Origin of the sequence: Bacteroides sp. AF39-16AC, assembly GCF_003602735.1 — a bacterium.
In the GTDB taxonomy this organism is placed as follows: Bacteria; Bacteroidota; Bacteroidia; order Bacteroidales; family Bacteroidaceae; genus Bacteroides; species Bacteroides uniformis.
This window is the reverse complement of sequence record NZ_QTLN01000020.1, coordinates 1-57,671: the sequence shown is the minus strand read 5'-3', so window position 1 is coordinate 57,671 and position 57,671 is coordinate 1. Positions and strand designations below refer to the sequence as shown.

Sequence of the window (57,671 nt, the reverse complement as noted above, 5' to 3'; positions counted from 1 at the left end):
TGTGCGGTGCATTCAACTCGAATGTGGCGAAGATGCTGGAACGGGCTTTGGAAGATTACCAGTCGCTGGGCAAGGAGAATATTCTGATATATCCCGTTGGGAGAAAGATGGAGGAAGCCGTCAAGAAAATGGGATATGTGCCGCAAGGCAGCTACCAGGTGATGGCAGACAAGCCTTCGTACGTTGAAGCGTATGAGCTGGCAGAGAAGTTGATGCATGAGTTTGTGGAAAAGCAGATTGACCATGTGGAGCTGATTTACCATCACTTCAAATCGATGGGTTCGCAGGTGCTGCTCCGCGAGAATTATCTGCCCATTGACCTGACGCAAGTAGCGCAGGAGGCGGCAGAAGATGTACCGGAGGATGCCCGCAGTTTTAATAATGATTACATTGTGGAACCTTCCGTCGGCGAACTGATAGCGGAACTTCTGCCAAAAGTGTTGAGTCAGAAGATATTTACCGTGCTTCTCGATTCCAATACTTCGGAACATGCTGCCCGTATGCTAGCCATGCAGACGGCGACAGATAATGCCAACGAGTTGATTCAAGATTTGACGAAACAGTATAACAAGAGCCGTCAGCAGGCCATTACGAATGAGCTGCTCGATATTATCGGCGGTAGCTTGAAATAGTCCGGATTGCCCCGTAAAGGGCTTTCTCAGGATGGGTACAAATAAATGGAATAATAGGACAAGGATAACGAAATAAGCGTTATCTTTGTCCTATTATCATATATGGCTACTGATGAAATCCGTATCATTCTGAGAGAGAGCGGATTGGTTGAATAATAAACATATCAATGGAGAATAATCCCGAAATAGCGCTTGCATGGCAATTCATTGAAAACACAGGCACTCATCTTTTTTTGACCGGCAAGGCAGGTACCGGTAAGACAACTTTCCTGCGAAAACTGAGGGCAGAGAGTCCGAAACGGATGATTGTACTTGCACCGACGGGAATTGCCGCTATCAATGCAGGCGGTGTCACCATCCACTCCTTTTTCCAAGTACCTTTCGCTCCTTATGTGCCCGAAAGCTCATTCAGCGCAGATGGCAAGGCAACCTACCGTTTTCGTTACGGGAAAGAGAAAATTAACATTATACGCAGCATAGATTTATTGGTCATCGATGAAATCAGTATGGTCCGTGCCGACTTGCTCGATTCGGTGGATGCCGTCTTGAGGCGGTTCCGCGACCGGAACAAACCCTTTGGCGGCGTGCAACTGCTGATGATTGGCGACTTACAGCAGCTGTCTCCCGTAGTGAAAGACGATGAGTGGCAGATGCTGCGCAAATACTATGACACGCCTTATTTCTTCTCCAGCCAGGCCTTGAAGCAGACGGAATATTGCACCATAGAACTAAAGAAAGTCTATCGGCAGAACGATGGGACTTTTCTTGAATTACTGAACCGCATTCGCGAAAACCGTTGTGACGGGCAAGTGCTGGAAGCCTTGAACCGCCGGTATATTCCCAATTTCGTACCAGATAAAGAAGAAGGATACATCCGCCTGGTGACCCACAATTATCAGGCCCAACGGATTAATGACCATGAGCTGGAACAACTTCCGGGACGCTCGTATGCCTTTCGTGCCAAGATTGACGGAAAGTTTCCCGAATATTCCTATCCCACGGATGAAGTACTGGAACTGAAACGCGGTGCCCAGGTAATGTTTGTGAAGAACGACACCTCCGGTGAGCACCGTTACTACAATGGCATGATTGGAGAGGTGACAGCCGTGTCGGCAGATGGAATTGAAGTGCGCAGTAAGGGAAGCGACGCTACCTTCTTACTTCAAGAGGAAGAGTGGACGAATGCCAAATACGTGCTTGATGAGGAAACCAAGGAGATTACAGAAGATATTGAAGGAACATTCCGGCAATATCCGCTGAAGCTGGCGTGGGCGATTACCATTCACAAAAGCCAGGGACTGACGTTTGAACGTGCCGTGATTGATGCCAGTGCCTCCTTTGCGCATGGACAGACCTATGTGGCTCTGAGCCGCTGCAAGACATTGGAGGGAGTGGTGCTCAGTGCCCCGCTTTCTGCAAAGGCCGTTATCAGTGACCATGCAGTAGATACCTTCACGATGGAGGCACGGAGAAACGAGCCGGACGAGAAACGCTTCCGTTCCTTGCAGCAGACCTATTTCCTGGAACTGCTGTCGGGCTTGTTCGATTTCCAGCCCATGGAGCAGGCTTTGCGGCGGTATGTGCGGCTGATAGACGAACACTTGTACAAGCTCTTTCCCAAGCAACTCGCAGCCTGTAAGGAGGAAATGGAACGTTTTCACGACAAAGTGACGAAAGTAGCCCAGAAGTTCAGTATCCAGTATACCCGCCTGATTGATACTGCGCAGGACTATGCAGCCGACCCGACTTTGCAGGGGCGCATACACTCTGCCGCCACTTATTTTCAAGAGCAGTTGCAACCGCTGGATGCGGTGATGGCGAGTACGGTAACTTCTGATAATAAAGAGTTGAAGAAGAAGCTCCGGGATGCCATGGAGGAGCTGGAGGAAGTGTTTGACATGAAGACTGATTTGCTGGATTATGTGCTGGAGAATGGTTTCCATATGGCAGGATACTTGAAGCAGAAAGCACTGCTTTCCATTGATGATTCGGCTTCGCAGAAGGGTAAAGGCAAAGGGAGAAGTGCTTCTGCCAAAGAAGGGCAGGGAAGCAGTAAGCAAGCTGATAAAGAGAAACGTCCGCGTGAGCGGAAACGCGATGCTGCGGCTGTTGAAGTACCCACGGATGTGCTGCATCCGGAACTTTACAACCGCTTGGTAGCATGGCGCAATGCAGAAGCTTCCGCATTAGGGCTGCCCGTATACACCGTCATTCAGCAGAAGGCAATTCTAGGCATCAGCAATCTGCTTCCTTCGGATAAGGCCATGCTTGTACGCATTCCGTATTTCGGAAAAAAAGGGGTGGAGAAATATGGAGATGTGATTCTGGAGATGGTACGTGTGTATCGCAAAGAGAAAGGACTGGCAGAGCCGGAGTTGCTGTAGTCGAATCTGCTGCCATCCGCACCTGCATTATTTACCATCCGAACATCAGCTTTATTCCTTCCTCCAGCGTATACGGTCGATACCCCAGTTCCCGGTGTGCCTTTTCTATACTCAGCCCGCTGAAACGGGGACGTGGTGTCTTTTCGTTCATCTCCTTCGTGGTGACGGGACGGATGAGCGAGCGATTCAGCCCCAATACGTCCGCTACCCGATAAGCGATGTCTGCAATGGTCAGGCACTCGCTGCCACAGAGATGATAGATACCGTTTTGCGGATGACTTATCAGCTTCTCCACTCCTTGCGACACGTCTCCCACGAAGGTGGGCGTACGCCATTGGTCGGATACGACGAACACTTCCTCATTGTTCCTTAATCTGTTTGCCACCAGTTGGAGCACATTTCCATGCTGTCCGGGCAGGGCGGCACCGTACACCACCACTACGCGCACGATGGCATAATCCCTGCAAACGGCAGCGATACGTTTCTCACCTTCCAGTTTGGTGTAGCCGTAATAATTAACGGGAGCGGGAATATCCTCCTCCGTATAGGGTCGGTCCGTATCACCACCGAAAACGAAGTCGGTGGAAAGATGGATAAAACGGCTGCCTCCCGCCTCACAGCATTCTGCCAGATGCTCCACGGCAGTAATGTTGACGGCATCCGCTTCTGCATGGTGCGTTTCGCAATAATCGGGGACGGAGAGGGCGGAGGTATTGATTACAACATCCGGCTGTACTTCCTGGAAAAGCTTTTCCACCGCCTGGCGGTTGCATATATCCGTACGGATAAAGCGATAGTCGCCCGAATGGGGACAGATGTCGTCGTGCAGGGAACAGCCCGTTGTCTGATAAGACACGTTGTGGGACAAATCATCCAGGATGCGTCTGCCGGTAAAACCGTTGGCGCCTATCACCAGTATTTTCTTTCTTGTCATTGATTCTGTTGTTAAGTGATGGGCATCAATAGGGCACGTGTCTGCCCTGCTGTACCTCGATGCGTATGCCAAAGGCTCCGTTGGCTGATTTCAGCTCGAACGCCCCTTTGAAATTGTTCTTTTCCCAAGGCAGTGCGGAAGGGTTGGGTACTTTCCAGCCGTCCTTGTCATATTCGCCGTACGTATGGATGCGCATGCCGTTCTTCAAAGTGAAACTTCCCATTTGCAGGTTGTCGGTAGAGCCCCAGAAGCCCGTCAGTCCGAAGGGATTCGAACTGAAATACCGGGAGTTGCTGAGTGAGAATATGTTCGAAAGACCTTGTGAATAAGTCACGTTCGGGTTCAACCGGAAGATGCGGCTATAGTCTTTGCTGGCATCCGGTATCTCCAAAGTGAATTTGGGAAGAGTGGGGGTGGACAGATTCATCAGCCCCATATCCAGCAGGAAGCCGTCGTAATTCTTCACGTCCGGCAGAAGTTCCTTTTCAGACGGAGACATGCCTTCGGGAGACGCTTCGCCACGTACTGCAGTACGTACCGTATCGGCAGGCATCTCGCTCTGTGCGCTGACGGATGACATGCCTGCAAGTAAAATGATGATGCAGAAGAAGATTCGTTTCATAGTTCTTTGTTCACAATTTCAGTTGCTGTCTGCCGCATAGGGGCAGACTGAACAAAGATACTCGTTTCCCTCTATTTCCGGAAATATCTTTGTATTATTTCTATTTCTTTATACGAATGGTAGGGGCGAAAATGGGCGAATTTACCCATTTCATTTTGGTGGGGTCGTATCTTCGTTCCATCCCTCCGTTGAGGTCGAGCCAGTCCGTCACTTTCAGTTCCAGTACCATGCCATAACCGCTTTGCGGATACATCGGGTTCATATATCCATGAAAGGAGTTACTTCTCCCGTAGCCCGAATACTGGCCGAAGGCATGCAGGCGCATGTAGGGATTGATGCGGTAGGATACGGAGGCATTGTAGCCTATGTCCCATTGAGTACCTCGGGGGGCATCCCTTTTGGCATACTGGGCACCGGTAATGGATGAAGGTTGGGAGATGGAATAGTGGGCGGCATATACCCCTCCGCTCAATTCCCAATGCCCGTCGGGACTGTAATAAGTGACTCCTGCGCCAGCCTGCATGATGGAGCCCATTGCAGGATAGGTGTTATGGCTGCCGTACATCGTCAGTACGACTTCCGGCGAGAGCAGGAAATCGGCGAAACGCTGGAAGTCCCATTCAAAGATGTTTTTCTGAAAGTGTATCTTCTTCATGTCCGTCCAGGGCAGGGGCTCCACATAGTCGGAGGGAGGGAGATGGAGATTTATCTCTTCCTGCTGTTCGTCTTGCAGACTTTGTTGGGGCTGGCTTTCATCAAGGCCCGTACGCTTGTTCTCTTTTGGAGAAAAGGGAATCTGCTCTTTCTTTACGGGAGGCCGGTTCTTTATTGTGTCTTCCGGAATCTCGCTCTGTGCATAGGCGCAGAGTGAGGAACAGATAAAAGTAATGAATAATAACTTTCTCATAAATAGTAGTTTAGTTTTAGTTTAGTTTACTATTAGTTTATATCCTATTCCCCGCACATTGACGATACGGATGCGCTCGTCTCCGGCCAGTTTATGCCGCAGTTTGGTGATGAACACATGCAGGCTGCGGGAGTTGAAGAAGCTGTCGTCTCCCCAGAGGTCGAGCAATACGTTCTGGGTGTTGACCACCTGGTTGCGGTTCTCGCAAAGGCGTTTCAGTATTTCGGACTCGCGGTGGGAGAGTTCCACTTCCGTATCCGCGTCAGGTGAAGTCGGGGTGCTGCCTGCAAAAGCAAGTCGTTGAGTGACGGAATTGAAACGGTAGTCACCGATTTCAAAAACGGTAGTTTCCTTGGGATTTTCTTCTGTAAAGGAGAAAGCTTTGCCTACCAGGGCCTTTATGCGGATAATGAGTTCCTGCATTCCGAAAGGCTTTTTCAGGTAGTCGTTGGCACCCAGCTCAAACCCTTCCACCACATCGTTGATGGTGGAGCGGGCGGTAAGGAACAGTACCGGGGTCTGTTTGTCGGTCTGCCGGATGCGGCGCACCATTTCAAAGCCGTCCATGCGGGGCATCATCACGTCTGCCACCAGCACGTCGGGACGGAGGTCGAAGAACTTGCGCAATCCCTCTTCACCGTCTGCTGCGGTGTGGATGATGAAGTTCTGCCCTTCCAATGTGTCCTTGATAATCATGGCGAGGGTCTGTTCGTCCTCAACCAGAAGTACGGTTATCTTTTCCATAATTGTCGCTTTTGTTACAAGTAATGTAAAGCTCCTTAACAAGTAATGTAAAGTACCCTAACAAATAATGTTATTATATCCTTATCGTAAAGGTACTTCCTTTTCCCAACTCACTCTTTACCGATACGCTGCCACCATGCTTCTCTATCATGGTCTTCACATAGAACAATCCCAGCCCATAGCCTTTCACATCGTGCAGATTACCCGTGGGTACGCGGTAGAATTTGTCGAAGATGTGCTTCTGCTTCTCGGGAGCAATACCGATACCGTGGTCGCTGACGGAGATTTCAGTCTGTTCATTCTGCCCTTCGACGGTTACCTTGCGGCAATGGATGGCCACTTCGGCCTCTCCGTGCGAATATTTGATGGCGTTGTCTATCAGGTTGCTGATGATGTTGCTGAAATGCGTGCGGTCGGCAAGTACGCTCAAATCTTCCGGTTCGATGTCCACCGATATGTGGACGGAGCTTTCCGCTTTCAGCTTGTGTTGTTCGATGAGCGTTTCCAGAATATCACGTATTGCAAACTCCTCCGGGTGCAGGCGGAAAGTCCTGCGGCGTTCCATACTCATGGAAAGTATCTGTTCAACCAGTCCACTGAGGCGCTGAAGCTGTTCCTGGCAGATACGCAGGTATTTGTCGCGCTGGGCCTTTTCCTCCGCTTGGTTGAAGTTGAGCAGAGCGTCGTTGGCGGCATATGCTACGGCGATGGGGGTTTTCAGTTCGTGGGTGATGTTGTTGGTGAAATCGCTCTTCATCTCTTCCAGTGTCTTCTGTTTCAGGATGGTGCGTATCAGGAACCAGAAGGAGAAAGCGAGTACGATCAGAATAACGAATGATGTGGTGAGAATGCCCGACATCTGTCGCAAGACCAACGTGCCGGCCGGTTCCATGATGAGACGGTAGCTTTGACTTGTATTGATGTCGAAAGAATAATTATATTCCACGGCTTTTGAGGTAGGCACATAGCCGGGGGTACCGATGTTTACCAATGTATCTATATAGAGAATGGTAGAGTCCCATTTGCTGCCTTTGTGAAGATGTAGCAGCCTATGGGGAAGATTGATGTTACGGTCATGCAGGAATGAAGTCAGCAGGCTGTCATAAAGCATTACGTCGGGGTCGGAAATGATGTCCAGTCCCGAATGCAGTCCGCGCTGGAAGTAGGTGGCGAGTTCCAGCATACTGTTTTGGTCGCGCAAAATCACATCCAGTCCCCCTTTGGCACTCAATGCGGATTGGGGAGAGCTGTCCGAGTCCCTGACACTGACTTCCACGCGGGTTGAATCGTTCGGGTGGGTCACGTAAACACTGTCTCCTTTGGGCATGAAGGTTTCGTGCAGGGTGGTGTTGTCCAAAGAATCTTCACGGGAGATGGTGGTACTGCTACGGACAAATGATTTTCCGTCATCGCTGTATCCGGCTGATACGCTGACTTCACCGTGGTTTATGTCGTCCTGCTTCATTTTATCCACGCGTATCATCATTTCGTTATAGTCGCTCATGCGCATGGCTTCGGTGATGTCCCTTTCCATTTCACTGTGCATGGTATGGTAGAGCCCCGTCAGCCAGTAGGCTTGGTAGGCGAAGATGCCGGCCAGGGAGACGATGACAAGTATGGCAATATATTTGAATGGCAGTTTCATGTTTGTTTCCGGTTACTTTTATACATACAAAGGTAAGATTAATATTGTGAACCCTATCATCCGATAAGACTAAATAACACTCCCGATAACACTGGATAACACTTGGTAAGCCGCTGATAACACAAGTTTCTGCTGATTCTGCCGTACTTTGCAGACGAAGATTTGCAGAAGAAGAATATAAACATAAATAAAAAGAAGAACATGAAACGATTCTATTTACTCCCTATTGTATGCTGTGCTTTGAGCATCAGCCTTTCGGCACAAGAGAACAACGGCACTGCAACCACCTCCGGTGCGGACGACAACCGCATCCTCAGCGCCGACAGCCTTATTACGACCGATGCCCGTCTGGACAGCCTTTATCAGACCTTGCCGGAAGTGATGATTACCGGTGAACGCCCCATCGTAAAGGCAGCGCAAGGCAAGCTGGTGTACGACCTGCCCCGCCTTATCCGGAACCTCCCCGTAGACAATGCCTACGATGCCGTGAAAGAGCTTCCCGGCGTCATCGAGATGAATGGCGGGCTGCAGTTGGCAGGCCAGGGAGTCACCGTTATCCTGGACGGCAAAGTAACCACCCTCAGCACAGAGCAGCTCTATTCCTTGCTGCGCAGCATCCCTGCCAGCCGCATAGAGAAGGCGGAAGTGATGTACAACGCCCCTGCACGCTACCAGGTGCGTGGCGCACTGATCAATATCACCCTGAAACAATCGGCAGGCGGCCCCGGCTCCTGGCAAGGCGAACTCTATGCCAAGTATCGCCAGAAGCATAACGAAGGCTTTGAGGAACGCGCCAGCCTGCTCTTCAGCAAAAATAAATTCTCAGCAGATTTTCTTTACTCGCACAGCCATGGCCGGGGCTACTCTACTACCGACAAAGAGGCTGTGCACACCCTGGCAGACGGCTCGGTTCACCCCATGACAACATATGAGGTGGGCCGTGGCCGCAGTCATACCCATAATTTCAGGGTAGGGGCGGACTATAACATCGCCAAGGACCATCAGCTGAGTTTCGTCTATAACGGTGGCTATTCCACCTCCCACAACTGGAAGGGCGTGACGGGCACGCAGGTGTCCACAACTCATAGCAATAGCACCGACTGGCTGCACAACGGCCGTCTGGACTATCGTACCCCTTTCGGCCTCAAAGCCGGTGCCGAACTGACCTACTACCGCTCTCCGTCCAACCAACTACTGCATAGCCGTATGCAGGATGAGGAACTCGATTTCTACACGGAAGACTGTCAGCGCATCAACCGCTGGAAATTCTTTCTGGCCCAGGAGCACAGTCTGGGAAAAGGTTGGGATTTGAATTACGGAGCCATCTATACTACCAGCATCGACAACAGCTACCAATATTATTATGACCCCGAAACCGGCGGACAACTGACCTCATCGGATGCCTTGAGCAATATGAAGTCCCGCCGCCGCGAGCAGACCTGGAATATCTATGCAGGTTTCAGCAAGAGTTTCGGCGACAAACTTGCTTTGGACGCTTCCCTGGCTGTGGAGCATTACAAGACTCCCGTCTGGGACCAGTGGGACTGGTATCCCATTGTCAACTTGAACTATATGCCGGCACCGGGACATATCCTCCAGCTCTCCTTGAGCAGCGACAAGGACTATCCCGACTACTGGGCCGTGCAGGATGCCGTCTCTTACATCGGCGGTGGATACTCTGAGCTGCATGGTAATCCGTTGCTGAAACCGGCACAAGAGTATGAGCTGAAAATGACCTATATTTTGAAAAGCAAATACATCTTCAGCGCCTGGTTCAACCACACCAAAGACTACTCCGTACAGACGCTTTACCAATCTTCCGAACGTCTGGTTGAAATCTATAAGACACTCAATTTCGATTATCAGCAACAAGCAGGCATACAAGCCTCTATCCCGTTTAAGGTGAAGAACTGGTTGAATTCGCGCCTTACCCTTATCGGCTTGTGGCACCGCGAAAAGGATGGTGATTTCTGGGATATTCCTTTCGACAGAAAGCAATGCTATGGCATTGCCCAGATGAACAATACTTTTACTCTCTCCACCAAGCCCGATTTGAAGCTGACGGTGGCCGGATTTGTGCATAGCAAAGCCATTCAAGGCATTTACGACCTGCCCACGTCGGGCAATGTGAATATTGCCCTGCGCTACGGCTTCGCTAAGAACAAAGCCATCCTCAACCTCTACTGCAACGATATTTTTGAGACGGGACAGATTTCTCCCCGCATCCGTTTCAAGACGCAGAATGTGACGAATCATTACTCATGCTTCCGCGAATTCGGCGTATCGTTTACTTATAAATTCGGTGGATATAAGGAGAAGCAACGGGAGGCAGTGGATACGTCGCGGTTCAAATAGATAGAAGATGCAGGTGGTCAGGTGAAAATACGGTATTCTTTTGTACTTTGCCACATCTTTCGTACTTTTGCAACTTTCAAAACATTAAAGTTGTTATTTAAAGAAAAGACTCTGTATGAAATCGGACATTGAAATAGCCCGCAGCATAGAGCTGAAGAAGATAAAGCAGGTGGCTGAAAGTGTGGATATCCCGCGTGACGAAGTAGAGAACTATGGCCGTTACATAGCCAAGATTCCTACGCATCTGATTGATGAAGAGAAAGTGAAGAAGAGCAATCTGATACTGGTGACGGCTATCACGGCTACGAAAGCGGGTATCGGTAAAACAACCGTGTCCATCGGGCTGGCATTGGGGCTGAACAAGATTGGCAAGAAAGCGATTGTGGCTTTACGCGAACCCTCGTTAGGTCCTTGCTTCGGCATGAAAGGCGGTGCTGCCGGCGGAGGATATGCCCAGGTGCTTCCCATGGAGAAGATAAACCTGCACTTTACGGGCGACTTTCACGCCATTACCTCCGCACACAACATGATTTCCGCTTTGCTCGACAATTACTTGTACCAGCATCAGGCAGACGGCTTCGGACTGAAAGAAATCATCTGGCGGCGCGTACTTGATGTGAACGACCGTTCCTTGCGGAGCATTGTCACCGGATTGGGACCGAGCACCAACGGCATTACTGAGGAGTCGGGCTTCGATATTACCCCGGCTTCCGAAATTATGGCTATTCTCTGTCTGGCAACGGACCTCGATGACCTCCGTCGCCGTATCGAAAATATTATTCTGGGATTCCGTTTCGATGGTACTCCTTTCACAGTGAAGGAGTTAGGAGTAGCCGGTGCCATTACCGTACTGTTGAAAGATGCTATCAACCCCAACTTGGTACAGACTACCGAAGGCTCTGCTGCTTTTGTTCATGGAGGACCGTTCGCAAATATTGCCCATGGTTGCAACTCCATTCTTGCCACAAAAATGGCCATGACATTCGGCGATTATGTAGTGACGGAAGCCGGTTTCGGGGCTGACCTGGGTGCGGAGAAGTTCTACAACATCAAGTGCCGCAAGAGCGGCCTACAGCCCAAGCTGACGATAATCGTTGCTACCGCACAAGGACTGAAGATGCATGGCGGTGTCAGTCTGGACCGCATCAAGGAACCCAATATGGAAGGACTGAAAGAGGGCTTCGGCAATCTGGACAAGCATGTACGCAATTTGCGTTCATTCGGCCAGCAGGTCATCGTGGCATTCAACCGTTTTGCCAGTGATACGGACGAGGAGGTGGAAGCTATCCGCCGCCATTGCGAAGAAAAGCTTGAGGTAGGTTTTGCCGTGAACAACGCCTTTGCCAAAGGAGGAGAGGGAGCCGTTGACCTTGCCAATCTGGTAGTAGATACTATCGAGAACAAACCATCCGAACCGCTGACCTTCACCTACGAAGAGAGCGATTGCGTGGAACGTAAAATAGAAAAGGTAGCCTGCAACCTCTACGGGGCAAGCGTAGTGACTTACAGTCTCCACTCCCGCAAGGTTATCAAACTGATAGAGCAGATGGGTATCAGCCATTACCCCGTCTGTATCGCCAAGACGCAGTACTCCTTCTCTGCCGACCCGAAGATATACGGTGCAGTCAACAACTTTGAGTTCCACATCAAGGATATTGTGGTCAATAACGGTGCGGAAATGATTGTAGCCATCGCCGGTGAAATTCTCCGTATGCCGGGATTACCCAAGAAACCACAAGCCGAACACATTGATATTGTGGACGGAAATATAGAAGGGCTGAGCTAAACGCGCGGAGCGCGTTTAGAATTAAAAATTAAAGGCTGCGCAATGTTCGCTTTGAACTGCGTAGCCTTTAATTTTTAATTCTTAATTTTTAATTCTGTTTGCTTATTAATAAGCAAACAGCGGGTATTCTTTCATCTTCGCATTGACGCGTGCACGTACCTCTGCGATGACTTGTTCGTTGTCTACGTTGGACAGAACGGTTTCAATCATCTCGGCAATTTCGAGCATCAGGTCTTCCTTGGCACCACGGGTTGTGATGGCAGGAGTACCCAGACGGATACCGGAAGTCTGGAAAGCCGAGCGGCTGTCAAACGGAACCATGTTCTTGTTTACGGTGATGTCGGCAGATACCAACGCTTTCTCGGCAACCTTACCGGTCAAATCGGGATATTTGCTGCGCAGGTCTACCAGCATGGAGTGGTTGTCCGTACCGCCGGAAACGATGGTGAAGCCACGGTCTATCAAGGCTTGTGCCAGGACAGCGGCGTTTTTCTTCACCTGCTTGGCATATTCTTTCCATTCCGGTTGCAAGATTTCGCCGAAGGCAACGGCTTTGGCTGCGATGACATGTTCCAGCGGACCACCTTGGATACCGGGGAATACGGCTGAATCCAGCAACTGGGACATCATCTTGATTTCTCCCTTCGGAGTTTTCTTGCCCCAGGGATTGGGGAAGTCCTTACCCATCATGATAACGCCACCACGAGGACCACGCAGAGTCTTGTGAGTAGTAGAGGTCACGATGTGGGCATATTTCACGGGGTTATCCAGTTCACCGGCTGCAATCAGTCCGGCAGGATGAGCCATGTCAATCATTAGGATGGCACCTATCTTGTCCGCGATTTCGCGCATGCGCTTGTAGTCCCATTCGCGGGAATAAGCAGAACCGCCGCCGATAATCATTTTGGGTTTCTCGCGCAGGGCAACTTCTTCCATCTGGTCATAGTCCACACGTCCGGTTTCCTGGTTCAGATTGTATTCGCAGGGAGTATAGATAATACCGGAAGTGTTGACCAGTGAGCCATGGGAGAGGTGACCGCCGTGTGCAAGGTTCAGTCCCATGAATTTGTCGCCCGGATTGAGCACGGCGAGGAATACGGCTGCATTGGCTTGTGCACCGGAGTGCGGCTGTACGTTGGCCCATTCTGCGCCGAAAATCTGTTTCAAGCGGTCGATGGCAATCTGCTCACTCTGGTCTACTACCTCACAACCACCATAGTAACGCTTGCCGGGGTATCCTTCAGCATACTTGTTGGTGAGGCAGGAGCCCATTGCCTGCATAACCTGGTCACTTACAAAGTTCTCTGATGCAATCAGTTCAATGCCTTTGAGCTGACGTTGGTGTTCTTTTTCGATAAGTTCGAAAATTAAATCATCTCTTTTCATTCTGCTTATTAGATAAGTTTGATAAATCTGTGTTCTCTTATTAAGCGCACAAATTTACGGGAAATAAATGAATAAATTGAAAGAAAAGGAAGAAATTTACTGTCAAAAGAACACTCCGAAAGAAAAACTCAGCACATTGTCCCTGCGGTGAAAACGGATTTCGTTTTTCGTGTTTTCGTCAGCAGCGTTGTTGTCGGCCGGAATATCGTATGTCACGCTCTTGGAGATGTTGTGCAGCCCCATGTCGTAACGGAAGTCGAAAAAGACGCGTGAGATGGTGACGGATACGCCGACGGTGAAACTGAGATTGAGCGGACGCAGCCTTTCACGGATATTCACCTGGTCGAAATTCTCGAAGTCGATGTCACTTTTCCTGTCCCATATATAGCGCACTTTGGGTCCTCCAAAGACGGCAAGGCTGTACGGCCCCTCCTTGATGAAGTTGTATCCGTAGATGACGGGGATGTCTATACTGTGGATGGACGATGTAATGGAGGCTTCCTCCGGCCGGGCTCCTGATGCGGCGTCTTCGGGCAGAGGTTTCTCGAAGGTGATGTTGCACCGGTTGATGTTGTAGGATATTTCCGGTTGCAGGAAATGGCGGTCGAAGTTTATCCGCATGAAAAGGGAGCCGAAATATCCTATCTTGTAATTGTTCTGCACTTCGTCGATGGGCACTCCGTTGACGCTGAACTGGGATACAAGGAACAAGGAAGAGGTGAAACCGCCTTTGAAACCGAAATTGACCGGAGTTTCCTTGCGGTGTCCGGAATGCTCTTCGTCGGCAGTACCGGGCACAACCGGAGTCTGTCCCCACATCATGGCGGGGAAGGCCAACAGATATAAGCCCATCAAGATTCGTCGCAACTCCATCTCTTAAAACCTTTATCGCATTATTACTTCTTTTTCTCTACTGACCATCCGAATTTGCCTATCTTTTCTCCCAGCTCATAATATCCGCCGTGCACATAGACCAGCGGATTAGTTTCCGCCAGTTCCAGTTTGCCGGTTTCAGGGTTCAGATTACGGGTATCGGCACGGACATTTACCACATCCGCTATAAACATGTCGTGCGAACCGAGAGCCATAATCTCCTTTACCCGGCATTCTATGCAAAGCGGTGATTCCTCGATAAGAGGCGCGCTGACTACGGTGCTTTTCCCCGGTGTCAGATGCATTTCCTCGAATTTGTTGTAGTCCTTTCCGGAGCGTACGCCACACCAGTCCGTGGCCCGTGCCATATCTTTCGTGGTGAGGTTGATGACGAATTCCATATTCCGCTTGATGATGTCGTAGGAGTGGCGTTCGGGGCGTACGGAGATGTAGCACATGGGCGGGTTCGTACAAATCGTCCCCGTCCATGCGATAGTCAGAATGTTATATTCCTCCGGAGTGCTTCCGCAGCTCACCAGTACGGCGGGCAGCGGATAAATCATGGTTCCGGGTTTCCAGTCTTCTTTCATATAATCTCAATATCTTCTCTGGTCTGCTCCTTTTCGCAGTAGTGGCATTTGATGACGCAATTGTCCTTATCCACGACATGAAACAACGTAGGCATCGGCTCATTGTTCGTGATGCACTTCGGGTTGGCGCATTTCACGATTCCGCGCAACTCTTCGGGCAGGCGGACTTCGCGTTTCTCCACCACTTCGTAGTCGCGGATAATGTTCAGTTTTACATTGGGAGCCACCACGGCGATACGGTTTATCTCTTCGTCGCAGAAGAACTTGTCGGCAATCTTGATGATGCCTTTCGTGCCCAGCTTCTTGCTCTTGAGGTTGAAGCCGATGGTGATATTGTTGCTCATGTGTTCCAGTCCGAGCAGGGAGACTACGGTAAACAGTCTCTCGGAGGGTATATGGTCTATTACAGTGCCGTTTTCCAGAGCAGCAACCTGCAATTCCTGTTTCTTTTCGCTTAACATCTTGAAATATTAGTTATTAGACGATTCTACTGTATTACTCCTTTACTCTTTTTCACCTCATCCAGCGTGATGCCCAGTACATCGCACAGAATAGCTTCACGGGCATACAGTCCGTTTTGTGCCTGCTGGAAATAGTATGCCTTGGGATTGTCGTCCACATCATAGGCTATTTCGTTGACACGGGGCAGCGGATGCAGGATGCGCAGGTTGGGACGGGTATGTTCCAGCATCTTGTTGCGCAGGATGTAGACATTCTTCACCCGCTCGTACTCCATAAGGTCGGTGAAGCGCTCGCGCTGCACACGGGTCATGTAGAGGATATCGGCATCAGCAATGATTTCTTCCGTAAAGTCCGTATGTTCCACGTACTTGATGTTGTGCTCGCGGCAGTAAATTTTGTATTCTTCGGGCATCCGCAACTCGTCGGGAGCGATGAAGTGGAAAGTGGGGTTGAAGTGGCGCATGGCCATCAGCAGGGAGTGGACGGTACGGCCATACTTCAAGTCGCCGACCAGAAAAATGTTCAGGTTCTCCAGTGTGCCTTGTGTCTTGTAGATGGAGTAGAGATCGAGCATGGTTTGTGAGGGATGCTGGTTGGCACCGTCTCCGGCATTCACAATGGGCACGGTGGTGACTTCACTGGCATAGCGTGCGGCCCCTTCGAGGTGGTGGCGCATCACGATGATGTCGGCATAGTTGCTCACCATCTTGATGGTGTCTTTCAGCGTCTCGCCCTTGGATGAGCTGGTGGCCTTGGGGTCGCTGAACCCGATGACACGTGCTCCAAGCCGGTTGGCGGCAGTCTCGAAACTGAGGCGTGTACGGGTGGAAGGCTCGAAAAATAAGGTGGCAACTACTTTCCCGTCCAATATATGCCGGTTGGGATGGGCTTCAAACTCTTTCGCCATCTCGAGCATATAGAGGATTTTTTCCCGGCTATGCTCGGCAATGGTGACTAAACTTCTGTTTTCCATATCGTTGAATTCATTTATACTTTTCGAGAGTGTAAAGTTACGGAAAATATGCGGGCTACGGAAATATGCGGGGAAGTTTTTTGCGAAATATGGGCTGTTTTTTTAACCGTGTGGCTTGTTGTCCGGAATGCCACACTTCATCATCCGAAATGCCACACTTCGACAAAGTAAATGCCGCATTTCGCGAATGTTCAAGTGTGGCATTTGCCTTAGTCAAGTGCGGCGTTTGCCTTGTCGAAGTGTGGCATTCCGGACAGTGAAGTGTGGTATCTCTTTACGCCGTCGCCGTCGTTCTTTTTAACGACAACGTCGTTTTTTCTCTTCTCTTCTTATCTTATCTCCTCTTACGCGCGCGAGGGCAAGTTTTCGTTGTCCCAATCTGTATTATAGCTCATTACGATGTATTTTTCCTTTCCGATTTTTTCTTCAAGTTTTCTAATTGTTTTGCAATCGTTTTGCATTTCACTGAGAGTTTCCATTAAAATAAACGGGCGTTTTTTTTGTGGATGCCGGAAATCTTATCCTGAAAAAGATATAAAAAGCATAGGCACATCCAATATATTTCCGTACCTTTGCCCTATTATTGAACTTTGATTTTAGCAACTGAAACATGATAAGGAAAGTCGTCAAAATCCTATGGATTTTCATCGCACTGATTTCGCTGGTGTGTGTCTTTATATTCTTTTCCATAGCCAAGGGCTGGATAGGCTATATGCCTCCGGTGGAAGACCTGGAAAATCCGAATTACAAATTTGCCACAGAAGTCTTTTCCGAGGACGGAAAAGTATTGGGTACTTATTCCTATAGTAAGGAAAACCGCGTGTTTGTGGGATACAATGATTTGTCGCCCAATATCATCAACGCCTTGATAGCTACGGAAGATGTACGTTTTGCCGAACATTCGGGCATTGACGCCTACGCCCTGACGCGTGCCGTAGTGAAGCGCGGTATCCTGATGCAGAAGAATGCCGGCGGTGGCAGTACCATCACCCAGCAGCTTTCCAAACAGCTTTATTCTCCCAGTGCCGACAATGTGATGGAACGTCTGTTCCAGAAGCCTATCGAATGGGTGATTGCCGTAAAGCTGGAACGTTACTATACAAAAGAGGAAATCCTCACCATGTATCTCAACAAGTTCGATTTCCTGAACAATGCGGTAGGCATCAAGACTGCTGCCTTTACCTACTTCGGTTGCGAACCGAAAGATTTGAAGATTGAGGAAGCGGCTACGTTGGTGGGCATGTGCAAGAATCCGTCTCTCTATAATCCGGTGCGCTACAATGAACGTTCCCGCGGACGGCGCAATGTGGTGCTCGACCAGATGCGGAAAGCGGGATATATTACGGAAGCCGAGCGCGACTCCCTCCAGGCGTTGCCTCTGAAACTGAAGTACAACCGTGTGGACCACAAGGAAGGGCTGGCCACTTATTTCCGCGAATACCTGCGCGGCGTGCTCACCGCCAAGAAGCCCGACAAGGCCAACTACCGCGGCTGGCAGATGCAGAAATACTACGAGGATTCACTCGACTGGGAGAACAATCCGCTCTTTGGATGGTGCGAAAAGAACACCAAGAAAGACGGTACCAAATACAACCTCTACACCGACGGGCTGAAAATCTATACCACGCTCGACTCGCGTATGCAGCAGTATGCCGAGGATGCCGTGACAGAGCATCTGAAGGAACTGCAAGGTTACTTCTTCAAGGAAAAGAAAGGGGCCAAGAAAGCTCCCTACACCTTCCGTCTGACCCAGGAGCAGGTAGACGAGATTCTGGGACGTGCCATGAGGTTGTCCGACCGCTACCGCCTCATGAAGAAAGCCGGAGCCACCGAAGCTGAAATAAAGAAAGCCTTCGACACCCCGGAGGAGATGTCCGTATTCAGTTGGGAAGGGGAGAAAGACACCATTATGACCCCGATGGATTCCATCCGTTACTACAAGTTCTTCCTTCGTGCCGGTTTCATGTCCATGGACCCGCGCAACGGACATGTCAAGGCATACGTAGGCGGACCGAACTACCATTACTTCCAGTACGATATGGCCATGGTGGGACGCCGCCAGGTAGGTTCTACCATCAAGCCTTTCCTTTATACATTGGCTATGGAGAACGGTTTTTCTCCCTGCGACGAAGTGCGCCACGTGGAATACACGCTGATTGATGAAAACGGAAAACCGTGGACGCCGCGTAATGCCAACAAAAAGCTGATTGGTGACATGGTGACTGTGAAGTGGGGGCTGGCAAACTCGGACAACTGGATTACGGCCTATCTCATGAGCAAGCTGAATCCCTATAATCTGAAACGTCTTATACATACTTTCGGTGTCCGCAACCGTGATATAGTACCTTCCGTTTCACTCTGTCTGGGCCCGTGCGAGATTTCCGTCGGCGAGATGGTAAGTGCCTATACCGCATTCCCCAACAAGGGTATCCGGGTAGCTCCGCTGTTCGTGACCCGCATCGAGGACAATGATGGAAACGTGCTGGCAACCTTTGCTCCCGAAATGCAGGAAGTCATCAGTGTATCCAGCGCTTACAAGATGCTGGTCATGCTGCGTGCCGTTGTCAACGAAGGTACCGGAGGCCGTGTGCGCCGTCTGGGTGTGAAAGCCGACATGGGCGGCAAGACCGGAACGACGAACTACAATGCCGACGGCTGGTTTATGGGCTTCACGCCTTCGCTTGTGTCCGGTTGCTGGGTGGGCGGTGAGGACCGCGACATCCACTTCGATACGATGCTTCACGGACAAGGTGCTTCCATGGCATTGCCTATCTGGACCAAATACATGGTGAAAGTGCTCGGTGACAAATCTTTGGGATATGATGAAAATGAAACATTCCAGTTGCCCGAAGGCTATGACCCGTGCAAGGATGATGTGAATCTGGAAGGAGACACCCATATAGAAGAACCGATAGAGGGACTCGACGAACTGTTTAATTAGTTGAAAGGTGAAAATTGAAAGTGGAAAGGTAAACTTTCAATTTTCACCTTTTCCCCTTTCACCTTAAAAAAATGGATTATACGATTAGTATTGGGAGCAACGAACAGCGGAGGGAGAACATGGAACTGGCTCGCAGACGCTTGACGGAACTTTTTTCGGGAATACGTTTCTCGGAAGAGGAGGAGACGGTACCTTTGTTCTTTCACCGTCCGAATCTGTTCTCCAATCAGGTGGCATGCTTTGCTTCCGATAATCCGGTAGAGGAAGTCACCGCCTGCCTGAAAGCCATCGAACGGGAAGCCGGAAGGAAGCCCGAGGAGAAGGAGCAGGAAATTGTACGGCTGGATATAGACTTGTTGTCTTGTGACGGGACTGTCTATAAGCCAAAAGATTTGAAACGTGATTATATCCTGCGAGGATTGAAACAACTGTTATAATTAATAAAGAATATAAGGAGATGGGTCGATAGTATATGAACACTTTCGGACACACTCTCATTTTAAAAAACGAAGATTGAAAATGAAATTTTTAGGAATCATACCTGCCCGTTACGCATCTACGCGTTTTCCAGCCAAACCATTGGCGGTGTTAGGTGGAAAAACCGTGATACAGCGAGTATACGAGCAAGTGGCAGGAATCTTGGACGATGCATACGTGGCTACGGACGATGAGCGTATTGAAGCCGCAGTAAAAGCATTCGGAGGAAAGGTGGTAATGACTTCCACCGAACATAAAAGCGGCACCGACCGCTGTCAGGAAGCTTGTACAAAAATAGGAGGACAGTTTGATGTCGTGGTGAATATCCAGGGGGATGAGCCTTTCATCCAGCCTTCGCAGTTACAAGCCGTCAAAGCATGTTTCGACGATCCGGCCACCCAGATAGCCACTCTGGTGAAACCCTTTACGGTAGATAATGGTTTCGAGGCACTGGAAAATGTGAACTCTCCGAAGGTTGTGCTCAACAAAAACAGGAATGCCCTCTATTTTGGCCGTTCCATCATTCCCTACCAGCGTAATGCGGCGAAGGAAGACTGGCTGAAGAACCATACGTATTATAAGCATATCGGCCTTTATGCCTATCGCGTAGAGGTACTGAAAGAGATAACCGCCCTTCCGCAGTCATCCCTCGAGATTGCCGAATCATTGGAACAGCTTCGTTGGTTGGAAAACGGATACACTATCAAAGCAGGTATCACGGATGTAGAAACTATCGGCATAGATACTCCTCAAGATTTGGAACGGGCAGAAGAATTTCTTAAAAGCCATGGGCTGTAAACTAGAAAGCCCATGCTGAACCGAAGTGACCAACCCCGGATTCTTGAACCGGAACAACTGGTGGTGCAAAGGCCGGAACGTATCAAGTTGCCTAATGGCGTGCCATTGAGCGTGCTCAATGCCGGTGACAATGAAGTGACACGTATCGATCTCCTCATGGCAGGCGGCCGATGGCAACAGAAACAGCCCTTGCAGGCGTTGTTTACGAACCGCATGCTTCGCGAGGGCACCCGACGCTACGATGCCGCCCGGATAGCGGAAAAGCTGGACTATTACGGAGCCTGGCTGGAATTGTCCAGTGCATCCGAGTATGCCTATGTCACCCTTTATTCTCTGAATAAATACCTTCCCCAAACGCTTGACATATTGGAGTCTATCGTCAAAGAGCCGGTATTTCCCGAGAAAGAGCTGGGAGTGATTGTAGACAACAATATCCAGCAGTTTCTTGTCAACTCTTCCAAGGTGGACTTTCTGGCGCACCGCGGATTGGTGAAGGCTCTGTACGGCGGGCAGCATCCCGGCGGACGTCTGGTGCAGGAAGAGGATTATCGGCGCATCACTCCTGCGGTGCTACGCGAGTTTTATGACCGTTATTATCATTCCAATAATTGCAGCATCTACCTCTCGGGCAAGGTTACCGACGATTGCATCCGCCGGATAGAGTCCTTGTTTGGCTGCGAGGCTTTCGGTACGGATTTCCGCAAACCGGAGAAGACAGAATTCCATCCGGTTACCACCTCCGGAAAACGTATCTTCATCGAACGTCCGGACGCCCTGCAAAGTGCCGTCCGTATGGGCATGCTTTCCCTGGACCGTAATCATCCGGACTACTTGAAGGCCCGCGTACTGGTCACACTGTTCGGGGGTTATTTTGGCAGTCGCCTGATGTCCAATATCCGGGAAGATAAAGGATACACATACGGTATCTCCGCAGCCATCATGCCCTATCCGGGGCAGGGAGTGTTGGCGGTCAGTGCCGAAGCCGCCAACGAATTTGTGGAGCCTCTTATCGGTGAGGTTTATCATGAAATAGACCGCCTTCAGAACGAGCTGGCTTCCGATGGAGAGCTTTCCATGGTGAAGAACTATATGTTGGGAGACATGTGCCGTAGTTATGAATCTGCATTCTCGTTGGCAGATGCCTGGATTTTTGTGCAGGTATCGGGCTTGCAGGATACCTACTTTGCCGAAGCACTGGATGCTGTCAAGGAGGTTACTCCACAAGAAATCCGTGAACTTGCAGGGCGGCATTTATGCAAAGAGAAATTAAAAGAAATAGTGTGCGGCAAAAAAATGTCATAAAAAGCGGGAGTTATCGCATCATTTTACCGGATAAATCCTACCTTTGTCAATTATCAACTATCAATTATCAATTAATGAAATATCTATATACTGCACTCATTCTGGCTTTCTTATGCCAAGGTGGAGCCACTGCCCAGGAAAAAAAAAGCGGCTTTTTCGATAAAGTGAAAAGTACATTCTCTTCGGAGATAAAGATAGGTACCTATACGTTCAAAGATAACGGGGCCGTCTATACCGGTGAAATAAAAGGCCGCAAGCCCAATGGAAAGGGGAAGACCGTTTTCAAGAACGGCGACGTCTACGAGGGTGAGTATGTGAAGGGCAAGCGTGAAGGCTACGGTACATATATGTTTCCCGACGGTGAAAAGTATGAGGGGCAATGGTTTCAAGACCAGCAGCATGGCAGGGGTATCTACTATTTTATGAATAACAACCGTTATGACGGCATGTGGTTTCAGGATTACCAGCACGGTAAAGGAACCATGTACTATTACAATGGTGATATTTATGAGGGCGACTGGGTGAATGATAAACGCGAAGGCCAAGGAACGTATACCTGGAAGAACGGTTCCAAGTATGTAGGCTCGTGGAAGAATGACAAGAAAGACGGCAAAGGAACACTGACCTGGAATGACGGTTCCAAATATGACGGGGAGTGGAAAAATGATGTCCGGGACGGTAAAGGAACTTTTGAATATGCCAACGGCGACAAATATGTAGGTGACTGGAAGGACGACATGCAGCATGGCAAAGGTATTTACTTTTTCCATACCGGCGACCGTTACGAAGGTTCTTATGTTCAAGGTGAACGTACCGGAGAGGGCATTTATTACCATGCCAGCGGCAACAAGTATGTGGGCAGCTTCAAGGATGGAAAGCAGGAAGGCCACGGCACATTTACGTGGGCAAGCGGCGCCGTTTACGAAGGTAATTGGAAAGATAACCAACGTGACGGATACGGTACTTACAAATGGAATGTAGGTGACTCTTACGAAGGTGAATGGAAAGACAATAAGTTCAACGGCCAAGGTACCCTGATTCAGACCGATGGAACCAAATATAAAGGCGGTTTTGTGAACGGTATGGAAGAAGGTAGCGGTATCCAGGAGGACAAGAACGGAAACCGTTATGAAGGCTTCTTCAAACAAGGCAAGAAACACGGTCCGTTTGTAGAAACAGACAAGAACGGAAAGGTGATACGAAAAGGAACCTACAAGATGGGAAGGCTGGAGAATTAGAATTAAAAATTAGAAATTAAAAATTAAAGGCTGCGCGGTTCTGAAGTGAACATTGCGCAGCCTTTAATTTTTAATTTCTAATTTTTAATATCTAACCGCGGAGCGGTTAGATAATGTATTGTGAACTGATTGATTCATTGTTCATCACCCGCTTGATGGTTTCGGCGAACATATCGGCAATGCTCAACTGTTTAACCTTGTCACATTTTTTAGAGTAGGGGATACTATCAGTAAATACCATTTCCGTTAGTGCGGATTCTTGTACACGGAAAGAAGCAGGGTCGGACATTACGCAGTGGCTGGCAATGGCACGGACAGATTTGGCTCCTGCTTCCAGCATGATGTTGGCAGCCTTGGTAATGGTTCCTGCTGTATCTACAATATCGTCTACCAATACTACATTCTTGTCTTTTACATCACCGATGATTTGCATGGTGGCAACCACGTTTGCTTTTTCGCGTGTCTTGTTGCACAATACCAGGGGTACACCGAGGTATTTGGAGAATGTGCTGGCGCGTTTTGAACCGCCGACATCCGGGGTGGCGATTACCAAGTCTTCCAGTTTCAAGGATTCAATATAGGGGAGGAATACTGCTGATGCATACAAATGATCCACCGGAATATTGAAGAAACCTTGAATCTGGTCTGCATGAAGGTCCATCGTAATCAGACGGTCGATACCTGCAACAGAGAGCAGGTCGGCCACCAGCTTAGCGCCGATGGAAACACGGGGTTTGTCTTTTCTGTCCTGACGTGCCCAACCGAAGTAAGGGATAACGGCTACAACGCTTTTTGCCGATGCTCTTTTAGCAGCATCAACCATCAGCAGAAGTTCCATCAAGTTGTCAGAATTAGGGAAGGTTGATTGAACCAGGAATACATGCGAGCCACGGATAGATTCCTCATAAGAGACTGCAAACTCACCATCTGCAAAATGGGTGATGTTCATCTTTCCCAGAGGGCAATCAAGGCTAGCGCAGATTTTCTCTGCAAGGTATCTCGAATTTGTTCCGGAGAATACCATAAAGGGTGCTTTTTCGCTCATTTGTGTAATAGATGTTACCTATTTGTTAATTTGCATGCAAAGGTAGGAATTTCCCGTTACATAAAACAAGAGTTATTGTATAAAAATTATTTTTCTTTCCCGGATTTATTCGTAGCTTTGCTTTATGAAACGACTTTCTTTTATATGGTTTGCGGGGTTGTTGTGCCTTTGTACAACAATGGTTTCGTGTGTGGGAACGGCACCCATGAAGGAAGTACGCCTTATCGACTCTCTAAACCAGGTGGCTTATGCTTTTCGTTATAAAAACCTGGATTCATCCTGCCATGCGGCATCAAGAGCCTACCGTGAAGTCAGCCTCTATAAACAAGGAAAAGCGGAAGCATCCAATAATCTGGGCTTTTGTGCTTTTATGCGCATGGATTTTGAGCAGGCCGAAAAGTTTCATATGGATGTCTATAATCTGACCAAGAATGAACTGGAACTCCTTATTGCCGACATCGGTTTGATGAAGATTTATCAGCGGACGGCGTTGAACAAGGAGTTCTACGATTATCGCAATAGTGCCTTGCACCGTATGAAAAGAATAGCGGAGGATGACAATCTGTTTGTGGACCAACACGAGCAAATGCGTTTGAATTATGCCCGTTCGGAATTTTATATTGTATCTGCTGTGTATTATTATTATTTGCAACAGCGTCCGGAAGCTGTAGCCTCTATTAATGAAGTTACTAAAAAACAAGAGTTGCTGGCAGATACCAATCAGCTGTTGTATTATCACTACATCAAAGGTTCTGCTGCCTTATGCGAGGGTGAGACACCGGATGAGCGAAGACTGAGAGAATTTGATGAGCTCTATACCGCATGGCAGTTGGCTTCGCGCAAGGGCTATCTTTACTTTGAGGGCAATGGAGTGCAGGGACTTGCCAACTTGATGGCTTCACCGGATAATTACGCATTTTTTCAAGACCGCCGCTCCCATGCCTTGACACGTTTTGGAGTACCGGTAGATTCGCTGCTTCCCATGCGTCTGGGGCAGTTGGCATTGCAAAAATTCAGCCAATACAAGGATTTGTATCAGATAGCAGGTGCATATGTATCTATCGGCAAATACCTGAATGCCCACAGTCACTATACAGAAGCTCTTGACACGCTAAAACTTGCTCTGGAATGTGTAAATGACCATCACCGCCTTTTCTATGACTGCCACGATAGTTTGGACTGGCTGAAAGCATTTGACCGTCGAGATACGATTTGTGCGGAGAAGGCATGGATGGAGCAGAAACTGAAAACCGTGCCCGAGTGGATTTCACGTATTCGTGAACAGTTGAGCGTTTCGTATGCAGGACTCGGGATGAAAGAAAAATCAGACTATAACCGCAATATTTACCTGGATATCCTTGAAGATACACGCCAGGATAAAGAACTGGAAAGCCGCTATCAGGCATTAGAAAAGGAGGCGGGGCAACTCAACGTCGTGTTGTCACTGGTCATTGTGGGCTTCGTGCTTGTATCCCTCTTCTTCTGGTTTTTCAACAAGCGTTCCAAAGACCGGAACAGAGTGCATCTCCGCCGTCTGCAGCTGATGCTGGATATCTGTCAGAAGATAACGGCATCCATTCCGGCAGATGCACAGACTGAGGAGGAAATCGTCGACTCTATCCGGACGGCTGTCTGCCCGGAATTGGAAAAGCTGTTTGGAGTGAAGGATATCCGCATAGACAACGGGCAATTAGTGTTCCCGCGTCGGATGAGCAAGGATGAGCAGGCGATGGTACGGGTGATAACTCCCTATATCCAATGGGCAATCGACAACGGCATGACGTCCATCTCCCTTGGCGACGAACGCCGCAGACTGGAAAAGCAACGCTACATTTACGAGCAGCACATCGCGGGGAACAAACGGCAAAATCTGATAAAGAAAGCATGTATGGCTATTGTCAACGGAATTCACCCGTACATAGACCGTATCATCAACGAAGTGCAGAAACTGACTCAAAAAGGATTCATCAAAGAGGAGCGGATCAAAGAGGAGAAATACCAGTATATCGACGAGTTGGTTACTACCATCAATGAATACAATGATATTCTTGCCCTTTGGATAAAGATGAAGCAAGGAAGCCTTAGCCTGAACATAGAGACGTTCGAATTGAATGAACTTTTCGAGCTGCTTAGGAAGGGAAGCCGTACATTCGAGATGAAGAGACAGTCGTTGGAGGTGCAGCCTACGGATATCCGGGTAAAGGCAGACAAAGCCCTTACATTGTTTATGATAAATACACTGGCGGAGAATGCCCGTAAATATACCCCTCAGGGCGGTATGGTGAAAGTATATGCACGGCAGGAGGAAGATTATGTGGAAATCTCGGTAGAGGATAATGGTTGTGGATTGTCACCGGAAGATGTAGCCCGCATTGTGGGAGAAAAAGTATATGACTCGAAAGCCATCGGTATGAGTGACGCTCCCGACAAGGAGGAATTGAGGAAGAACAAAGGAAGTGGCTTTGGACTGATGAACTGTAAGGGCATCATTGAAAAATATCGCAAGACGAATGATTTGTTCAAGGTCTGTCTATTTAATGTGGAGAGCGGGCTGGGAAAAGGCAGCCGTTTTTATTTCCGTCTGCCTGCCGGTATCCGTAAGTCCGTGTCGGTGTTGCTCGTCGTGTTGTCTTTGTGCATGTCATCCTGCCGGCATGCTGTGGAACAGCCTGCTTCCGGAGAGGTGTTACCGGATTCTTTGGCACTGCTTGCACAGAATGAATACGAAGCTTTGCTGGACGAGGCCTCCGATTATGCCAATGAAGCTTATTACTGCAATGTAGACGGAGAATACGAACTGGCTTTACAATACATAGATTCGGCAATGTATTGCCTGAACGAACATTACAAGCAATACGCCCATCCTATACATCGCTATATGACGCTGACGGGAGACGGGGCGCCTGCGGAACTGGATTGGTGGAACCAGATGTTCAATTCGGATTTCCATGTAATTCTGGATATCAGGAATGAAGCGGCTGTCTCATTTCTTGCATTGAAGCAATGGGATGACTATAGTTATAATAATGCTGCCTACACTACCTTATACAAACTGTTGGGAGAAGACCAATCCTTGGAAGAATATTGCCGGCAGCTGGAGCGTTCCACCAACAACAAGATGGTGGGCATTTTGCTGGCGGTGATTTTGCTGTTCGTATTGCTGTTGGGATATTACATACTCTACTTCCGTAAACGTCTGGTGAACCGCTGGAATCTGGAGCAAGTACTGGAAATTAATGGAAAGGTGTTCAATGCCTCCTTGTTGCCGGTTTCGGATACGGAGGAAATGTTGCAGCGTGAGGAGGATACATTGAAGGAAATCCCGCGGCAGATTGTAGGTTCCGCTTTTGATGCAGTGAACGAACTTTTGAGTATCGACCGGTTAAGCATAGCTGTATACAACGAGACTACACATAAGCTGGAATACACTTCCAATCCAGTGGAAGATACCGCCGTGGACGAGTTGCCTATCTGGAGGAAATATATGGAGAATTGCTTTGAGCAGCAAGAGTACATATCGGAAAAGGGTATACAAGCATTGCCGCTTGTTGTGGATGCGGGAAATATGTGTCGTTGCATAGGTGTGCTGTGTCTGGAACGCAGGGAAGGTACGGAGCAGGAGACCGACCATTTGCTTTTGGAACTGATAGCCCGTTATGTCTCCATTGTAATCTTCAATGCAGTGGTTAAGTTGGCTACGAAATACCGGGACATCGAAGTGGCTCAAGATGAAGCCCGGCGAGCTTCCTGGGAAGACAGTTTGCTGCATGTACAGAACATGGTGCTGGATAATTGTCTTTCGACCATCAAGCATGAAACGATTTATTATCCGAACAAGATAAAGCAGCTGATAGGGAAACTGCGGTCCGGCAAACAGACAGAAGCGGAGGAGCGGGAAACGGTGGTTGCCATCAGCGAATTGATAGAGTATTACAAAGGTATCTTTACGATACTCAGTTCATGCGCTTCCCGCCAGTTGGAAGAGGTGACTTTCAGGCGTGCGACAATATCTGTGCCGGAACTTATGGCTACTGCCGGGAAATATTTCCGCAAAGTGTATAAGGGAAACAAGGCGCATATTGATTTTAAGATACAACCGTTGGAAGGACGGATTACCGGTGACTGGAACCAGTTGCGTTTCCTGCTTGAAAACCTGATAGACGAGGCTTGCTCCGTAACTCTGGATGGAGCTGTCTGTCTGTCGGCCCGGGAAGATGGGGAATTTATACGTTTTCTGTTTACAGATATGCGCAGGGAAAAGACCCGTGAAGAATTGAACCAATTGTTCTATCCCGACTTGTCCCGCATGACGGCCGGTGAGAAAGGAGAACTGTATGGTACGGAATATCTGGTGTGCAAGCAGATTATCCGCGACCATGACGAGTTTGCCGGACGCCGGGGATGCCGTATCAATGCCGAACCGGGAAAGGAAGGAGGTTTTACAATATATTTTACGCTACCGAAAAAATGAAATATGGAAGACAAAAAATTTAAAGTAATCATCGTTGAGGATGTCAAGTTGGAGCTGAAAGGGACGGAAGAGATTTTCCGCCATGAAATTCCCAATGCGGAGGTAATAGGTACTGCTATGACTGAGCAGGAGTTCTGGACATTGATTGAAGCCGGCGTGCCGGATCTTGTTCTGCTGGACTTGGGACTGGGAGGTTCGACCACAATCGGGGTGGACATCTGCCGGAATATCTTCAAGCGTTATCCGGGAGTACATGTGCTGATATTCACGGGAGAAATATTGAATGAGAAGTTATGGGTGGACGTACTTGAAGCCGGTGCCGACGGCATTATCCTGAAAACCGGAGAGTTGCTGACCAAAACCGATGTGCAGGCAGTGATGGACGGCAAGAAGCTGGTCTTTAACTATCCGATACTGGAGAAAATAGTGGAACGCTTCAAGAAATCTGTCCTGAATGATACAAAACGTCAGGAAGCAATCATAAGCTATGATATTGATGAGTATGACGAGCGTTTCCTCCGTCATTTGGCACTGGGCTATACCAAAGAAATGATTGCCAATCTTAGGGGAATGCCTTTTGGAGTCAAGTCGCTGGAGAAACGGCAGAATGACTTGGTCGGCCGTCTTTTCCCGCCTAGTGAACGGGTGGGGGTGAATGCCACTCGTCTGGTGGTGCGTGCATTGGAACTTCGAATCTTGAATATAGACAATCTGGAAGCCGACGATGAGTAAACTCCGAATGCCACATCCCGCTACGATGTTCTTCCTGCTGACGCTGGCAGTCATCCTCCTTTCATGGATATTCGATGTCTATGGTCTGAGCGTGCTGCAACCGCAGACTGGAGAAGAAATACGGGTGCAGAGCCTGCTGAGTCCGGAGGGCATACGCTGGCTGCTGCGCCATGTCATAACCAATTTTACGGGATTCGCTCCGTTAGGGCTGGTGATTGTGGCTATGTTCGGAATAGGGGTGGCACAGCATTCGGGTTTCATCGATGCATGTATTCGCAGGGGGGTACGACGTCCACGTGATCCTTGGCGCATTATTCTGCTGGTCATTGTCTTAGGACTGTTGTCCAATATAGTGGGAGATGCAGGATATATCATTCTGTTGCCGATAGCTGCAACTTTGTTCCAGTCTGTCGGTCTGCACCCCATTGGAGGTATAATTACAGCTTATGTTTCAGTCTCTTGTGGCTATAGCGCTAATGTGTTTTTGAGTACATTAGACCCCATGATTGCCTCTGTAACGCAAGAAGCGGCTGATAGGATGAATATTGCTCCGGGGCAGACTGGACCGTTGTGCAATTATTATTTTCTCTTCGTTTCCACGTTCCTGCTTGCATTCATCATTTATCATATTACCCGCAGGAGCTTGTTGCCGCACTTGGGAGTGTATGCAGGGGATATTCATTTTAATGGCTACAAACAATTGTCCCGCAAGGAACGGAGAGCTATGTTGGGAGCTGTATTTGCAGGCTTGCTGTATATTGCCATTATTCTGTGGGCTACATTCTCTTCATGGGGGATATTGCGGAGTGTCAATGGTGGGTTGATTCGTTCTCCGTTTATAGTCGGTATTCTGTTTTTGCTTTCGTTTGGAATAGGTTTGATGGGGATGGTCTATGGTTTTGCCTCCGGCCGATACCGTACGGACGGTGATGTGATAGAAGGACTTACGCAGCCGATGAAACTGCTGGGCGTTTATTTTGTGATAGCTTTCTTTGCCTCACAGATGTTTGCTTGTTTTGAATATTCCCACTTGGACAAGTGCATTGCCATTTTAGGCGCTAATCTGCTGTCCTCCGCCTCTTTGAGTAGTTTATGGATATTGATTCTCTTCATTCTTTTTACGGCGCTGGTCAATCTCTTTATGGTATCTGCCACAGCTAAATGGGCTTTCATGTCTTTCATTTTTGTTCCGGTATTGGCAAGTATGGGCATTTCGCCGGATATGACCCAATGTGCGTTCCGTATAGGTGACAGTGCAACAAATGCCATAACACCTTTTATGTTCTACATGCCACTTGTCTTGACCTATATGCAGCAATATGATAGGCAATCCACTTATGGTTCACTGCTGAAGTATACTTGGAGATATTCTTTAGTCATTCTATTGGCATGGACTGCCTTATTTGTACTTTGGTACATCAGCGGTTTGCCATTAGGACTGTAATATCATAACCGATGAACAGCCCGTTTTCGATAACCCCGGTAATGGCTTTCAGTTTCTGTTCCAAATCAGGAACAATGTTGCTGAGATGAATGTCAAGAATGAAATTACCGTTTTCGGTAAATACCGGACCGTCTTTTCTTTCTGCAAGACGTAGGCTGATTTTTGAAGCTCCCAATAAGCGTATCTCGTTTTCCACATGGGAGAGAGCATGTGGAAATACTTCTACCGGTATGGGGTATTTGCTCCCCAGTTTGCTGACAAGCTTGCTCTCATCGACAATGATGTAAGTCTTACCACTGCTTTTAATTAGGAGCTTCTCCTTAAACATGGCTCCACCACGTCCTTTGATGAGGTTATTATGCGGATCCACTTCGTCTGCACCGTCGAATGTCCAATCCGGACGCTTATTCCACAGAGTAGTTTGCGGCAGGCCAAGCTGTATACATGTCATCGAAATTTCGGCAGATGCCGGAATGATTTCTATATGCAAAGATTCTTGTTTAACTCGTTGAGCTAATGCAAACAAAGTGAGATAAACGGTAGAGCCGGAGCCTGCTCCTATGACATCACCGTCTTTGGCCAGTCCGGCAATCTCCTGGGCTACCAATTCCTTACTCGCCTTATTGCTGATTTTATTTGACCATTGCAATTCCTGTATCAACTGATTTTCCCATTCCATCTCTTTAAAATTTAGTTGTTATTACTCTTTCATTCATTTTCGGGTCAATGCTACTTTTCCTACTTGAATATTCCTCCATATTTTTACTTTTTATAATTAGTAACATTGATAATTTGCAAAATGTTTTAATACATCTGTATATAAATACCGTGTATCTTGTTTGTAAAGGTAACTAATCATTACTTTTTATGTAGCAAATGAGCCTTTTATACATAGGTAACGAAAAAAGGTGATACAAAAATTTGCAATATTCGTAAAAAAGCGTACCTTTGCACCGCAATTAAGGCTGGTTCCGTAGCTCAGCTGGATAGAGCAACGCCCTTCTAAGGCGTGGGTCTTGCGTTCGAATCGCAACGGAATCACAAGGAAAAAACCGCAAATGGCTAATAAAAAGCTTTTGCGGTTTTCTTGTTTTAGAATTAGAAAATGTCCGCATTTTGTCAGCATAGGTTGTAATGGGAAACAAATTGGAGTATTTGGTTTACATTGCAGGCAAGATTTATTTGCGATACCTGGAGAAAAAATTATCAATCCAACGGACTAGATATACTATAATAACTCCGGCTATGACCATACTGATAATACGTACCAACATAATTTATAGAATTAAAGATTTGTTTTTATAGAATAATAATGTGCAAAGATAATTGATTGGTGGAGAAACAAAAACTCTGGAAAGGATATAAAGATAGGAATTAACGCATATTTTCACGGATATAATCTTCTATTGTAAAATCACTCTTATATCTAGATATTTCCGGATTCTTCTCTACAGTCGTAATGCAACGTTTTTCTTTACCAAGTACCAACCGATTTAGGAAGCTCAGGATGTCATGACGATTATCCTTCATAGGAGAATAGGATAGGGAATGTCCTATACCTTCCGCTATATAGAAATAGTATGCTGTCTCTTTTTCTTTCAGTTGCATACAGATAAAGTTTGAGCCCCATAGCCCCATTTCCTCTTCTACTACTGCCTTAGTAAAAGGAACCGTGCTGTCGGCATCACCATGGAACAACATAAGAGGACAAGGGGACATTATCCATTTTGGAATACCATTGGCACAGATTGCTCCAGAAAAGGAAATGACCCCTGCATAATTGAAATTGGCAGGTAATCTGTCCGCAAAAGCCGTTTGATTGCAAATCTCATACTCTGCTTGAAGGGCAGTTATCGCACCTGCACTTGAACCGCAAGCTATAATTTGTGCAGGATTTATTTGCCATTCTACACTATGCTCAATTATATAATTTGTAGCATCACCAAAATCTTCTACAGCACAAGTGATTGCTTGTTGCAGGGCAGAAGAGAATCCTTGCAAGTCCGAATACTCCGATTTATCTATATCCTTTAATTGGGTACGGTAATCTGTTGATACTACCACATAGCCGGCTCGTGCCAAAAAATGAAAATAAGAAATGTAATCGGGATTATCTCTTCTCCCGCCTTTGAAACCTCCCCCAAATGCAAAAAGAATGACGGGCTTTGATTGTGTCCCTTGTATTTGATCAATCATTACATACTTGTCCAGTTTCAGAGTATCAACCTTTTTGATGGCAAAAATATATGTTTGCTTGTCAATATGCTGTGCATGCACAACAGTAGCTATACTCAATAATGAGCATGCCATCAAGATAAAAATAAAGCGTTTTCCCATATTCAGTTTATTCTATTAATGCTGCGTGGATTATCTGACCTACAAAGATAGAATAAAACTATAACTAAAAAGGGGAAAGATGACATTTAGACATAAAAAAAGGCTATCTATCCCAGACAGCCAATCTTTTTTATTAACCTTAAATCTAATACTATGAAAAACACAGTACAAAGATACGTACTTGCAGGAGATATCCAAATTTTAGCGGGTAATCAGCGGATATTATAACATGGTTTAGTAGAATATTATTTCCGTTAACTATTAACATAAATAATATTCAATTTAACAGAAGAAGGAATTAATATTCCTCATCAGTGATTGCAAACTTTAGTCATGTCCACTGTAAATCCACCATTGGCGGGTATAAATTTTCCTTTTCTTTTAAGAAATTCTATCAGGGTATCTACATCCATATTGTCGGCAGAGCAGGTGAAAAAACGCTGCTGCTCGCCGAATTTTTGGATAATGGCTTCTCTCAATGATAACTCAGTATAACTATTACCTTCCATCATGTGAAGGACTTCATGTGTATGTAATTGTTCCATAATCTTTTTTTGTGGCAAAGATAATATGATATTCTAAGTATAAGTGTAACATATGTGACAAAGCCCAACACACATATCCGGATATTTGCTTTTACGTAAAATAACACTTGTTACGACTATGCTAAAAACCTCAAAAAAAGTAAAAAGGTTTTGCTTCTATACCATTGTAAACTAACTTTGGGAATCAACTTTTAAATGAATTAAAGCATATGAAAAAATTAATCTTATCTATTGCACTATGTTGTGCAGCTACGAATTTCTTTGCGCAGAATGCTGACCCTGCCCAGTTGGTCAACGATGGTAAGGCTGCTCTTGAAGCTAAAAATTACCAGGAAGCTTACACAAAATTTAGTACTTATCTGACACAAACAAACAACCAAGATTCCGTAATTGCATATAACTGTGGCGTTTGTGCCGATAAGATAAAGAAACCTGCCGAAGCTTTGAAGTATTTTGATATTGCTGTACAGAAAAAGTATAACCTGGCAAATGCTTATATAGGTAAAGCCGGTGCTTTGAAAGATTTGAAGAAAAATGATGAGTATGTTGCCACTTTAAAGGAAGGGCTGGAAGCAAATCCCGGTAATAAGACATTGACTAAATTGTATGCCACTTATTACGTAAATCAAGGTATCATGGCGCAGAAAGCCAAAAAGATGGATGCAGCCGAAGAAGCATTTAAACAAGCCATAGCTATCCAAGCAGATAATGTAAATGCACTTAACAGTCTGGGTTCTTTGTATTATAGTAAGGGTGCCAATACCATGAAAACAGATGTAGAAAAAGCAAAAGTTGAATTCAAGGAAGCCAAAGAATATTTGGATAAACTTATTCCATTGCTCTCTGCGGACAAACCAGCTCAAAAGAAAATGATGGATAATGCAAAAACGATGTTGAACTTCATCGACAGTCAAGTGAAATAAAAGACTCATATATAAAAAAGAGGCAGATATCTGAATTGATATCTGCCTCTTTTTTTGCGTTATGAAATGACTATTTAGTTCTTCTCAGTACAACAGCTGTACGTGCCGGTATGTAAAGCTTCAGCCACTCCTTCTTGTCTTTTTTGTAAAGCGGGTCGTGGATGGTAAAATGTTTGATGGTATCATCCGTCAAACCATTACCGCCATAATCTGGATTATCTGTATTCAAAATAACTTCATAAGTTCCGGCAGGAACCAAGAAACCGTAATCAGTAAAAGACTGCTTAGGGTTGAAGTTGAATACAAAAATCAAGTCCTTGCGCATATAGGCCAATACCTGGTCACCGTCATTATGCCATATTTCTTGGACCGGAGTAGCCTGGAAGTTCTTTATGCTTTTTACAACTCCCAACATGGCAGCATCAAAGTCACCCATATAATGATATGCCAGATTCTTGTTGTCCACCAAATTCCATTGGCGGCGGGCATATTTACAAGACCAACCGTTACCTTCACGGGGGAAGTCAATCCATTCCGGATGTCCGAATTCATTGCCCATAAAGTTAAGATAACCGCCATTGATAGTAGTCGCAGTCAGTAAACGTATCATTTTATGGAGAGAAATGCCTCGATTTACGGTATAGTTCTCGTCTCCTTTCTGCATGTGCCAGTACATATCCGCATCAATCAAGCGGAAAATGATGGTTTTATCGCCCACCAAAGCTTGGTCATGGCTTTCCGCATAGGAGATGGTCTTTTCATCTTTGCGGCGGTTGGTCACTTCCCAGAACATGCTGGATGGCTTCCAGTCTTCATCTATTTTCTCCTTGATTGTCTTAATCCAATAATCGGGAATATTCATGGCCATACGGTAATCAAATCCGTAGCCGCCATCTTCATATTTTGCCGCCAGTCCGGGCATTCCCGATACTTCTTCGGCAATGGTGATGGCTTTGGCATTGACCTGATGGATAAGCCGGTTGGCAAGTGTCAGATAACAAATGGCATTGTCGTCTTGATGTCCGTTGAAGTAATCTCCATAATTACAGAATGCTTCTCCCAAACCATGACTATAATATAACATGGAGGTTACTCCGTCAAAGCGGAAGCCGTCGAAATGATATTCTTCCAGCCAGAATTTACAGTTAGACAGCAGGAAGTGAATAACTTCGTTCTTGCCGTAATCAAAGCAAAGTGAATCCCAAGCTGGATGTTCCCGACGTCCACCGGGATAGAAATATTGATTAGGATCACCGGCAAAGTTACCCAAGCCTTCCACTTCATTCTTCACAGCGTGTGAATGGACAATATCCATGATAACGGCAATCCCCATACTATGGGCTGTATCAATCAACTCCTTCAGTTCTTCCGGAGTACCAAAACGGGAAGAAGCGGCAAAGAAACTGGAAACATGGTATCCGAAGCTACCATAATAGGGATGTTCCTGGATAGCCATAATCTGTATGCAGTTGTAGCCTTCTTGGGCGATACGTGGAAGAATCTTTTCCTGAAATTCCTTATAGCTACCGACCTTTTCCTCCTGCTGAGACATACCGATATGGCATTCATATATCAATAAAGGATCTGTAGATGGCTTGAAAGCCCGCTTCTTCATTTTATAGGGTTTCTCCGGAGCCCAAACCTGGGCACTGAATATTTTAGTCTGTTCGTCTTGTACGACACGTGTAGCCCATGCAGGAATGCGTTCACCGCAACCACCGTCCCAATGTACCATCAGCTTGTACAAGTCACCGTGTTTCACGGCATCAGCAGGAAGCTTGATTTCCCAATTACCGTTTGCTTTACGCTTCAAACTATATTTTTTTTCTTCTTTCCAATCGTTAAAAGTTCCGACCATAAAGATTTGGGTTGCGTTAGGCGCCCATTCACGGAAAACCCAACCATCGTCAGTACGATGCAGGCCGAAATAGAGGTATCCGGATGCAAAATCAGACAAGGTTAGTTTTCCTTTATTGGTCAATTCCGATTCTTTGTCTATAGCATGTTGATGACGTCCGTTGATGGCATCGGCAAAAGGTTCCAGCCATGGGTCATTCTTGATTAAATTCAGTGTTTCCATAAAGAGGATGAGTTTTGGATATTTGATAAATTTACGCTTTAACTTTCACAATTACTTTTTTCACACCGTCAGGGGTAATACCCGGAGCATGCCCGTCCTGAGGGAAAAAGATGGCAAACATTCCGGGCTTCACTGCAATATAGCTCTCCGCCAGTCCTTCAAAAAAAGTGATGTCTTTTTCCGCATCGTAAGGAGCATCAACCGGAAGGCAGTCTTGGGCGGCGGTATAACCCATTATCTCCGTACCGGACAAGGGTATTTGAATGTCAATATAGTCTTTATGGGTTTCCAGTTTGGCATTCTCTTTTTCTTTTGGGTTTGTCTGCGCCACGTTGACCAGCAAGTCCTTTCCTTTCAGTTCGGTCTTGCCGATTTCCAAAGAGTGCAAATCATGTGATTTTAAAAAATCAATGGCCTGCTCAAACAGAGGATGCAGCAAAGTATATTTTTCTATGTTTTCAAGTCTGTCTATAACCATAATTCAAATGTTTTAAGTTAGTTATATAGGTAAATTATTCAAAGTCGTCTATGGTGTAATTCACAAAATCAGAAAAACGCTTCATCTGCTTGAAGATGTCGTCTGTACGATCCAAAAAGTCTGGAGCAAGAAAGAAGCTGTCCGGCTGGCAGCAGGCAACCGTATACTCTTTACACTGAAGGTATTTCAGATAGGGATAGTCCTTTGGAAATCCTTTTGGAGCTGTTTTTAGAAAATTCTCTCCGATGACGGGAAAGTATTGCTTGAAAGCGGGATCTTCCACTATACTGCGAAATTCATCTATATTGTCGTATACCGCTTGTCGCAGAGCTCTTAACAAGGGCGGGGGAGGACAATAACTTCCACCGGCCAACAAGCAGTTTCCCGGTTCCAGATGCACGTAATAGCCACAATGGTCGGATTTCTTTCCTTTCGCATTGATATATCCTCCCATATGTGTCTTGTAGGGAGTTTTATCTTCGGAAAAGCGTGTATCACGATAAATACGGTATGTACAGTCCTTTGCTTCTATACCACGGATGCTTTCATCAAACAAAGAGATACGGGAGATAATTACTGTAAGCAAGTTTTCAAACTCGCTACGGGCGACGTCATACTGTTCCCGGTGAGAATTGAACCATTCACGATTGTTGTTTGCAGACAGTTCTTTCAAAAATTGAAATATAACAGGGATATTCATATCATATTCTTTCCTTATTATCTGCCAAATTTACGGATAATATTTCTAACATGCTACAAAGAAGGGTAAAAAAAAGCATCGGCTCTGGTAAACCGATGCTCCTTACACATTTATCAATCAAACAGACGCTTCTGTTTTTGATGTACTTACTTATCACAAGCGGGTACGTCTCTTTTAATTAATCTTATATCTAATACTATGAAAAACACATTTATATAACACAACAAATTGGAATTTTGTTCATGCGGATGAGGATAACTTTAGCATAAAAAAATGGGTGGGTCATTTTATTCTGCATCCGGTTTGCACTATCTTTGCAAGAAAATATGTAGAATATGGCCGAATATAAATTTGATGAAGATAGCGTTAAAGCGCTGATAGATTGGGCAAAGAGCACATCTTTCCCTCAAAGTGTAACATTGTCTGATGCTGAGAACATAGTGGATGTGAAACGTTTTGTGCAAGCTAACCTGAGTGATATAGATGCACATTATCCTGATGATTTTTATAATCCTGCCATCACGCGGCTATATCGGCTGAAGGAATATATGGAAGAGAACAAATAAAGACTTGGCACTGATTATGCGGAAAACCACGAAGCGATTAAGAAATCCGTGTTGTTCTGCATAATCAGTGCCAAATCTAATAAATCACCAGAGTTGTGATTCCGTTATAGCTTTATCTTAAGTATCTTTCCTCCATATCCTTCGACGGCCACATTAGTAGCCTTATAGGGAAGCAGACTTATGTTTTCTTCTTTTCCGCTGAGCAGCTCCGTAGCTTTGTACTGGTCCATCTGCGGTATTTGCAGGAAGTCAAAAGCATGAGAAGGAATATTTATGGCAAGGTCTGCCGAGATATGGTCGAAGTTCACGACGAACAGCAGCAGGTCTCTCTCAAATTTGCGCAGGAATGTATATTGCTTATGTTCATTAAAGCGCCATCCGTTGACATTGGCATACATCAAATCGAAGAAAGCCCCCTGAGAGATGGCCTTTTCTTCATTGCAAAGAGTCAGTAGCCGTTTATAAATGCTGTATAGGTGTTTCTGGTCCTCCGTCAGCATCTTGCCGTCGAACTTGCCGCCATTGCGCCAACGGCGGATAGTATCTACACTCCAATAGTCAAAGATGGTTGTACGTCCGTCCCGGCCGCTGAAACCTTCACTATCCATGCCCAGCTCACCAAACTCCTGACCGAAATAAATCATCATCGGATTGGTGTTCATGCAAGCTGACACAATGAGTGCCGGAATCGCCTTGCGTGGGTTACTGGCAAAAAAGTCGGAAGCGATACGTTGCTCGTCATGGTTTTCCAGAAAGTTCAGCATGCGTTTTTCTATACCTCCCAGACTTTGCCAAGAGCGGGTGATGGCAGTTGCCGATTCATACCCGCAAGTAACAGCCCGCAAGGTATCATAAAGTCCTACTTTGTCGTATAAATAATCAAACTTGCCACGGAACAAGTAATTCTTGTATTCTCCCGGGTTATAGACTTCGGCTATAAACAGCAGGGAGGGATATTGCTCCTTTACCTGCGGGATTGCCCATTCCCAGAACTCTACGGGAACCATTTCGGCCATATCGCAACGGAAACCGTCTATATTCTTTCCCGCCCAGAACAGCATGATATCCAGCATCTTGGTCCATGTGTCGGGAATGGGGTCGAAATGGCAAGTCCCGCCGTTCTGATAATCCACTCCATAATTCAACTTTATAGTTTCGTACCAATCGGTGATGTTTGGATAAGCGTCAAAACGGTTGTTTCCGGTAGCTTTTGCCGGAAACTCCCTATAAGGTTCGGCGGCTGCACCTTTCATGTCAAATTGGCCATGCAGTTCCGATTTCGGGATATAATAGAAGTTATTATATGGGCTGAACGCATAATTGGTATCATCGTTTGAACCCAGTTGTGAAGTGCCATCCGGCTGGGCATCCGAGTGATATTGACGGGCTACGTGGTTGGGAACAAAATCTATGATAACCTTCAGACCGCTACGGTGAGTGCGCTGCACCAGATTCTCAAACTCTCTCATACGCTCCGGTACGTCCTTGGCGAGATCCGGATCGACATCATAGTAGTCCTTGATGGCATAGGGAGATCCGGCTTTACCTTTCACAATGGCCGGATGGTCGGGTTGGATATTGTGACGGCGGTAGTCAGTTTGCGTAGCATGCTCGATGATGCCCGTGTACCATATATGTGTAGCGCCAAGCTTCTTGATTTCTCCCAACGCCTTGGCTGTAAAGTCAGCCATCTTGCCGCATCCATTTTCGGTGATGCTGCCATTATTGATGCAGTGGTTATTGTTGTTTCCGAATAGTCGGGTGAACACTTGATAAATAATCAATTTGTTTTCGTCGTTCATTTCTTTGTTTTCTATGTTATAGAATGGTTGTTTTATTCTTTCCAAATGCTGCCTTTGTCTATGAGCAGACGTTCCAATATATCATTGGTCGTATTATATCCCTGCATGAATATCTCCTCCGCCTTTTCCAGCTCTGTATTGCTGTATCCCTCCAAGTTATAAGGTTCTATCAGCAAATCAGCCTTCTCGCGTTCAGGAAAAGAGTTGGAGCGGAACATAAAGTTATAGGAACGTAAGGCAATGCTCACAATGTTCATTTTATACTTGGTTGCCATCAGAGGGCTGACATTCACGGCAATCACTTTTTCGCATATACGGCGGAGGGTAGAGACAGGCAGGTTCATCAGCAGGCCTCCGTCCACGTAATGGGTGCCGTCTATATTGACCGGGGCAAACAATACCGGCATGCAACACGAAGCTGCTACGCGTTCGGCGATGTCACCCTTATGGAAATGTACCAAACGTCCATGGTCCAGATCAGTAGCTGTAATAATCAGAGGAATTTGCAGTTCTTCCAGTTTTTTGGATTTCAAATTGCTTTTCAGGAAATCGATGAATTCTCCCAATTCAAACAATCCGACTTTGGGAATCACCAGTTTGGTCAGGTCCTGAAACTTGTGCCCGGCAAAGTAGTCAAGAACTTTATGCGGTTCATTGCCGTCGGCGTAGAATACCCCGGCCAAGGCTCCGGCGCTGACTCCGGAAAGTATATTGGGCTTTATGTCATGTTCCAATAAGGATTGCATGGCACCCAAATGGGCAAAGCCTTTGATGAAACCGCCGCTTAAGGCAAAACCTATCGGATATTTTTTAGTGAACCAGTTGTTCGTTACTACTTCCATGTTGAAAATATGATATATTGTTCGGCACGAAATTAATGATTTTATTGTAGGGAGAAAGGAAAATAGCGGAAAAAAGTTCAAAGTATTAAGAGAAAAGTCTTCTCTATTAAGGAGAAAGTTTTTCTTAGTTAGGGAAAAAGTTTTTATCAGTTAAGAAAAAACTTTGTTTATGGTTTGCGGATGTCTATCCCAAGCCTTGGGATAGACATCCGCAAACTGGGGATATGTATCCGCAGTGTGCGAACAAAGTTTTAGGATTAAGGGATACTGTTTGAGAATATACGTTTATTTCTTTGCGATTGCTTTCAGCAGTGCATATCCTCCAAACCACTGAATCAGCATGCCCGGAATGCCCATACGGAAATCTTGCACTGCCAAAAAGAAATTACCGCACAGTGCCCATTCAAAGGCCGTACCGATAATTTGATAGGAGAGGATTACACCCAGCAATGCCAATAAAGAGATATTCTTGGCATAGCGTGCAGCAAGAGCGGCGGTTCCGGCCAGCAGACCGGACTTTATAAGTATGGCCGGCAACACGGCTGCTGCAGGCATGGCAAAAAGCAGATGATTGATGACCGGAGACAAGAGAGCCGTCAGCAGACCTACCTTGAAACCATATTTATAAGCAGCTATCAGTGTAAAGAAATAGATGGGAAGCAACGTCGGACCGCCTGCTGGGACCAGATGGCAGAGTTGCGGCAAGGCGATGTTTCCTGCCACGAACAGCAGGGCGAATAGATAGGTCTTTACGTTGCCGAAAGGCAAAGAATAAAGTTTTACAGATGTTTCCATTTGTATAATATTATAGTTGATAAATCTATTTTTATTATGACTGTTTAAAACTGAAAAGGTTTAATCAAATCTTCACCAATTCATATTCCATGGTTCCCAATCCTATTTTCTCGGCATGGCGCAATCCGGCAAGCCAGTCTGTGTCGGGGTGCATCAAGTGGAACTTGTCGCATCCACACAAGTCGTCGTGCTCGTGTGCCGTGGCAAGGCAATTGTTACCGTGCAGTATCGGGGCTTGGATGACCATATCTGCACATGCCTTGTCCAGTGCAACCGGGTCTGCCGAAGCCAGAATGCCGAGGTCGGGCACGATGGCGGCATCGTTGTGGTTCCAGCAGTCGCATTCGGGAGATACGTTCATGATGAAGCTGATGTGGAAATGGGGCTTGCCCATAACGACAGCGAGGGCATATTCCGCAATCTTGTAGTTCAGGCGCTCGGAAGTATCTTCGGCTCCCATCACGGCACCGTCGTGCTGGCAGAGGGCTACGCACTGTCCGCAACCTACGCATTTGGCGTAGTCTATTTCTGCCTTGCGGCTGGCATTGAGGTGCACAGCGTCGTGTGCGCAATGCTTCACGCAGATGTTGCAGCCGATGCAGCTTGCTTCATCAATCTTGGGTTGCGAGGCGCAATGCAGTTCCAGCTTTCCGCCTACGCTGGCACATCCCATGCCCAGATTCTTCAAGGCGCCGCCAAAACCGGCTTGTTCGTGCCCCTTGAAGTGGTTCATACTGATTACAATATCGGCATCGGCTATCGCTGTGCCGATTTTGGGTGCCGGACAATATTCCCCGTTCAGAGGGATTTCGCGGTAGTCCGTTCCCTTCAGTCCGTCGCCGATAATGACCTGGCACTGGGCCGAGATAGGGTTAAAGCCATTCTCCATCGCACTTTGCAAGTGGTCTACAGCATTGGCACGACGACCGGAATACAGCGTGTTGCAGTCCGTCAAGAAAGGTTTGGCTCCCAGGCTGCGGAGCAGGGTTGCCATTCGAGCTGCATAATTGGGACGCAAGTATGCCAGGTTTCCGGGTTCGCCGAAATGGATTTTAATGGCAGCAAAGCTATCTTTCAAAGGAAGTTGCTCGATGCCTGCCCGTTTCAGCAAGCGTTCCATTTTATCCAAAAGATTGGATGTAGGGGAAGTACGCAAGTCAGAGTAGTATACTTTTGCTTTTTCCATGTGTTTTACCTGTTTATAGTGATAGTATCTGCAAAAATAACGGATTATTTCCATATTAATAGGTATATGGCTAAAAAAAGTAGGGAAATCCCTTTTGACAAATAGGGGGATAATAAGAGGTCTATCCATGTTTCTGCCTACCTTTGTGGCAACTAAAAACTCGATAAGATGAAAACAATCAGACTAATTATTGCGGGACTGGTAATGACGATGGGATTCAGCAGTTGTTCCAGTTTGTTTTATGATGCTAAGGTAGATGTGTTGAACAGTATCCAGAAGGGGATGAGCAGGCAGGAGGTCACCAAGATATTGGGAACTCCAGAGTATCGCCGCTTCGACCGGGATATAGAAGAATGGGAATATTCCAGAGTGCTGTCCGGTAAAAGTAATATCAGCCGAACTCAGATTGTCGTGACTTTTGAAGGTGGGAGAGTCGTTGCGATGGATTCATTCTCCGGAGAGCCACGTACGTTGCCGGTTGTTCCCAGTGAAGTAGTGATTGATTCTCCAGTCCCGGTTTACGTCAGAGGGATGCACCCCGAAGACTTCCGGCATTTTTATGAAAAAGTGAAGTCCCGCCCTTTCAAGGATGATCAAATCGAAATGATGAGAACTGTTGCCCGAAACAACAGTCTGAACTGTGTGCAATGTGCCAGTTTGATGGCACTATATACTTTTGATGACGACAAGATGAAAGTCCTCAACATATTCGCTCCCAATATCGTAGATCCGGAAAATTACGAAGCGATTTTAGACGTCATTGATTCACTGTTCAAGAAAGACGATGCCAAGAAAATTCTGGGCATACGCTATTAAGAAGCAGGCATGTCGAAACGCATTGTCCGTTGGTGCCAAACACATGATGTATCGGAGGCTGACAGATAATGCGTTTAAGGTAAACAGATAATGCGTTTCGACGAGCTCTTATTCCGATAAAGGAAAGTGCCATAACGGACCGTTCCCGTGCCCTATATTCATGTCTTTCCCCCGGTTTATCGCAGTACCGATATACTCTTTAGCCTTGCAGACCGCTTCATCGAGTTTGTTGCCACCGGCAAGAAATGTAGCTATGGCAGAGGAAAGGGTACACCCTGTGCCGTGCAGGTTACGGCTCTCTATTTTGGGGTTGGAATAGAGGATGCATCCGGATGGCAGGACGTCAGCCCCGGCAGAAGGTTGCCGGCAATAAAGCACGTCGCACATGTCATTACCCTCCAGATGTCCGCCTTTGACGAGAATAGCGGTGTTGTATCTGCAGGATAATTCCTGTGCCGCTTGTCGCATCTCCACAGTACCGGTAATGGTTTGCCCCCAAAGCAGGCTTGCTTCATTCAGGTTGGGAGTAATGAGGGTGCATAGCGGAAACAGTTCCGTCTTAATGACTTGTATGGTTTCTTCGGTCATCAGTCGCCGTCCGCTGGTCGATATCATGACGGGGTCATAGACTATACACTCCGGAGTATAAGTCTGAAGACAATCGACAATGGTGGTCACAATACTGGCATCATGTACCATACCTATCTTGACGGCATCCGGCCTTAAATCATCCATAACAGAGGTGATTTGTGCCTTAACCATATCCGCAGGTATCGGATAAACCGATTGTACTCCCAGTGTGTTTTGTGCAGTAACAGCCGTGATGACGGAAGCGGCATAACCTCCCAAAGCGGAAATGGTCTTTATGTCTGCTTGTATGCCTGCACCGCCCGAACAGTCGGAACCGGCAATGGAAAGGATAATAGGGGGAAGCATGAGATAATTAGAAATTAAAAATTAAAAATTAAAGAGGGGGGGGAGGAGAGCTGTTTCAGGTGGAGGAAGTGGGGGATGAAATCTTCCTTCGCTTGCTGCCAGATGTCTCCTAGCAGGACGGCACCTCCGAAACCTAAAGCGGCTATTTCCGGAAGATGCTCCAGGCTGATGCCACCCAATGCCATGACGTTGGAATCGATGATACCTGCTTGCTGTGCTTTCTTCAAGGTATCGCAGGAGTAAGCGGAAGAGTAGCCTTCTTTGGATATACTGTCATAAATGGGACTGAGGAACACATAGCTACAATCTGATTTATGTTTCAACACTTCTTCAAGAGAGTGGCAGGAACAACTGATGTGTCCCTTATATCCGAACGGTATCTGCGGATTGCGCCCGTTCAGATGAATTCCTTTCAGACCGAAAACGGATGCCAGCTGGAATTGCTCATGCGTGACAATGCGCGGCATATATTCCATCGGCAACTGCCGCAGGAAATACTCCATCTCTTCTGCCGAAGCTCCCGGCTTGCGCAGATGGAGTATTTCCAAACCGTTTTGGAATAAGGAGGTAACTGCCGCTGCTTCTCCTTCAAAGAATTGCGGCGTGGTAATGACTATCAGCTTCATATCTTTATGGATGCTATAATGAGAGAATATACGACTGCATGGTCCTTAAATCAATCGTCCATAGCTTTCCAGCCAAGGGTTCGCCGTAGCCACAAATCAGTTTCAACACTTCATTGGCTTCTACGCTACCCACAATGGCAGGGGTTACGCCGATAACCGATTTGTCCGGAGACGGCATGAGCAGTGTCCCTTCTTCATCCGGATAGAGGTCACGGTAAGTCTTCGCACCTTCACCGTAGCAGAAAACGGATACTTGGCCTTCAAAGCCTTGAATGGCACCATAAACGTAGGGCTTGCCCCAAGCGTTGCATACGTCATTCAGCAAGTAGCGGGTAGCGAAGTTGTCGCACCCGTCTACCACTATATCGTAGTTCCTTATCAGTTCTCCGGCATTCTTCTTGTCCAGACGGAAGGGGTATACTTCCACGTTTACATCGCTGTTCAAACCCTGCACTCTACGGGCGCCACATAGAGGTTTAGGCTGCCCAAGGTCAGCTTCAGCATACAGAACCTGACGTTGAAGATTACTGATGCTGACTTGGTCATCGTCCACCAATCCCAGCGTTCCGACTCCTGCTCCCGCCAGATAGAGGGCAATGGGAGAACCTAATCCTCCCACACCGACTATCAACACCTTGGCATTACGCAGTTTCTCTTGTCCGGCTTCGCCTATTTCGGGAAGGGACGTTTGTCTGGCATATCGGTTCATTTGTTCATTGTTATTAAGGTTCTGTATTCGGTCACTCATCTCTTGAAAGCCTTCAAATCAAAACTCGCATCCCAATCTTTCCACACTGGTTCGCGCCCCAGGCGTTTCAATGCTTTGTCCACTTCCACAGCCTTGCGCTCGTCGCTGACATGAAACTGTTCCAGTGTTTGCGGATAGCTGTAATATCCTCCCGGTTCGGTCTTGCTTTCGGCGCTCATGGTTGTCACACCGAGTGTTGCCATATGGTCGCGTATATCGGCAGGCTCGCGGGTGGAGTAGGAGATGTCCACATCATGGTCGAAGATGCGCATGGCGAAAGTGACTTGTGCCAGTTCGCGGTCGCTCATGATGACATTGGGCTGGAAGCCGCCGTTCTCCGAAGGACGCATACGGGGGAAGTTGACGCTGTATTTCGTTTGCCAATAATGTTTCTGGAGATAGCGCAGGTGATAAGCCATCATGGTGATGTCTGTCCGCCATTCTTTCTCCAGACCGATGAGCACTCCCATGCCGATGGAATGGACGCCTGCCTGCCCCATGCGGTCGAAACCATTGACACGCCATTCGAATTTGGACTTCATGCCACGGGGGTGGTAGATGTTGTAATTCGACTTGTGGTAGGTTTCTTGAAAACAAATCACGCCATTCATGCCGTGTTCTTTCAGCGTTGCATACTCTTCCGTTTTTAAGGGCATCACTTCTATTTTCAGATTGCTGAAGTAGGGTTTTGCCAGGTCCAGTGCACGGGCTATGTAGGGCACGCCTGCTTTGGCCGGATTTTCTCCCGTCACCAACAGCAAATTCTCGAAAGGTGCCAGCTTCTTGATGGCCTTGTATTCGTTCACGATTTCTTCTTCCGTCAGTATGGTACGCGGCATGGGGTTGCTGATATGGAAACCGCAATACACGCAAGAGTTGGTGCAGGAATTCGTGATGTAAAGAGGCACGAACATGGAGATGGTTTTCCCGAATCGTGCCTCGGTGTATTTCTTGCTCAATCGTGCCATCGTCTCCAGATAGGGGGCAGCGGCGGGTGAGATGAGGGCCATGAAGTCCTCTACATTACAATGTTCTTTGGAGAGGGCACGGCGTACATCCGCATCTGTCTTGGCATGGATGCGTGCCGTGGTTTCCTCCCAGGATATATGTTCTAATTCGTCTGAAAACATAGTGCTCTATCAATTCCCATTTATTTCTTTTTTAATTCTCTCGACAACCGCATTGCACAGAAGTTTGGTCCGCACATCGTGCAATACTCCCCATCCACATGCTTCCCTGCATGGAAATAGCTGAACGCACGTTCCGGGTCGAGCGACAAGTCAAACTGGTCTTTCCAGCGGAATTCATAACGTGCTTTGCTCAGTGCATTGTCACGCACTTGTGCTCCGGGATGCCCTTTTGCCAGGTCGGCGGCATGGGCGGCTATCTTATAGGTGATGACACCTACACGCACATCCTCCTTATCGGGCAGCGCCAGATGCTCTTTGGGGGTGACATAACAGAGCATGGCCGTACCCAGCCAGCCTATCTGTGCCGCGCCGATGGCAGACGTAATATGGTCGTAACCCGGTGCGATGTCCGTCACGATGGGGCCGAGCGTATAGAAAGGCGCATCGTGGCATTTTTCTATCTGGCGCTCCATATTCTCCTTAATCTTGTGCATGGGCACGTGGCCGGGACCTTCGATGAAAGCCTGCACATTCTTGTCCCAAGCACGCAGCACAAGCTCGCCCATCGTGTCGAGTTCTGCAAACTGCGCTTCATCGTTGGCATCGTGCGTAGACCCCGGACGCAGCCCGTCTCCCAAAGAGATGGCAACGTCATACTGTGCCAGAATGTCGCAAATGTCATCAAAGTGTTCGTAAAGGAAACTCTCGCGGTCGTGCACCAGGCACCATTTGCTCATGATGCTGCCGCCACGGCTCACGATGCCGCACAACCTTTTCTCGGCCAGATGCACATTGTGGCGGCGTATGCCGGCATGGATGGTGAAGTAGTCCACTCCCTGCTCGCATTGTTCAATCAAGGTGTCGCGGTAGATTTCCCAGGTGAGGTCTTCCACCTTGCCGTTCACTTTCTCCAATGCCTGGTAGATGGGGACAGTGCCCACGGGAACGGGACAGTTGCGGATAATCCATTCGCGCGTTTCGTGTATGTTCTCGCCCGTGGAGAGGTCCATCAGCGTGTCGCCGCCCCATTTGCAGCTCCACAATGCTTTCTCCACCTCTTCTTCGATACCCGAGGTGGTGGCGGAGTTTCCGATATTGGTATTTATCTTCACCAGGAAGTTACGGCCTATAATCATCGGCTCTGCTTCGGGATGGTTGATGTTGGCAGGAAGCAGGGCGCGTCCGGCAGCAATCTCCTGGCGTACAAATTCCGGTGTGATGTGCGTCTCTATTCCCAGCTCCGCGCAGTTCATGTTCTCGCGAATCGCCACATACTCCATTTCAGGCGTGATGATGCCTTGTTTGGCATAGTACATCTGTGTGCAGCATTTTCCTTGAAGGGCGCGGTAGGGCAGGGTGATATGCTCAAAGCGCAGAGAGTCGAGCGACCGGTCGTCGCGGCGCATGCGCCCGTACTCCGACGTTATTTCGGAAAGCTGCTCCACATCGCCGCGTTTCAGTATCCACGGTTCGCGCAGACGGGGCAGCCCTTTCTTCAAATCCACTTCAATGGCAGGGTCGCTGAACGGTCCGCTGGTATCATACACATACACTTCCGGATTCGGAGTAAGTACCTTTTCTCCATCAACGAAGTTCGTACTGGGCACTTGCTCCACCTTGCGCATAGCTACGCGCAATTCGGGAAACAAGGTACCCGGCAAATATACTTTCTCGGAACGGGGGAATTTTATCTTCTGGTTCATTGCATTGTCAATTTTATAGGTTCAAAAAAGCCGTCAGCGGTGAGCTGGCTTCCGCAACAAAATTATCGGCTTGTGCGCCCAGACCTGCTTCGTATGCCATGCGTCCTGCCTCTACAGCCTGCTTGAACGCTACCGCCATGGCCACGGGGTCGCCCGCCACGGCAATGGCTGTATTCACCAGGCAAGCCGACGCACCCATTTCCATAGCCTCTGCCGCATGGCTCGGGGCACCGATACCGGCATCCACCACTACGGGGATATTGGCTTGTTCAATGATTATTCTCAGGAAATCCCTTGTCTGTAGTCCTTTGTTTGTACCGATAGGAGCACCCAGCGGCATGACGGTGGCGGCACCGGCTTCTTCCAGCCTCTTGCACAGTGTGGGGTCGGCCTGGCAATAGGGCAGTACCACAAATCCTAACTTGACCAGTTCTTCCGTGGCTTTCAGCGTCTCTACAGAATCGGGCAACAGATAGCGGGGGTCGGGGTGTATCTCCAGTTTCAGCCAGTTCGTGCCGAAAGCTTCACGCGCCATCTGTGCAGCAAAAACAGCTTCTTCGGCATTGCGCACGCCGGAGGTGTTGGGCAGAAGCTGGATACCGGGATGCTGTATGTGTACCAGCATATTGTCTTCCTTGTTGTCCAGTTCAATGCGTTTCATGGCTACCGTCACCATTTCTGTGCCGGATGCCAGGATAGACTGCTCCATCACTTCATCGGAATTGAACTTTCCGGTTCCTAAAAACAGACGGGAGTTGAACTCACGTTCCGCAATCACTAATTTTTCCATATCAGTCGTCATATATTAATTCTTTATTTTTCATTCTCCATTAAAGAAATGATTCTTTTCATTTCATCTGCCGGACTATCGGCATGCAGTACCGTGCCCGAAAGGGCAATCCCGCTTACCCCCGTCTGCATAACGGCTGGAATATCCGCTATGGTTATTCCACCGATGGCTACTATCGGAAGGTGTATATCCTTCTCCTGCATCCGGTGGATGATAGCTGTATATCCTTCCAGTCCCAATATCGGACTCAGATTCTTCTTGGTAGTGGTGTAGCGGAAGGGGCCGCAGCCTATGTAGTCGGCACCGGCTTTGTAGTGTTGCAGTACATCCTCAAAAGTATTGGCGGTACCGCCTATAATGTACTCCGCGCCCAGAATCCGGCGTGCGTCGGCTATGGGCATGTCTTTCTTTCCAAGATGTACGCCGTCGGCATGCAGTTTTCGCGCCAGTTCCACATGGTCGTCAATGATGAAGGTGGCACCGTATTGCCGGCAAAGGGCCTGCACTTCCAAAGCTACGGGTTCTATCGTTTCCACCGGGGTGTCTTTCATGCGCAGTTGCACCCAGCGGCAACCGCCCTCAAGAGCCATGCGTGCAGCATCCAGGTACGAATATCGTTCCGTATAGTGCGTGATGAACTGCATTCCTCCGTTTTTCAGTCTCTCGTCCTTCATCTTCCTCACCCTCCGCAAGCTGCTTTGATAATGATGATGGGCATGTATTCCCTCAGGATGCATTTTGTCCATTCCGTGCGAAGTACAATACGGTTGTCTACGGCCACGGCAATGCCTTGCATCGGTAGGGCAAGTTCCTCGATAAGTTGTGAAAGGGTAGTGGCGCCGGTTTTCACTTCCTTGTTGTTGACCAATACTTTCATTTTTCTGTTCATTAAGAAATAAAACAATGGAAGTAAATACAAAGAAGCGTCTTTACGGCAAGTTCAGTGAAGAAAGAAATATCCAATTCCTACGGCAGTACTAACTGCATCAGGTTCGAGGGTATAATCTCAGCCCGTCGGGGCACCCCTTTGTCTTTACGGCAACAAAGGTAAGGGAAAATCGGAAATAAAAAACAAAAGAACGTACTTTTTATTTCAGTGATTACTTTTTGTTTACTCGCGCCCCTTTGTGGCACGTATCTTTTTCAGCGTATTCCGAACAGTGGTTCTGACTCCCGTTGAATAAAATGGCCTACTAAAACAAGAAAGGCTGTCTATTTGAAGAAAGACAGCCTTGAAAATATTCTATTTAAGGAATTATGCAATCCCGTGAGCCGTAGCTTCCGGTGCAATCTTCTTGATAAGACCTTGCAGCACTGCACCAGGACCGCACTCTGTGAAGTCCGTAGCACCATCGGCAACCATGTTCTTCACTGTTTGCGTCCAACGTACCGATGCTGTCAGCTGAGCCACCAGGTTCTTCTTGATTTCTACCGGGTCAGTATGAGGCATAGCGTCTACATTCTGATATACGGGGCACTTCGGAGCATGGATTTCTGTTGCATTGATGGCTGCTTCCAGTTCCACTTTGGCAGGGTCCATCAATGGAGAGTGGAATGCACCGCCTACCTTCAACGGTAAGGCGCGCTTGGCACCTGCAGCCTTCATCAGTTCGCAAGCCTTGTTGATACCTTCTATGGAACCGGAAATTACAATCTGTCCCGGGCAATTATAGTTGGCTGCCACGCAAACTTCACCTTCGGCACTTACCTGGGCGCAGATTTCCTCAACCTTTTCATCCGGCAGGGCAATAATGGCTGCCATAGTGGAGGGCTGTGCCTCGCAAGCCTTTTGCATAGCCATGGCACGGGCATACACCAGTTTCAGACCATCTTCAAAGCTCAGTGCACCGGCAGCAACCAAGGCAGAGAACTCGCCCAATGAGTGACCGGCGGTCATCTCCGGCTTAAAGTCATCGCCCATGCAGAGGGCGGAAATAACGGAATGAAGGAACACGGCAGGTTGGGTAACTTTAGTCTGGCGCAGGTCTTCATCTGTTCCGTTGAACATAATATCAGTAATACGATACCCGAGGATATCATTTGCTTTCTCAAAAAGTTCCTTGGCTAATGCCGAATTTTCGTACAGGTCCTTTCCCATGCCAACGAATTGGGCACCTTGACCCGGAAATACAAATGCTTTCATATTTACTCGTTTTTTAGTGTTTAAATAAAAAGTGCTGCAAAGGTAGAGGTTTTTCTGATATTCACCGCACAAACGGATGTTTTTTGTGCAATACCCTTACTTTAAAGGGGAAGCTAAAATACAATATGTATGCTTGGACCTTCTGTGGTATCCGGATACTGAAATACTTATAAATGAAACACTTTCTCCTTATTGTACTTCCTACAATTAGACCTCTTGTATATTCTTGTAAATTACATATTGTATTCCATACGATAACAACTGAAAATGATATTGTATAAAGTAAGATATGTATTCGGTTGAAAAATAATGCTTTATAACATTATAAAAATATTCTTTTCCTTTATTGCAAATTAGAAAAACCTATTTATATTTGCAGCGCTTAACGAGATATATTATGCAAAACATAGAACAAAAAACGCCGTTGGCAAACAATCATATCTCTGTGGACTGTGTAGTGATTGGTTTTGACGGAGAACAGCTAAAGGTTCTGCTGATTAAGCGTGCAGGAGAGGAAGAAGGAGAAATCTTTCATGATATGAAGCTTCCCGGAAGTTTGATTTACATGGATGAGGATTTGGATGAAGCTGCCAAACGGGTGTTGAATGAATTGACGGGGCTGAAGAACGTCAATCTGATGCAATTCAAGGCATTCGGCTCAAAAAACCGTACGAAGGACCCCAGAGATGTACATTGGCTGGAACGTGCCATGCAGTCCAGGGTGGAGCGTATTGTCACCATAGCCTATCTTTCCCTGGTGAAGATAGACCGCGCATTGAACCGTGATTTGGACAATTATCAAGCCAGTTGGGTAGCCATGCCGGATATAAAGGCTCTGGCATTCGACCACAACCTGATTATCAAGGAAGCCATTACCTATGTCCGTCAGTACGTCGAGTTCAACCCGTCTTCACTGTTCGACTTGTTGCCGCGTAAGTTCACCGCATCCCAGCTTCGCACTTTGTACGAACTGGTGTATGACAAGCAGTACGACGTACGCAATTTCCATAAAAAAATTGCCTTGATGGAGTATGTCGTCCCCCTGGAAGAAAAACAGCAGGGCGTGGCCCACCGGGCGGCACGCTACTACCGTTTCGACAAAAAGATATACAATAAAATCCGACGGTAGCCGGATTGTAAATTCTTCATATCACTTTCATTTTAATATTGATAGAAATGTATTTATTAGGTTATGACATCGGCAGCTCGTCTGTAAAAGCGAGTCTGGTAAATGCGGAAAGCGGCAAGTGTGTATCGTCTGCCTTCTTCCCCAAGACTGAAGCGGAAATTATCGCAGTGAAGCCCGGCTGGGCAGAGCAAGACCCCGGAAACTGGTGGGAAAACTTGAAACTGGCCACACAAGCGGTATTGGCAGAATCCGGAGTAAACGCAGAAGACATCAAGGCGATCGGTATCTCTTATCAGATGCATGGCTTGGTATGTGTAGATAAAAACCAGCAGGTGTTGCGTCCTGCCATTATCTGGTGCGACTCCAGAGCCGTGCCCTACGGACAAAAGGCTTTCGAAACATTGGGAGAGGAGACTTGCCTTTCACATCTGCTGAATTCTCCGGGCAACTTCACGGCCTCCAAACTGGCTTGGATTAAGGAGAATGAGCCTTCCGTTTACGAAAAGATTCATAAGATAATGCTGCCGGGCGACTATATCGCCATGAAGTTGAGCGGTACCATCTGTACCACGGTGTCCGGTTTGTCCGAAGGGATGTTCTGGGATTTCAAGAACAACCGGGTTGCCGACTTTCTGATGGACTATTATGGATTCGACTCCTCTCTGATTGCCGACATCAAACCGACTTTCTCCGAGCAGGGACGTGTCAATGCTGCTGCAGCCGCAGAGCTGGGTCTGAAAGAAGGTACGCCTATCACTTACCGTGCCGGCGACCAGCCCAACAATGCCCTTTCCCTGAATGTATTCAATCCGGGTGAAATTGCTTCTACCGCCGGAACGTCCGGCGTGGTATACGGCGTGAACGGTGAGGTGAACTACGACCCCAAGTCACGTGTCAACACCTTTGCACACGTCAACCATGCTGCCGGGCAAACCCGTCTGGGTGTTCTGCTGTGCATCAATGGTACGGGCATCCTCAATTCATGGGTAAAACGCACCGTTGCTCCCGAAGGCATCTCTTACAACGATATGAATTTGCTGGCCGCACAAGCCCCCATCGGCAGTGCCGGTATCAGTATCCTGCCCTTTGGAAACGGTGCGGAGCGTATGCTGGAGAACAAGGAAATAGGCTGCTCCATTCATGGCATCAACTTCAACCAGCACGGCAAACAGCATATCGTCCGTGCAGCACAGGAAGGCATCGTTTTCTCCTTTAAATATGGAATCGACATCATGGAACAAATGGGCATTCCCGTGCAGAAAATTCATGCAGGCAAGGCTAATATGTTCCTCAGCCCGCTGTTCCGCGAGACATTGGCCGGTGTGACGGGAGCTGTCATCGAACTGTATGATACCGACGGCTCTGTAGGTGCCGCCAAAGGCGCCGGAATCGGTGTGGGCATATACAAGGACAACAACGAAGCATTTGCCACGCTTGAGAAGCTCGAGGTGATAGAGCCGAAAGTGGCAGACCGCCAGGCTTATGCCGACGCATATGCGCGCTGGAAACACTGGGTAATGTGCTAATGTGCACATTAAAACGTTAGCACGTTAAAACAATAAATTAATAATTAACCCCGTGATGAATGTGTCTGTCATTGGCACATTCTCACATTAAAACATTAAATTCTTATGGCAACAAAAGAGTATTTTCCCGGAATAGGAAAGATTAAATTCGAAGGTAAAGAGAGCAAGAACCCGATGGCATTCCGTTATTACGATGCCGATAAAGTAATCATGGGTAAGAAAATGAGCGAATGGCTGAAGTTCGCCATGGCATGGTGGCACACTCTTTGCGCAGAAGGTGGTGACCAATTCGGTGGCGGAACAAAGAAATTCCCCTGGAACGGTGAGGCTGACAAGGTTCAGGCTGCCAAGAACAAAATGGACGCCGGCTTTGAATTCATGCAGAAAATGGGTATCGAATACTACTGCTTCCACGATGTAGACCTCTGCGAAGAAGCCGAGACCATTGAAGAATACGAAGCCAACTTGAAGGAAATCGTAGCGTATGCCAAGCAGAAACAAGCAGAAACCGGCATCAAACTGTTGTGGGGTACTGCCAACGTATTCGGCCATGCCCGCTACATGAATGGTGCAGCCACCAATCCCGATTTCGATGTTGTGGCACGTGCCGCCATCCAAATCAAAAACGCCATCGACGCTACTATCGAACTGGGAGGTTCAAACTATGTATTCTGGGGCGGTCGCGAAGGCTACATGTCATTGCTGAATACAGACCAGAAGCGTGAGAAAGAGCACCTCGCACAGATGTTGACCATCGCCCGCGACTATGCACGTGCCCGCGGCTTCAAAGGTACCTTCTTGATTGAACCGAAACCGATGGAACCTACAAAACACCAGTATGATGTAGACACCGAAACCGTTATCGGCTTCTTGAAGGCTCACAATCTGGACAAAGATTTCAAGGTGAACATCGAAGTGAACCACGCTACTTTGGCGGGCCACACCTTCGAGCACGAACTCGCAGTAGCCGTAGACAACGGTATGCTCGGCTCCATCGACGCCAACCGTGGTGACTACCAGAACGGCTGGGATACAGACCAGTTCCCCATTGACAACTTCGAACTGACCCAGGCAATGATGCAAATCATCCGTAACGGAGGCTTTGGCAATGGCGGTACAAACTTCGATGCCAAGACCCGTCGCAACTCCACCGACCTGGAAGACATTTTCATTGCCCACATCGCCGGTATGGACGTGATGGCACGTGCACTGGAAAGTGCAGCCAAATTGCTTGAAGAGTCTCCTTACAAGAAGATGCTGGCCGACCGCTATGCTTCCTTCGACAGTGGTAAAGGCAAGGAATTTGAAGATGGCAAACTGACACTGGAGGATTTGGTAGCTTACGCAAAAGCCAACGGTGAGCCGAAACAGACCAGCGGCAAGCAGGAATTGTATGAGGCAATCGTGAATATGTACTGCTAATAATGATCAATGTTTAGTGATTAGTGGTTAATAAGTTGCGCATGAGGTGTTTCAATATTAATCATTAATCGCTAATCATTAATCGCTAATCATTAACCATTAATCATTAATATCATGAATTATACAGAAAAAGGCAGTAAACTCTACCTCTTCTCTATTGTGCTGGTAGCCGTCATCGGGGGCTTGCTTTTCGGCTACGATACAGCAGTCATATCCGGTGCCGATAAAGGGCTTCAGGCATTTTTTATGGGTGCCTCCGATTTTGTCTACACAGATACGATTCACGGCATTACCTCTTCCAGTGCACTTATCGGATGTATCATCGGTAGTGCTCTTTCGGGATTCTTCGCATCCAATCTGGGACGTAAGAATTCTCTTTTCATAGCCGGCGTCTTGTTCTTTCTGTCGGCATTGGGCTCCTACTACCCGGAATTCCTTTTCTTCGACTATGGTGTTCCTTCCTATTCCTTGCTCGTGGCATTCAATTTCTACCGTGTATTGGGAGGAATCGGCGTAGGTTTGGCATCGGCCATCTGCCCGATGTATATTGCGGAAATTGCGCCGAGCAACATTCGCGGGACTCTGGTATCATGGAATCAGTTTGCCATTATCTTCGGCCAGTTGGTGGTTTACTTCGTGAATTTCCTTATTCTGGGCGAGAATTCAAATCCGGTGATAAAGGCCATTGAAGGAGTCAACCAGATTCTGAATCCCGAAGCGGCAGCATGGACCACAGAGATAGGATGGCGTCTGATGTTTGTCAGTGAGGCTGTTCCTGCAGGAGTCTTTGCGTTGCTCGTACTGTTTGTTCCCGAAACGCCACGCTATCTTGCCATGAGTGGCAAGGATGATAAGGCACTCCAGGTGTTAAGCCGTATCAACGGCTTGGCTCAGGCAAAGGTTATTCTGTCTCAAATCAAAGCCACGGCAGAGGAAAAGACGGAAAAGCTTTTCACTTATGGCTGGATGGTTATCTTTATCGGTATCATGCTGAGTGTATTCCAGCAAGCGGTAGGTATCAACGCCGTACTCTATTTCGCACCGCGTATCTTCGAAACGATGGGAATGGGCAACCCGATGGTTCAAACCGTCATCATGGGTATCATCAATATTCTGTTCACGTTGCTGGCTGTCTTTACAGTCGAGAAATGGGGACGTAAACCGCTGCTCATCTCGGGGTCTATCGGCATGGCGATAGGTGCTTTCGGAGTAGCTCTTTGCAACGTTGTGGCAGGGCTTCCTCCCATGTTGGCTGTTGTCAGCATCATGGTCTACAGTGCTTCGTTCATGTTCAGCTGGGGCCCCATCTGCTGGGTACTGATTGCTGAAATCTTCCCGAATACCATCCGTGGCGCTGCAGTAGCCATTGCCGTAGCCTTCCAATGGATATTCAATTTCATTGTATCTTCCACCTTCGTACCTATGTACAATATGAATTTGGGAGATATGGGAGACAAGTTCGGGCACATGTTTGCTTATGGCTTATACGGAATCATCTGTGTGGTGGCTGCTCTGTTTGTCTGGAAGCTTGTTCCCGAAACGAAAGGCAAGACACTGGAAGACATGACCAAGCTGTGGAAGAATAGAAGAAACAATAGATAAGACCGTCATTGAAACTGTCCATATAAGACGGGAAAGAGGAGGCCTGATGAATGAGGGCACTGAAAAAGTTCCCCACTTGTAATAAGTCTCTCCCTAATACACAAA

49 protein-coding genes, 1 tRNA gene and 1 riboswitch (1 of these 51 running past the window's edge) are annotated in these 57,671 nt (G+C 47.4%); of the genes, 20 read left to right on the top strand and 30 right to left on the bottom strand.

Going from position 1 to position 57,671, the window contains the following annotated elements; genetic code table 11:
- Positions 1-632, top strand: the 3' portion of a protein-coding gene (locus tag DW039_RS15430) for a F0F1 ATP synthase subunit gamma (protein WP_044467776.1). It extends 259 nt beyond the left edge of the window; only the last 632 of its 891 coding nucleotides appear in the window; its start codon lies beyond the left edge, outside the window; the stop codon is at positions 630-632.
- A 167-nt stretch (positions 633-799) separates the two neighbouring features.
- Positions 800-3,016: an AAA family ATPase gene (locus tag DW039_RS15425; protein ID WP_008663559.1), complete on the top strand. Its 2,217-nt coding sequence runs from the start codon at positions 800-802 to the stop codon at positions 3,014-3,016.
- Between the two features lie 31 nt (positions 3,017-3,047).
- Here the strand turns inward: DW039_RS15425 and DW039_RS15420 are convergent, their stop codons facing one another.
- From DW039_RS15420 to DW039_RS15400, 5 genes are all read right to left on the bottom strand, one after another.
- The gene (locus tag DW039_RS15420; RefSeq protein ID WP_117681061.1) at positions 3,048-3,950 is read right to left on the bottom strand and encodes an SDR family oxidoreductase; all 903 of its coding nucleotides are present in this window, start codon (positions 3,948-3,950) and stop codon (positions 3,048-3,050) included.
- Between the two features lie 25 nt (positions 3,951-3,975).
- Positions 3,976-4,572, bottom strand: coding sequence for an occludin (locus tag DW039_RS15415; protein ID WP_120382108.1), 597 nt, complete (start codon positions 4,570-4,572; stop codon positions 3,976-3,978).
- Positions 4,573-4,672: 100 nt separating this feature from the next.
- Positions 4,673-5,479, bottom strand: a complete 807-nt coding sequence (locus DW039_RS15410; RefSeq protein ID WP_117878094.1) for a hypothetical protein — start codon at positions 5,477-5,479, stop codon at positions 4,673-4,675.
- 21 nt (positions 5,480-5,500) lie between these two features.
- A complete protein-coding gene (locus tag DW039_RS15405) occupies positions 5,501-6,223 on the bottom strand; it encodes a response regulator transcription factor (protein ID WP_118274904.1) in 723 nt (240 codons plus the stop codon).
- A 73-nt stretch (positions 6,224-6,296) separates the two neighbouring features.
- Complete coding sequence (locus DW039_RS15400; protein ID WP_016273720.1) at positions 6,297-7,868, bottom strand: sensor histidine kinase KdpD; 1,572 nt, start codon at positions 7,866-7,868, stop codon at positions 6,297-6,299.
- A 201-nt stretch (positions 7,869-8,069) separates the two neighbouring features.
- Here DW039_RS15400 and DW039_RS15395 point away from each other — a divergent pair, with 201 nt between their 5' ends.
- Together DW039_RS15395 and DW039_RS15390 are read left to right on the top strand one after the other, a co-directional pair.
- Positions 8,070-10,223 (top strand): outer membrane beta-barrel family protein, encoded by a 2,154-nt coding sequence (locus tag DW039_RS15395; RefSeq protein WP_120382115.1) that lies wholly within the window; start codon positions 8,070-8,072, stop codon positions 10,221-10,223.
- Between the two features lie 115 nt (positions 10,224-10,338).
- The gene (locus DW039_RS15390; RefSeq protein WP_005829089.1) at positions 10,339-12,009 is read left to right on the top strand and encodes a formate--tetrahydrofolate ligase; all 1,671 of its coding nucleotides are present in this window, start codon (positions 10,339-10,341) and stop codon (positions 12,007-12,009) included.
- A gap of 105 nt (positions 12,010-12,114) precedes the next feature.
- On the opposite strand, the gene glyA is transcribed toward DW039_RS15390, so the two are convergent.
- From glyA to pyrB, 5 genes are all read right to left on the bottom strand, one after another.
- Complete coding sequence (gene glyA, locus DW039_RS15385; protein ID WP_005829088.1) at positions 12,115-13,395, bottom strand: serine hydroxymethyltransferase; 1,281 nt, start codon at positions 13,393-13,395, stop codon at positions 12,115-12,117.
- Positions 13,396-13,497: 102 nt separating this feature from the next.
- The gene (locus DW039_RS15380) at positions 13,498-14,268 is read right to left on the bottom strand and encodes a porin family protein (RefSeq protein WP_005837005.1); all 771 of its coding nucleotides are present in this window, start codon (positions 14,266-14,268) and stop codon (positions 13,498-13,500) included.
- 23 nt (positions 14,269-14,291) lie between these two features.
- Positions 14,292-14,858 carry a flavin reductase family protein gene (locus DW039_RS15375; protein WP_005829084.1) on the bottom strand — a complete coding sequence of 189 codons (567 nt, stop codon included), beginning with the start codon at positions 14,856-14,858 and terminating at the stop codon, positions 14,292-14,294.
- The gene (gene pyrI, locus DW039_RS15370; protein WP_005829083.1) at positions 14,855-15,319 is read right to left on the bottom strand and encodes an aspartate carbamoyltransferase regulatory subunit; all 465 of its coding nucleotides are present in this window, start codon (positions 15,317-15,319) and stop codon (positions 14,855-14,857) included. The genes DW039_RS15375 and pyrI overlap by 4 nt, the downstream gene beginning before the upstream one ends.
- A 26-nt stretch (positions 15,320-15,345) precedes the next feature.
- A complete protein-coding gene (pyrB, locus tag DW039_RS15365) occupies positions 15,346-16,293 on the bottom strand; it encodes an aspartate carbamoyltransferase (protein ID WP_005829081.1) in 948 nt (315 codons plus the stop codon).
- Positions 16,294-16,903: 610 nt separating this feature from the next.
- Here pyrB and DW039_RS15360 point away from each other — a divergent pair.
- The 5 genes from DW039_RS15360 to DW039_RS15340 all read left to right on the top strand — a co-directional run bounded on the left by DW039_RS15360 (position 16,904) and on the right by DW039_RS15340 (position 23,049).
- Positions 16,904-19,234 (top strand): transglycosylase domain-containing protein, encoded by a 2,331-nt coding sequence (locus DW039_RS15360; RefSeq protein WP_120382107.1) that lies wholly within the window; start codon positions 16,904-16,906, stop codon positions 19,232-19,234.
- Between the two features lie 71 nt (positions 19,235-19,305).
- A complete protein-coding gene (locus tag DW039_RS15355) occupies positions 19,306-19,671 on the top strand; it encodes a 2-amino-4-hydroxy-6-hydroxymethyldihydropteridine diphosphokinase (RefSeq protein ID WP_005829072.1) in 366 nt (121 codons plus the stop codon).
- Positions 19,672-19,753: 82 nt separating this feature from the next.
- The gene (gene kdsB / locus DW039_RS15350) at positions 19,754-20,509 is read left to right on the top strand and encodes a 3-deoxy-manno-octulosonate cytidylyltransferase (protein WP_117748778.1); all 756 of its coding nucleotides are present in this window, start codon (positions 19,754-19,756) and stop codon (positions 20,507-20,509) included.
- Between the two features lie 12 nt (positions 20,510-20,521).
- On the top strand, positions 20,522-21,811 hold the full coding sequence (locus tag DW039_RS15345; RefSeq protein ID WP_120382106.1) for a pitrilysin family protein: 1,290 nt from the start codon (positions 20,522-20,524) through the stop codon (positions 21,809-21,811).
- A 74-nt stretch (positions 21,812-21,885) separates the two neighbouring features.
- Entirely contained in the window at positions 21,886-23,049 is a 1,164-nt protein-coding gene (locus tag DW039_RS15340; RefSeq protein WP_005829069.1) for a phosphatidylinositol-4-phosphate 5-kinase, read from the top strand.
- 106 nt (positions 23,050-23,155) lie between these two features.
- Here the strand turns inward: DW039_RS15340 and DW039_RS15335 are convergent, their stop codons facing one another.
- Positions 23,156-24,094, bottom strand: a complete 939-nt coding sequence (locus DW039_RS15335; RefSeq protein ID WP_005829068.1) for a ribose-phosphate pyrophosphokinase — start codon at positions 24,092-24,094, stop codon at positions 23,156-23,158.
- 124 nt (positions 24,095-24,218) lie between these two features.
- On the opposite strand from DW039_RS15335, the gene DW039_RS15330 reads away from it, so the two are divergent.
- From DW039_RS15330 to DW039_RS15320, 3 genes are read left to right on the top strand one after another with little or no spacing between them, the layout of a single operon-like run.
- Entirely contained in the window at positions 24,219-28,565 is a 4,347-nt protein-coding gene (locus DW039_RS15330; protein ID WP_120382105.1) for a DUF5113 domain-containing protein, read from the top strand.
- Positions 28,566-28,568: 3 nt separating this feature from the next.
- Positions 28,569-29,297: a DUF5932 domain-containing protein gene (locus DW039_RS15325; RefSeq protein WP_057087584.1), complete on the top strand. Its 729-nt coding sequence runs from the start codon at positions 28,569-28,571 to the stop codon at positions 29,295-29,297.
- Positions 29,290-30,741: an AbgT family transporter gene (locus DW039_RS15320; protein WP_119958724.1), complete on the top strand. Its 1,452-nt coding sequence runs from the start codon at positions 29,290-29,292 to the stop codon at positions 30,739-30,741. The genes DW039_RS15325 and DW039_RS15320 overlap by 8 nt, the downstream gene beginning before the upstream one ends.
- On the opposite strand, the gene rpiA is transcribed toward DW039_RS15320, so the two are convergent.
- A complete protein-coding gene (gene rpiA / locus DW039_RS15315) occupies positions 30,716-31,420 on the bottom strand; it encodes a ribose 5-phosphate isomerase A (protein ID WP_009038481.1) in 705 nt (234 codons plus the stop codon). The genes DW039_RS15320 and rpiA overlap by 26 nt on opposite strands.
- 288 nt (positions 31,421-31,708) lie before the next feature.
- On the opposite strand from rpiA, the gene DW039_RS15310 reads away from it, so the two are divergent.
- Positions 31,709-31,782 (top strand) — tRNA-Arg (locus DW039_RS15310).
- Positions 31,783-32,115: 333 nt separating this feature from the next.
- Here DW039_RS15310 and DW039_RS15305 read toward each other — a convergent pair.
- Together DW039_RS15305 and DW039_RS15300 are read right to left on the bottom strand one after the other, a co-directional pair.
- The gene (locus DW039_RS15305; RefSeq protein ID WP_008664634.1) at positions 32,116-33,078 is read right to left on the bottom strand and encodes a S9 family peptidase; all 963 of its coding nucleotides are present in this window, start codon (positions 33,076-33,078) and stop codon (positions 32,116-32,118) included.
- Positions 33,079-33,389: 311 nt separating this feature from the next.
- Entirely contained in the window at positions 33,390-33,623 is a 234-nt protein-coding gene (locus DW039_RS15300) for a YecH family metal-binding protein (RefSeq protein WP_120382104.1), read from the bottom strand.
- A 209-nt stretch (positions 33,624-33,832) separates the two neighbouring features.
- Between DW039_RS15300 and DW039_RS15295 the strand changes: the two genes are divergently transcribed.
- On the top strand, positions 33,833-34,546 hold the full coding sequence (locus DW039_RS15295; protein WP_005825577.1) for a hypothetical protein: 714 nt from the start codon (positions 33,833-33,835) through the stop codon (positions 34,544-34,546).
- Positions 34,547-34,616: 70 nt separating this feature from the next.
- Here the strand turns inward: DW039_RS15295 and DW039_RS15290 are convergent, their stop codons facing one another.
- From DW039_RS15290 to DW039_RS15280, 3 genes are read right to left on the bottom strand one after another with little or no spacing between them, the layout of a single operon-like run.
- Entirely contained in the window at positions 34,617-36,626 is a 2,010-nt protein-coding gene (locus DW039_RS15290; RefSeq protein ID WP_120382103.1) for an alpha amylase C-terminal domain-containing protein, read from the bottom strand.
- A gap of 31 nt (positions 36,627-36,657) precedes the next feature.
- Positions 36,658-37,104 (bottom strand): YhcH/YjgK/YiaL family protein, encoded by a 447-nt coding sequence (locus tag DW039_RS15285; protein WP_117878086.1) that lies wholly within the window; start codon positions 37,102-37,104, stop codon positions 36,658-36,660.
- 34 nt (positions 37,105-37,138) lie between these two features.
- Positions 37,139-37,804, bottom strand: a complete 666-nt coding sequence (locus tag DW039_RS15280; protein WP_117878084.1) for a DUF2461 domain-containing protein — start codon at positions 37,802-37,804, stop codon at positions 37,139-37,141.
- A gap of 335 nt (positions 37,805-38,139) precedes the next feature.
- Between DW039_RS15280 and DW039_RS15275 the strand changes: the two genes are divergently transcribed.
- Positions 38,140-38,370 (top strand): hypothetical protein, encoded by a 231-nt coding sequence (locus tag DW039_RS15275; RefSeq protein WP_005825572.1) that lies wholly within the window; start codon positions 38,140-38,142, stop codon positions 38,368-38,370.
- Between the two features lie 104 nt (positions 38,371-38,474).
- Here the strand turns inward: DW039_RS15275 and DW039_RS15270 are convergent, their stop codons facing one another.
- From DW039_RS15270 to DW039_RS15255, 4 genes are all read right to left on the bottom strand, one after another.
- Entirely contained in the window at positions 38,475-40,172 is a 1,698-nt protein-coding gene (locus tag DW039_RS15270) for an alpha-amylase family protein (protein ID WP_005825570.1), read from the bottom strand.
- 32 nt (positions 40,173-40,204) lie between these two features.
- On the bottom strand, positions 40,205-41,014 hold the full coding sequence (locus DW039_RS15265; protein ID WP_005825568.1) for a patatin-like phospholipase family protein: 810 nt from the start codon (positions 41,012-41,014) through the stop codon (positions 40,205-40,207).
- Between the two features lie 285 nt (positions 41,015-41,299).
- The gene (locus DW039_RS15260) at positions 41,300-41,809 is read right to left on the bottom strand and encodes an ECF transporter S component (protein ID WP_165853115.1); all 510 of its coding nucleotides are present in this window, start codon (positions 41,807-41,809) and stop codon (positions 41,300-41,302) included.
- Between the two features lie 64 nt (positions 41,810-41,873).
- The gene (locus DW039_RS15255; RefSeq protein WP_009038441.1) at positions 41,874-42,995 is read right to left on the bottom strand and encodes a DUF362 domain-containing protein; all 1,122 of its coding nucleotides are present in this window, start codon (positions 42,993-42,995) and stop codon (positions 41,874-41,876) included.
- A 168-nt stretch (positions 42,996-43,163) separates the two neighbouring features.
- Here DW039_RS15255 and DW039_RS15250 point away from each other — a divergent pair, with 168 nt between their 5' ends.
- The gene (locus DW039_RS15250; protein WP_119958105.1) at positions 43,164-43,811 is read left to right on the top strand and encodes a DUF4476 domain-containing protein; all 648 of its coding nucleotides are present in this window, start codon (positions 43,164-43,166) and stop codon (positions 43,809-43,811) included.
- 108 nt (positions 43,812-43,919) lie between these two features.
- Here the strand turns inward: DW039_RS15250 and thiD are convergent, their stop codons facing one another.
- The 9 genes from thiD to fabD all read right to left on the bottom strand — a co-directional run bounded on the left by thiD (position 43,920) and on the right by fabD (position 51,887).
- Positions 43,920-44,747, bottom strand: coding sequence for a bifunctional hydroxymethylpyrimidine kinase/phosphomethylpyrimidine kinase (thiD, locus tag DW039_RS15245; protein ID WP_035448499.1), 828 nt, complete (start codon positions 44,745-44,747; stop codon positions 43,920-43,922).
- 14 nt (positions 44,748-44,761) lie between these two features.
- On the bottom strand, positions 44,762-45,373 hold the full coding sequence (locus DW039_RS15240) for a thiamine phosphate synthase (RefSeq protein ID WP_117962478.1): 612 nt from the start codon (positions 45,371-45,373) through the stop codon (positions 44,762-44,764).
- 13 nt (positions 45,374-45,386) lie between these two features.
- On the bottom strand, positions 45,387-46,082 hold the full coding sequence (locus DW039_RS15235) for a HesA/MoeB/ThiF family protein (RefSeq protein ID WP_119958123.1): 696 nt from the start codon (positions 46,080-46,082) through the stop codon (positions 45,387-45,389).
- A 35-nt stretch (positions 46,083-46,117) separates the two neighbouring features.
- On the bottom strand, positions 46,118-47,251 hold the full coding sequence (gene thiH / locus DW039_RS15230) for a 2-iminoacetate synthase ThiH (protein WP_008664609.1): 1,134 nt from the start codon (positions 47,249-47,251) through the stop codon (positions 46,118-46,120).
- A 20-nt stretch (positions 47,252-47,271) separates the two neighbouring features.
- A complete protein-coding gene (gene thiC, locus DW039_RS15225) occupies positions 47,272-48,954 on the bottom strand; it encodes a phosphomethylpyrimidine synthase ThiC (RefSeq protein ID WP_120382101.1) in 1,683 nt (560 codons plus the stop codon).
- Positions 48,955-48,967: 13 nt separating this feature from the next.
- The gene (locus DW039_RS15220) at positions 48,968-49,744 is read right to left on the bottom strand and encodes a thiazole synthase (protein ID WP_120382114.1); all 777 of its coding nucleotides are present in this window, start codon (positions 49,742-49,744) and stop codon (positions 48,968-48,970) included.
- A 23-nt stretch (positions 49,745-49,767) separates the two neighbouring features.
- Entirely contained in the window at positions 49,768-50,418 is a 651-nt protein-coding gene (locus DW039_RS15215) for a thiamine phosphate synthase (RefSeq protein WP_009038436.1), read from the bottom strand.
- Between the two features lie 5 nt (positions 50,419-50,423).
- Positions 50,424-50,621 carry a sulfur carrier protein ThiS gene (gene thiS / locus DW039_RS15210; protein WP_005837106.1) on the bottom strand — a complete coding sequence of 66 codons (198 nt, stop codon included), beginning with the start codon at positions 50,619-50,621 and terminating at the stop codon, positions 50,424-50,426.
- Between the two features lie 69 nt (positions 50,622-50,690).
- Positions 50,691-50,781, bottom strand: a riboswitch (TPP riboswitch).
- Between the two features lie 218 nt (positions 50,782-50,999).
- The gene (gene fabD / locus DW039_RS15205; RefSeq protein ID WP_120382100.1) at positions 51,000-51,887 is read right to left on the bottom strand and encodes an ACP S-malonyltransferase; all 888 of its coding nucleotides are present in this window, start codon (positions 51,885-51,887) and stop codon (positions 51,000-51,002) included.
- 397 nt (positions 51,888-52,284) lie between these two features.
- Here fabD and DW039_RS15200 point away from each other — a divergent pair, with 397 nt between their 5' ends.
- The 4 genes from DW039_RS15200 (at position 52,285) to xylE (ending at position 57,566) form a co-directional block, all read left to right on the top strand.
- A complete protein-coding gene (locus DW039_RS15200) occupies positions 52,285-53,016 on the top strand; it encodes an NUDIX domain-containing protein (RefSeq protein ID WP_034523179.1) in 732 nt (243 codons plus the stop codon).
- 47 nt (positions 53,017-53,063) lie between these two features.
- Positions 53,064-54,542, top strand: coding sequence for a xylulokinase (locus tag DW039_RS15195; protein ID WP_120382099.1), 1,479 nt, complete (start codon positions 53,064-53,066; stop codon positions 54,540-54,542).
- Positions 54,543-54,647: 105 nt separating this feature from the next.
- On the top strand, positions 54,648-55,964 hold the full coding sequence (gene xylA, locus DW039_RS15190) for a xylose isomerase (RefSeq protein ID WP_005825539.1): 1,317 nt from the start codon (positions 54,648-54,650) through the stop codon (positions 55,962-55,964).
- Between the two features lie 114 nt (positions 55,965-56,078).
- Positions 56,079-57,566, top strand: a complete 1,488-nt coding sequence (xylE, locus tag DW039_RS15185) for a D-xylose transporter XylE (RefSeq protein WP_120382098.1) — start codon at positions 56,079-56,081, stop codon at positions 57,564-57,566.
- Positions 57,567-57,671: the final 105 nt, after the last annotated feature.

What these genes read in the sequence shown, in the direction of transcription:
- DW039_RS15425 (WP_008663559.1), top strand. Translation starts at nt 800, where the DNA reads ATGGAGAATAATCCCGAAATAGCGCTTGCATGGCAATTCATTGAAAAC.
- DW039_RS15420 (WP_117681061.1), bottom strand. Translation starts at nt 3,950, where the DNA reads ATGACAAGAAAGAAAATACTGGTGATAGGCGCCAACGGTTTTACCGGC.
- DW039_RS15415 (WP_120382108.1), bottom strand. Translation starts at nt 4,572, where the DNA reads ATGAAACGAATCTTCTTCTGCATCATCATTTTACTTGCAGGCATGTCA.
- DW039_RS15410 (WP_117878094.1), bottom strand. Translation starts at nt 5,479, where the DNA reads ATGAGAAAGTTATTATTCATTACTTTTATCTGTTCCTCACTCTGCGCC.
- DW039_RS15405 (WP_118274904.1), bottom strand. Translation starts at nt 6,223, where the DNA reads ATGGAAAAGATAACCGTACTTCTGGTTGAGGACGAACAGACCCTCGCC.
- DW039_RS15400 (WP_016273720.1), bottom strand. Translation starts at nt 7,868, where the DNA reads ATGAAACTGCCATTCAAATATATTGCCATACTTGTCATCGTCTCCCTG.
- DW039_RS15395 (WP_120382115.1), top strand. Translation starts at nt 8,070, where the DNA reads ATGAAACGATTCTATTTACTCCCTATTGTATGCTGTGCTTTGAGCATC.
- DW039_RS15390 (WP_005829089.1), top strand. Translation starts at nt 10,339, where the DNA reads ATGAAATCGGACATTGAAATAGCCCGCAGCATAGAGCTGAAGAAGATA.
- glyA (WP_005829088.1), bottom strand. Translation starts at nt 13,395, where the DNA reads ATGAAAAGAGATGATTTAATTTTCGAACTTATCGAAAAAGAACACCAA.
- DW039_RS15380 (WP_005837005.1), bottom strand. Translation starts at nt 14,268, where the DNA reads ATGGAGTTGCGACGAATCTTGATGGGCTTATATCTGTTGGCCTTCCCC.
- DW039_RS15375 (WP_005829084.1), bottom strand. Translation starts at nt 14,858, where the DNA reads ATGAAAGAAGACTGGAAACCCGGAACCATGATTTATCCGCTGCCCGCC.
- pyrI (WP_005829083.1), bottom strand. Translation starts at nt 15,319, where the DNA reads ATGTTAAGCGAAAAGAAACAGGAATTGCAGGTTGCTGCTCTGGAAAAC.
- pyrB (WP_005829081.1), bottom strand. Translation starts at nt 16,293, where the DNA reads ATGGAAAACAGAAGTTTAGTCACCATTGCCGAGCATAGCCGGGAAAAA.
- DW039_RS15360 (WP_120382107.1), top strand. Translation starts at nt 16,904, where the DNA reads ATGATAAGGAAAGTCGTCAAAATCCTATGGATTTTCATCGCACTGATT.
- DW039_RS15355 (WP_005829072.1), top strand. Translation starts at nt 19,306, where the DNA reads ATGGATTATACGATTAGTATTGGGAGCAACGAACAGCGGAGGGAGAAC.
- kdsB (WP_117748778.1), top strand. Translation starts at nt 19,754, where the DNA reads ATGAAATTTTTAGGAATCATACCTGCCCGTTACGCATCTACGCGTTTT.
- DW039_RS15345 (WP_120382106.1), top strand. Translation starts at nt 20,522, where the DNA reads ATGCTGAACCGAAGTGACCAACCCCGGATTCTTGAACCGGAACAACTG.
- DW039_RS15340 (WP_005829069.1), top strand. Translation starts at nt 21,886, where the DNA reads ATGAAATATCTATATACTGCACTCATTCTGGCTTTCTTATGCCAAGGT.
- DW039_RS15335 (WP_005829068.1), bottom strand. Translation starts at nt 24,094, where the DNA reads ATGAGCGAAAAAGCACCCTTTATGGTATTCTCCGGAACAAATTCGAGA.
- DW039_RS15330 (WP_120382105.1), top strand. Translation starts at nt 24,219, where the DNA reads ATGAAACGACTTTCTTTTATATGGTTTGCGGGGTTGTTGTGCCTTTGT.
- DW039_RS15325 (WP_057087584.1), top strand. Translation starts at nt 28,569, where the DNA reads ATGGAAGACAAAAAATTTAAAGTAATCATCGTTGAGGATGTCAAGTTG.
- DW039_RS15320 (WP_119958724.1), top strand. Translation starts at nt 29,290, where the DNA reads ATGAGTAAACTCCGAATGCCACATCCCGCTACGATGTTCTTCCTGCTG.
- rpiA (WP_009038481.1), bottom strand. Translation starts at nt 31,420, where the DNA reads ATGGAATGGGAAAATCAGTTGATACAGGAATTGCAATGGTCAAATAAA.
- DW039_RS15305 (WP_008664634.1), bottom strand. Translation starts at nt 33,078, where the DNA reads ATGGGAAAACGCTTTATTTTTATCTTGATGGCATGCTCATTATTGAGT.
- DW039_RS15300 (WP_120382104.1), bottom strand. Translation starts at nt 33,623, where the DNA reads ATGGAACAATTACATACACATGAAGTCCTTCACATGATGGAAGGTAAT.
- DW039_RS15295 (WP_005825577.1), top strand. Translation starts at nt 33,833, where the DNA reads ATGAAAAAATTAATCTTATCTATTGCACTATGTTGTGCAGCTACGAAT.
- DW039_RS15290 (WP_120382103.1), bottom strand. Translation starts at nt 36,626, where the DNA reads ATGGAAACACTGAATTTAATCAAGAATGACCCATGGCTGGAACCTTTT.
- DW039_RS15285 (WP_117878086.1), bottom strand. Translation starts at nt 37,104, where the DNA reads ATGGTTATAGACAGACTTGAAAACATAGAAAAATATACTTTGCTGCAT.
- DW039_RS15280 (WP_117878084.1), bottom strand. Translation starts at nt 37,804, where the DNA reads ATGAATATCCCTGTTATATTTCAATTTTTGAAAGAACTGTCTGCAAAC.
- DW039_RS15275 (WP_005825572.1), top strand. Translation starts at nt 38,140, where the DNA reads ATGGCCGAATATAAATTTGATGAAGATAGCGTTAAAGCGCTGATAGAT.
- DW039_RS15270 (WP_005825570.1), bottom strand. Translation starts at nt 40,172, where the DNA reads ATGAACGACGAAAACAAATTGATTATTTATCAAGTGTTCACCCGACTA.
- DW039_RS15265 (WP_005825568.1), bottom strand. Translation starts at nt 41,014, where the DNA reads ATGGAAGTAGTAACGAACAACTGGTTCACTAAAAAATATCCGATAGGT.
- DW039_RS15260 (WP_165853115.1), bottom strand. Translation starts at nt 41,809, where the DNA reads ATGGAAACATCTGTAAAACTTTATTCTTTGCCTTTCGGCAACGTAAAG.
- DW039_RS15255 (WP_009038441.1), bottom strand. Translation starts at nt 42,995, where the DNA reads ATGGAAAAAGCAAAAGTATACTACTCTGACTTGCGTACTTCCCCTACA.
- DW039_RS15250 (WP_119958105.1), top strand. Translation starts at nt 43,164, where the DNA reads ATGAAAACAATCAGACTAATTATTGCGGGACTGGTAATGACGATGGGA.
- thiD (WP_035448499.1), bottom strand. Translation starts at nt 44,747, where the DNA reads ATGCTTCCCCCTATTATCCTTTCCATTGCCGGTTCCGACTGTTCGGGC.
- DW039_RS15240 (WP_117962478.1), bottom strand. Translation starts at nt 45,373, where the DNA reads ATGAAGCTGATAGTCATTACCACGCCGCAATTCTTTGAAGGAGAAGCA.
- DW039_RS15235 (WP_119958123.1), bottom strand. Translation starts at nt 46,082, where the DNA reads ATGAACCGATATGCCAGACAAACGTCCCTTCCCGAAATAGGCGAAGCC.
- thiH (WP_008664609.1), bottom strand. Translation starts at nt 47,251, where the DNA reads ATGTTTTCAGACGAATTAGAACATATATCCTGGGAGGAAACCACGGCA.
- thiC (WP_120382101.1), bottom strand. Translation starts at nt 48,954, where the DNA reads ATGAACCAGAAGATAAAATTCCCCCGTTCCGAGAAAGTATATTTGCCG.
- DW039_RS15220 (WP_120382114.1), bottom strand. Translation starts at nt 49,744, where the DNA reads ATGGAAAAATTAGTGATTGCGGAACGTGAGTTCAACTCCCGTCTGTTT.
- DW039_RS15215 (WP_009038436.1), bottom strand. Translation starts at nt 50,418, where the DNA reads ATGAAGGACGAGAGACTGAAAAACGGAGGAATGCAGTTCATCACGCAC.
- thiS (WP_005837106.1), bottom strand. Translation starts at nt 50,621, where the DNA reads ATGAAAGTATTGGTCAACAACAAGGAAGTGAAAACCGGCGCCACTACC.
- fabD (WP_120382100.1), bottom strand. Translation starts at nt 51,887, where the DNA reads ATGAAAGCATTTGTATTTCCGGGTCAAGGTGCCCAATTCGTTGGCATG.
- DW039_RS15200 (WP_034523179.1), top strand. Translation starts at nt 52,285, where the DNA reads ATGCAAAACATAGAACAAAAAACGCCGTTGGCAAACAATCATATCTCT.
- DW039_RS15195 (WP_120382099.1), top strand. Translation starts at nt 53,064, where the DNA reads ATGTATTTATTAGGTTATGACATCGGCAGCTCGTCTGTAAAAGCGAGT.
- xylA (WP_005825539.1), top strand. Translation starts at nt 54,648, where the DNA reads ATGGCAACAAAAGAGTATTTTCCCGGAATAGGAAAGATTAAATTCGAA.
- xylE (WP_120382098.1), top strand. Translation starts at nt 56,079, where the DNA reads ATGAATTATACAGAAAAAGGCAGTAAACTCTACCTCTTCTCTATTGTG.